The organism is Paracoccus maritimus (assembly GCF_025195095.1).
Taxonomy (GTDB): Bacteria; Pseudomonadota; Alphaproteobacteria; order Rhodobacterales; family Rhodobacteraceae; genus Paracoccus; species Paracoccus maritimus.
In genome coordinates this window covers 1-43,062 of sequence record NZ_JANAVZ010000017.1, presented here as the reverse complement: position 1 = coordinate 43,062, position 43,062 = coordinate 1, and the positions used below count along the sequence as shown (strand labels likewise).

General features: G+C 60.9%; 43 protein-coding genes and 6 pseudogenes. 28 read left to right on the top strand and 21 right to left on the bottom strand.

Annotated elements, in window-relative coordinates; genetic code table 11:
* From MU516_RS17960 to MU516_RS17945, 4 genes are all read left to right on the top strand, one after another.
* Positions 1-587 (top strand): type IV secretion system protein (locus tag MU516_RS17960; protein ID WP_260278611.1); only part of this gene is annotated, 587 nt, incomplete at its 5' end.
* Complete coding sequence (locus MU516_RS17955) at positions 587-820, top strand: hypothetical protein (RefSeq protein ID WP_260278610.1); 234 nt, start codon at positions 587-589, stop codon at positions 818-820. The genes MU516_RS17960 and MU516_RS17955, both read left to right, overlap by 1 nt.
* A complete protein-coding gene (locus MU516_RS17950; protein WP_260278609.1) occupies positions 817-1,596 on the top strand; it encodes a hypothetical protein in 780 nt (259 codons plus the stop codon). The genes MU516_RS17955 and MU516_RS17950 overlap by 4 nt, the downstream gene beginning before the upstream one ends.
* Positions 1,597-1,674: 78 nt before the next feature.
* A complete protein-coding gene (locus tag MU516_RS17945) occupies positions 1,675-2,208 on the top strand; it encodes a type IV secretion system protein (RefSeq protein ID WP_260278608.1) in 534 nt (177 codons plus the stop codon).
* Positions 2,209-2,297: 89 nt separating this feature from the next.
* Here the strand turns inward: MU516_RS17945 and MU516_RS17940 are convergent.
* The 8 genes and pseudogenes from MU516_RS17940 to MU516_RS17905 form a co-directional block, all read right to left on the bottom strand.
* Positions 2,298-2,570 (bottom strand): annotated as a pseudogene (locus MU516_RS17940) (IS110 family transposase); the annotation flags it as partial.
* A gap of 21 nt (positions 2,571-2,591) precedes the next feature.
* Positions 2,592-3,205, bottom strand: a pseudogene (locus MU516_RS17935) (IS110 family RNA-guided transposase); the annotation flags it as partial.
* 680 nt (positions 3,206-3,885) lie between these two features.
* Positions 3,886-4,551, bottom strand: coding sequence for a L,D-transpeptidase (locus MU516_RS17930; RefSeq protein ID WP_209057972.1), 666 nt, complete (start codon positions 4,549-4,551; stop codon positions 3,886-3,888).
* A gap of 192 nt (positions 4,552-4,743) precedes the next feature.
* Positions 4,744-5,286 carry a L,D-transpeptidase family protein gene (locus MU516_RS17925; protein ID WP_209057971.1) on the bottom strand — a complete coding sequence of 181 codons (543 nt, stop codon included), beginning with the start codon at positions 5,284-5,286 and terminating at the stop codon, positions 4,744-4,746.
* Positions 5,287-5,308: 22 nt separating this feature from the next.
* Positions 5,309-5,773, bottom strand: a complete 465-nt coding sequence (locus MU516_RS17920) for a DUF411 domain-containing protein (protein WP_209057970.1) — start codon at positions 5,771-5,773, stop codon at positions 5,309-5,311.
* Between the two features lie 41 nt (positions 5,774-5,814).
* On the bottom strand, positions 5,815-6,993 hold the full coding sequence (locus tag MU516_RS17915) for a M23 family metallopeptidase (RefSeq protein WP_209057968.1): 1,179 nt from the start codon (positions 6,991-6,993) through the stop codon (positions 5,815-5,817).
* A gap of 536 nt (positions 6,994-7,529) precedes the next feature.
* A complete protein-coding gene (locus MU516_RS17910; protein WP_209057965.1) occupies positions 7,530-7,730 on the bottom strand; it encodes a hypothetical protein in 201 nt (66 codons plus the stop codon).
* Between the two features lie 243 nt (positions 7,731-7,973).
* Positions 7,974-8,414, bottom strand: coding sequence for a MerR family transcriptional regulator (locus MU516_RS17905; protein WP_209057963.1), 441 nt, complete (start codon positions 8,412-8,414; stop codon positions 7,974-7,976).
* Positions 8,415-8,500: 86 nt separating this feature from the next.
* On the opposite strand from MU516_RS17905, the gene MU516_RS17900 reads away from it, so the two are divergent.
* The 5 genes from MU516_RS17900 to MU516_RS17880 all read left to right on the top strand — a co-directional run bounded on the left by MU516_RS17900 (position 8,501) and on the right by MU516_RS17880 (position 13,332).
* Complete coding sequence (locus MU516_RS17900; RefSeq protein ID WP_260278607.1) at positions 8,501-10,771, top strand: heavy metal translocating P-type ATPase; 2,271 nt, start codon at positions 8,501-8,503, stop codon at positions 10,769-10,771.
* 3 nt (positions 10,772-10,774) lie between these two features.
* Positions 10,775-11,692: a cation diffusion facilitator family transporter gene (locus MU516_RS17895; protein ID WP_209057959.1), complete on the top strand. Its 918-nt coding sequence runs from the start codon at positions 10,775-10,777 to the stop codon at positions 11,690-11,692.
* Positions 11,693-11,766: 74 nt separating this feature from the next.
* Complete coding sequence (lspA, locus tag MU516_RS17890) at positions 11,767-12,252, top strand: signal peptidase II (RefSeq protein WP_209057956.1); 486 nt, start codon at positions 11,767-11,769, stop codon at positions 12,250-12,252.
* Positions 12,239-12,676, top strand: coding sequence for a disulfide bond formation protein B (locus MU516_RS17885; protein ID WP_425606883.1), 438 nt, complete (start codon positions 12,239-12,241; stop codon positions 12,674-12,676). The genes lspA and MU516_RS17885 overlap by 14 nt, the downstream gene beginning before the upstream one ends.
* A complete protein-coding gene (locus tag MU516_RS17880; protein ID WP_209057955.1) occupies positions 12,673-13,332 on the top strand; it encodes a DsbA family protein in 660 nt (219 codons plus the stop codon). Before MU516_RS17885 ends, MU516_RS17880 begins: the two co-directional genes overlap by 4 nt.
* Positions 13,333-13,339: 7 nt before the next feature.
* Here MU516_RS17880 and mntR read toward each other — a convergent pair whose 3' ends face one another.
* Entirely contained in the window at positions 13,340-13,798 is a 459-nt protein-coding gene (gene mntR, locus MU516_RS17875) for a manganese-binding transcriptional regulator MntR (RefSeq protein WP_209057953.1), read from the bottom strand.
* A gap of 116 nt (positions 13,799-13,914) precedes the next feature.
* Here mntR and MU516_RS17870 point away from each other — a divergent pair, with 116 nt between their 5' ends.
* From MU516_RS17870 to MU516_RS17840, 7 genes are all read left to right on the top strand, one after another.
* Positions 13,915-15,060, top strand: a complete 1,146-nt coding sequence (locus tag MU516_RS17870) for a multicopper oxidase domain-containing protein (protein WP_209057951.1) — start codon at positions 13,915-13,917, stop codon at positions 15,058-15,060.
* Positions 15,057-16,238, top strand: a complete 1,182-nt coding sequence (locus MU516_RS17865; protein ID WP_209057949.1) for a ZIP family metal transporter — start codon at positions 15,057-15,059, stop codon at positions 16,236-16,238. Before MU516_RS17870 ends, MU516_RS17865 begins: the two co-directional genes overlap by 4 nt.
* Before the next feature lie 170 nt (positions 16,239-16,408).
* Entirely contained in the window at positions 16,409-17,002 is a 594-nt protein-coding gene (locus tag MU516_RS17860) for an SCO family protein (RefSeq protein ID WP_209057947.1), read from the top strand.
* Positions 17,003-17,006: 4 nt separating this feature from the next.
* Positions 17,007-17,480 (top strand): copper chaperone PCu(A)C, encoded by a 474-nt coding sequence (locus tag MU516_RS17855; RefSeq protein WP_209057945.1) that lies wholly within the window; start codon positions 17,007-17,009, stop codon positions 17,478-17,480.
* Between the two features lie 38 nt (positions 17,481-17,518).
* Positions 17,519-18,061 (top strand): SCO family protein, encoded by a 543-nt coding sequence (locus MU516_RS17850; RefSeq protein ID WP_209057992.1) that lies wholly within the window; start codon positions 17,519-17,521, stop codon positions 18,059-18,061.
* Positions 18,062-18,452: 391 nt separating this feature from the next.
* Positions 18,453-19,025, top strand: a complete 573-nt coding sequence (gene csx19 / locus MU516_RS17845; RefSeq protein ID WP_260278606.1) for a type III-D CRISPR-associated protein Csx19 — start codon at positions 18,453-18,455, stop codon at positions 19,023-19,025.
* 14 nt (positions 19,026-19,039) lie between these two features.
* A complete protein-coding gene (locus MU516_RS17840; RefSeq protein ID WP_260278605.1) occupies positions 19,040-21,229 on the top strand; it encodes an RAMP superfamily CRISPR-associated protein in 2,190 nt (729 codons plus the stop codon).
* 73 nt (positions 21,230-21,302) lie between these two features.
* Here MU516_RS17840 and MU516_RS17835 read toward each other — a convergent pair whose 3' ends face one another.
* Entirely contained in the window at positions 21,303-21,974 is a 672-nt protein-coding gene (locus tag MU516_RS17835) for a recombinase family protein (RefSeq protein WP_260278604.1), read from the bottom strand.
* A gap of 477 nt (positions 21,975-22,451) precedes the next feature.
* Between MU516_RS17835 and MU516_RS17830 the strand changes: the two genes are divergently transcribed.
* Together MU516_RS17830 and MU516_RS17825 are read left to right on the top strand one after the other, a co-directional pair.
* Entirely contained in the window at positions 22,452-22,694 is a 243-nt protein-coding gene (locus MU516_RS17830; protein WP_209057913.1) for a type II toxin-antitoxin system ParD family antitoxin, read from the top strand.
* Positions 22,691-22,999: a type II toxin-antitoxin system RelE/ParE family toxin gene (locus MU516_RS17825; RefSeq protein ID WP_260278603.1), complete on the top strand. Its 309-nt coding sequence runs from the start codon at positions 22,691-22,693 to the stop codon at positions 22,997-22,999. Before MU516_RS17830 ends, MU516_RS17825 begins: the two co-directional genes overlap by 4 nt.
* A gap of 308 nt (positions 23,000-23,307) precedes the next feature.
* Here the strand turns inward: MU516_RS17825 and MU516_RS17820 are convergent, their stop codons facing one another.
* The 4 genes from MU516_RS17820 to MU516_RS19520 all read right to left on the bottom strand — a co-directional run bounded on the left by MU516_RS17820 (position 23,308) and on the right by MU516_RS19520 (position 26,647).
* Positions 23,308-24,387 carry a hypothetical protein gene (locus MU516_RS17820; RefSeq protein WP_260278602.1) on the bottom strand — a complete coding sequence of 360 codons (1,080 nt, stop codon included), beginning with the start codon at positions 24,385-24,387 and terminating at the stop codon, positions 23,308-23,310.
* Positions 24,371-24,691 carry a hypothetical protein gene (locus MU516_RS17815; RefSeq protein WP_260278601.1) on the bottom strand — a complete coding sequence of 107 codons (321 nt, stop codon included), beginning with the start codon at positions 24,689-24,691 and terminating at the stop codon, positions 24,371-24,373. The genes MU516_RS17820 and MU516_RS17815 overlap by 17 nt, the downstream gene beginning before the upstream one ends.
* Positions 24,688-25,944, bottom strand: coding sequence for a replication initiation protein RepC (gene repC, locus MU516_RS17810; protein ID WP_260278600.1), 1,257 nt, complete (start codon positions 25,942-25,944; stop codon positions 24,688-24,690). Before repC (MU516_RS17810) ends, MU516_RS17815 begins: the two co-directional genes overlap by 4 nt.
* A gap of 304 nt (positions 25,945-26,248) precedes the next feature.
* On the bottom strand, positions 26,249-26,647 hold the full coding sequence (locus MU516_RS19520) for a hypothetical protein (RefSeq protein WP_209057994.1): 399 nt from the start codon (positions 26,645-26,647) through the stop codon (positions 26,249-26,251).
* A gap of 576 nt (positions 26,648-27,223) precedes the next feature.
* On the opposite strand from MU516_RS19520, the gene MU516_RS17800 reads away from it, so the two are divergent.
* The 3 genes from MU516_RS17800 (at position 27,224) to MU516_RS17790 (ending at position 30,419) form a co-directional block, all read left to right on the top strand.
* A complete protein-coding gene (locus MU516_RS17800) occupies positions 27,224-28,801 on the top strand; it encodes a helix-turn-helix domain-containing protein (RefSeq protein ID WP_260278599.1) in 1,578 nt (525 codons plus the stop codon).
* Positions 28,791-29,798, top strand: a complete 1,008-nt coding sequence (locus tag MU516_RS17795; protein ID WP_260278598.1) for an alpha/beta hydrolase family protein — start codon at positions 28,791-28,793, stop codon at positions 29,796-29,798. The genes MU516_RS17800 and MU516_RS17795 overlap by 11 nt, the downstream gene beginning before the upstream one ends.
* A gap of 297 nt (positions 29,799-30,095) precedes the next feature.
* Positions 30,096-30,419, top strand: coding sequence for an H-NS histone family protein (locus MU516_RS17790; protein WP_311319121.1), 324 nt, complete (start codon positions 30,096-30,098; stop codon positions 30,417-30,419).
* Positions 30,420-30,471: 52 nt separating this feature from the next.
* Here MU516_RS17790 and MU516_RS17785 read toward each other — a convergent pair.
* Positions 30,472-30,813, bottom strand: a pseudogene (locus MU516_RS17785) (hypothetical protein); the annotation flags it as partial.
* Between the two features lie 278 nt (positions 30,814-31,091).
* Here MU516_RS17785 and MU516_RS17780 point away from each other — a divergent pair.
* Complete coding sequence (locus MU516_RS17780) at positions 31,092-32,294, top strand: Fic family protein (protein ID WP_260278613.1); 1,203 nt, start codon at positions 31,092-31,094, stop codon at positions 32,292-32,294.
* Between the two features lie 133 nt (positions 32,295-32,427).
* Here the strand turns inward: MU516_RS17780 and repC (MU516_RS17775) are convergent, their stop codons facing one another.
* From repC (MU516_RS17775) to MU516_RS17760, 4 genes are all read right to left on the bottom strand, one after another.
* Entirely contained in the window at positions 32,428-33,663 is a 1,236-nt protein-coding gene (repC, locus tag MU516_RS17775) for a plasmid replication protein RepC (RefSeq protein WP_260278596.1), read from the bottom strand.
* A 177-nt stretch (positions 33,664-33,840) separates the two neighbouring features.
* Complete coding sequence (repB, locus tag MU516_RS17770) at positions 33,841-34,857, bottom strand: plasmid partitioning protein RepB (protein ID WP_260278595.1); 1,017 nt, start codon at positions 34,855-34,857, stop codon at positions 33,841-33,843.
* Positions 34,854-36,041: a plasmid partitioning protein RepA gene (repA, locus tag MU516_RS17765; RefSeq protein WP_260278594.1), complete on the bottom strand. Its 1,188-nt coding sequence runs from the start codon at positions 36,039-36,041 to the stop codon at positions 34,854-34,856. Before repA ends, repB begins: the two co-directional genes overlap by 4 nt.
* A gap of 225 nt (positions 36,042-36,266) precedes the next feature.
* Complete coding sequence (locus MU516_RS17760) at positions 36,267-37,172, bottom strand: recombinase family protein (protein WP_260278612.1); 906 nt, start codon at positions 37,170-37,172, stop codon at positions 36,267-36,269.
* Positions 37,173-37,496: 324 nt separating this feature from the next.
* On the opposite strand from MU516_RS17760, the gene MU516_RS17755 reads away from it, so the two are divergent.
* From MU516_RS17755 to MU516_RS17745, 3 genes are all read left to right on the top strand, one after another.
* A complete protein-coding gene (locus tag MU516_RS17755) occupies positions 37,497-38,726 on the top strand; it encodes a hypothetical protein (protein WP_260278593.1) in 1,230 nt (409 codons plus the stop codon).
* Positions 38,727-38,989: 263 nt separating this feature from the next.
* A complete protein-coding gene (locus tag MU516_RS17750) occupies positions 38,990-39,235 on the top strand; it encodes a type II toxin-antitoxin system ParD family antitoxin (RefSeq protein WP_260278592.1) in 246 nt (81 codons plus the stop codon).
* Positions 39,232-39,522 (top strand): type II toxin-antitoxin system RelE/ParE family toxin, encoded by a 291-nt coding sequence (locus MU516_RS17745; protein ID WP_260278591.1) that lies wholly within the window; start codon positions 39,232-39,234, stop codon positions 39,520-39,522. Before MU516_RS17750 ends, MU516_RS17745 begins: the two co-directional genes overlap by 4 nt.
* A 425-nt stretch (positions 39,523-39,947) precedes the next feature.
* Here the strand turns inward: MU516_RS17745 and MU516_RS17740 are convergent.
* Both MU516_RS17740 and MU516_RS17735 read right to left on the bottom strand, forming a co-directional pair.
* Positions 39,948-40,211 (bottom strand): annotated as a pseudogene (locus MU516_RS17740) (transposase); the annotation flags it as partial.
* A 113-nt stretch (positions 40,212-40,324) separates the two neighbouring features.
* A complete protein-coding gene (locus tag MU516_RS17735; protein WP_260278589.1) occupies positions 40,325-41,425 on the bottom strand; it encodes an HPP family protein in 1,101 nt (366 codons plus the stop codon).
* Between the two features lie 270 nt (positions 41,426-41,695).
* Here MU516_RS17735 and MU516_RS17730 point away from each other — a divergent pair.
* From MU516_RS17730 to MU516_RS17720, 3 genes and pseudogenes are all read left to right on the top strand, one after another.
* Positions 41,696-42,228, top strand: a pseudogene (locus tag MU516_RS17730) (hypothetical protein); the annotation flags it as partial.
* Between the two features lie 123 nt (positions 42,229-42,351).
* Positions 42,352-42,639 (top strand): hypothetical protein, encoded by a 288-nt coding sequence (locus MU516_RS17725; protein WP_260278588.1) that lies wholly within the window; start codon positions 42,352-42,354, stop codon positions 42,637-42,639.
* Positions 42,640-42,725: 86 nt separating this feature from the next.
* Positions 42,726-42,953, top strand: a pseudogene (locus MU516_RS17720) (glycine betaine/L-proline ABC transporter ATP-binding protein); the annotation flags it as partial.
* Between the last annotated feature and the right edge of the window lie 109 nt (positions 42,954-43,062).

The window sequence follows — 43,062 nt, the reverse complement described above, 5'->3', positions numbered from 1 at the left end:
AACAGGTCGTCTCATCGCTGACCGATGGCTTCGATCTTGACACGCTGCTGGCCGGCCTCGATCTCGATGACCTCCTGGGCGGCCTCAACCTCGGCAATCTTCAGGATCAGCTGGCAGCGGCCCGTTCGGGCGATTGGGGGGCCGTGTTCGGCAACGGCACGGTCGGCGGATCTCCTGCTGGCGACGTCATTGCCGGGATCTATGAAAGCGCCGGTCTGTCGCAGGACGGAGTGGACGCGCTGACCGCGAGTGACAATCCGGATCAGCAGCGTGTGGGCACTCAGGCGGCGACCAGCGCCTATACCTCGGCCGCGGCCGAGAATGCGATCGAACAGACCTCGGCCTCGCTCGACCGCACGGCCGCCCTGATCGGGCAGATCGACGACGCGACCAATCTCAAGCAGGCCATCGACCTCAACACCCGTGTGACGGGCGAATTGGTCATTGCGCTGATCAACCAGGCCAACATGGAGGCGATCCAGACCGTCTCCATGGGCCAGGCCGGTGTGATCGACGCCGCGACGATGGCCGATGACGAAAAGTTCCTGTCGCTGACCGGCGACGACGCTCTGATTGAGGACGAGTGATGATGAAGCATATCTGGATCGGCTTCTCTCTCGTCGCGCTTGCGCTCGCCGTTGGAGGCTGGCTCTGGCTGCGCGATGTCACAGCCCTGCAGTTCTCGACCCCTCAGCCTGAACAAGCCGCCGATCCTGAAACGGCCGCCGTCATGGAGCGTGTCCGTCAGGAACAGGCGGAGGCGCTGGCCGAAGACACCGCGCCCTCGACCGAAGAACCCCAAACGGAGGACCTGGAATGACGCCCCCGAAGACACGCCTGATCGGTGCCACGGCCATTACCGCCCTTGCCCTCGCCGGGGCGCTGGTCGCCTGGCAGGCGTCCTCCGACAGCCCCGCCGATCTGGCGCAGCTCTCGGACGACGACAAGCTGGAGATCCTGAACAGCGGCGATGCCGACGCGATCAGCGAGCTTCTGGAAGCCGAGGAGGCCGCCGCGCAGGCGCATTTTGCGCGCGAGCGGCTGGAACGCCAGAAACGCGAGGCCGAGATCGACGTGGAGCGCGCCGAGACCAAAGCGCGGGGCGCAGCCTATTGGGACAGCTTCGATCCCGACAGCATCGACCTGACAGGCTTCGATTTTGCAATGACAGATGTTTTGTCTCGCGATGAGAGGCGCGCCATCCTCGACGAAGCAAGCTTTGCGAGAGACTTCGAACGTGCCAGCAGCGTGACGTTTGCTCGAAGCACGTTCGACTGCAATTCAACGCGCTTTGCTGGCATCCGTCAACTTCTGAAGGATAAGCCGGACCTACCTTTGTCCGTTGACCAAGGGGTCGTGTTCAGCTTCCTAAATTATCTGGCTAGCCGCGCGGCACTTGAAACAGGTGACTGCTCCTGTGCGACCCAGCATGTGCCGCCCGAACTGGGATGGGAACTGGCAGAAAGACTTTCTCAGCACCCAAGCGCAAGCAGCATCAGTGACGTTTTCGCGCGCAAGAATGCGATGCAGAGTGCGGCGAACCTGTTCTTCGATTCTCTTGACGGTGAAGCCCGTGAATTCTGCAAGAAGGGCTAGGGCATGGAGTTTATCGGGACAATAGTCACACTGATCGACAGCCGTATCCTTCAAATCGCGTCCCAGACTTTCGCCCGATTGGCTGAGATCCTGACGGGCGGGCTGGAAATGCTGGCGGTGCTGCTGATCGTCCTCTACGGCATCAACGTGCTCTTCCGCTTCACGGAATTCTCCTTCCCGCAGCTGATCGGCATCATGATCCGGATCGGTGCGATCTACATGTTCCTGTTCTCGTGGGACAACTTCAACATCATCTACAGCTCCGGAACGTCCCTCTTCGATACGGTCGGCAACACCGTGCGCGACTTCGTGGCCGGCCCGGCGTCCGACACCAGCGGTGATGCGGCCACCAACATGTTCCAGACACTGGCCGAGGTCATCGACCTGGTGGTGAACGGGAACTCCGTTCTCGTGCGGGCGCTGGTCGGCGCGTTCCTCTTCGTGGTTCTCGGCATCCTCGCCGTCATCTATATCCTTGTCGTGGCTTACGCCAAGCTGCTGCTGGCAGTCCTGATCAGCATTGCGCCCCTGATGGGCTTCTTCCTGCTCTTCACCCGCACCCGCTCGATGTTCGAGGCCTGGCTGGCCGCCGTCTTCGGCTACCTGATCTAACGGACCATCATTGCCGTTGCGATAACGGAGGTTAGCTTCATCCGATGGTTGACCGAAAAATGAAGTGCCGGGCGTAGACGGCTGATGTCGCGGGCGATCACAACGCCATGTTCGGCCAACAGGCCTCGAATCTGGTTCACAAGCCGCGTCCGGTCCGAAATCAGCCTCTGCCGGATGCGGTGGACGGCCTGTATCTCCAGTTGTTCCGGTGATTTCTGTGGAACGAACCGCATCGAGGGACGTCCGACGGCTTCGCAAATCGCTTCAGCATCGTTGCGATCGTTCTTATTGGATTTGACATAGGGCGTGACGAACTGCGGTGAGATCAGACGGACCTCGTGCCCGAGTTCGGACAGCGGCCGCCGCGCTGCATCGTCGGTGGTCACGCGCTTGCGAAGCTCAGAATCAAGGCCCGCGATCTTCTCGGCCAGCCCGGCAATTTGGTCCAGCAAGAGGCGGGCGAGGTCGCGCACCGCGGCCGGCAAGATGCCATCGTCGCCGTCGATGGCTGCTGCCAGACGCCCGACATGAGCCGGGCCGGTGGGGGCCACGATGCCGCGCTCGGCCAGATGTGCCCGCAGCGCGTTGATCGTCTGTGTTCGCGGACGAACCAGAAGATCACGGGTCCGATAGGCCATCGCCGCCGCCTGCTGGGCTTCTCTCTTCACGGCAACGAATCTCATGGTCGGCCGCGAAGCTGCTTCTGCAATTGCCGCGGCATCCGCCATGTCATTCTTCTGGCGCTTCACGAACGGCTTCACATAGGCGGGTGCGATCAGCCGCACCTCGTGGCCGGGTCGCCGATCGCCCGGCCCCAGTCATGCGCGCTAGCGCAACCTTCCACCGCCACTACGCAAGGCGCCTGCGCCGCGACGAACTTCAATAGCTGAGCGCGAGACAGCTTGCGGCGGAAGATCACCGATCCGTCCGCTCCTGCGCCATGCGCCTGAAACTCGTTCTTGGCCAATTCCAGGCCGATGATGCTAACCTCTCCCATGGACGCTCCCCTCCGTAGCGGTGCTTCAACATCCGCCATCTTGGCACATCGATGCCGCCGGGGGCGTCCACCCCATCGCTTACTTTCAAACCAATATACTTTTATTATTTGGCTTATGCAGTTTATTTATTAAAATCCCGATGGTACTCGCATGCTTTGTGAAAATTATCCTCGCAGAAAACTGTAAAAAATTACAACAAAAAATATAGACAGCGTCGACTATCAGTGACAGCAAAGAATTAACCTGCAACGCCTTACTATTCCATGCCAGCTGTTGACAGTTAGGTGATGCGGCCTTAAGTACCTTGATATTAAATGCGAAAGATGTTTTTACGGAACTGAAGCAACGCGGAGAAGTCGAAATGAAGTTTAGATCCTACATCGCAATTGTAACCATCTTGGTCAATGCCGGTTGTGGAGCCATGACGGTGAAGACGGAAAAACCGGAGAGCAATTCACAAGGGCTTCCTCCAGAACTTATCTCTCTTGTTGCACCGATGCAGGATGTATCTACAGCAAGGCTTCTCCGGAGTGATAATTGTTTTTGGTACGAGCATCGTGGGCAAGTGGAAACAACCTTGCTTCCGCTCACCACCGCTGGAGGTCGCCCTATATGTATGCAATCTCAGTCTTAAACCTCATATATCGCATCGCTCGGGTCGTTATTGGTCAAAGAATTTTTAGCTCCATGATGTCACGCTCTCAGCGGTCGAGTATAAAAACGCGGTGGAACCAATTTCTACTTTTGGATAGAGGTCATTTATGTGCGCCATGACCATCCGGACGCAGCCCGAACTGGCGCTCGTGCCAATGCTTGTCGGGAATGGCGTTCCATGAATGCGGAGGTACGTATCCCTTTCGCCAACATAGAGGTAGAGAGCGCGAGATCCGAGCGCATTATCAGGGCCGGGCTCTACTCCCCCTTCAAACTGACCGTAAATTTCTGGCTCCCGGGCAATCATGTTCTGCGTAGGGGTCCAGTGTGGCCATTCGACTTTTCGCTTGATTTTATAAACGCCGGGCTCATAGAGATCCCCCCTTCCGATGGCCACACCGTAGCGCATTGCGGTTCCACCAGCTTCGATATGGTAAAGGTATCTCGCTACGGCATCAACATGGATATCACCCGGCACCAGACCGTCATTGGCCCGTATTCTTTGAGGTAGAAAGCGTGGGTGCAGCCCCCATGGATTGGACTTGAATGCATTATAGCCGGGAGGGGTCACCTGTGCGTCCCATGCAGCCTTCTGGCTCACTGTTGGCCATGATTCCGCACGCAGTGGGCTGGAAATTGACGCTGAAAAGAGTGCGGTAGCAGTCTGTATAAAATGTCGTCTTGTCAACATATTGGATGTTCCTGTACTCCGTTCGACATCGTCACAGCACTGCCTTTTCAAGATCACGGAAATCGGCACACGATTCACGGTGTTTTAGCGATGAGGTTAGGGTGCTTGCTGTGTTCTTAGCGGACACCGTTAGCTTTTCAGAAAAGCATAGCTCCTGATTTTTTAACCTGGTTTCAGCCAGTATGTATGTTTCTATGGATAGATCATTACTGGCACCCCAGGCTGCAGCATTGCGTATACGTCTTCTATTTCCTGATCTGTCAGCGCAAGACAGCCTGCGGTCCAATCCCGCTTCTTCGGCGCCAAGACTTTGCCCTCCTGTCCGCGGCCATGAAACATGATATCGCTGCCAGCACTTCGTCCGAATTGCGCTGCATAAGCCTTATCCAGTTCGTTTGGATAGGATATTCCCACCGACAGATGATAACGGCTCCGCGGGTTGAAACGGTCGACATAATATAGTCCCTCTGGAGTTTTTCCGTCGCCCTCGAATTGCTTTGGTCCAACGGGCTGATTTCCGAGACCAAAATCATATGATCTGAGGACCGTCTGCCCGTTCAGCAGGAACATCCTGCGGTCAGCCTTGTTGACCACGACTTGAGTGACGGGGGGACCTGAGTACCTCTTGAACTGAGGTGTGGCCCCTCGCGTCGGTTGCGGCGGTCCGAATTTTCCACATGCGGCGAGAAGTGCAAGCAAAGCCAGTGACGCCTGGCGCCGGGAGAAGTTTGACATTGATCTGTTTATGCTCGATTTTTTATGCTTCAGGATAGCGGGCAAACACTTCACTGGTACCATCCAGGCGAACAAGCAGGACATCGTAAGCGTTGCGCTCTTTCTCCGGACCCATCCCTGGGCTGCCGTATGGCATTCCTGGAACCGTCAAGCCGAGAGCTTCAGGCCGCTCCCTTAGCAGGCGCCGTATATCGCCGGCAGGAACATGTCCCTCCAGAAAATAATCATCAATGCTGCCGGTATGGCAGGATGTCAGTTCGACCGGCACACCCAGATCAATCTTGTGCTGCATCAGCAAGGTGCCGAACCGCTCTTCGCTGGTAACTTGAAAGCCTTGCTCCTTCAGGTATTTGGTCCACTGTTTGCAGCATTCACAGCCGCGGCCCTCCACGACATGGATGGCCGGAAGGCTTTCTGCACATGAAAGAGATGGCAGACCGCTGGCTGCGGCAGCCATCATCAGGGCGCGTCGTGTCAGCTTAATCATTTTATCCCCTTGAGCTGTAGGATGAAGTTGTCTGGGTGCCATCAGCTCTTCTTGCTCGTATTCGGACGGAGAAAGTAGCCGGTGGTAAGACGCGCAATTGTCAGCATGACGTGGTCGGCGGGGGTCGGCATAACTGTCCGTGCCGCCGGTGCTTTCCTGATAGGGTCTGTGGGCTTGCCGTCGATCCGAACTTCGTAATGAAGGTTCGGTCCACTGACGAGGCCGGTCGCGCCCACGTCACCTACCCTGGCCCCGGCGTTCAGCTCGACACCCGGAGCGATCCCATCTTCAAAACGGGAAAGATGCGCATAGCGGGTCAGGACGCCCGCGCCATGATCAACGTCGATTGTCCGACCATAGCCCCTTATGGTTCCAGCAAACAGGACCGTTCCTGCGCCTGTCACGCTGACCGGTGTCCCGGTCGGTGCCGCGTAGTCGACGCCCGTATGCATTCGTTGCGTGCCAAGCACAGGATGTCGGCGCTTACCGAAGACTGAAGACAGGCGTGCGCCTGCGACAGGTCGCGCCGACTGCTGGACCAAGGTTCCATTCCGAAACAGGATGAAGGGTTGCTCGACCGAGCCGGTGAGGACCTCGAAGATGTCTGCGTCCTTCTCTACCCGCGCATAGGCGATCTGAGGCTCGCCCACGATCGTCTCATCAGGCAGGACGTTCTCGCTCCAGATCAATGCTATTCGCTCGGTTCCTTCGAGATCTCGAAAGTCGATTTGGCCGGCAAGGAGCGCTGCGAGATCAACTGCGAAACTCTCAGGTGCATTGTGCGTGGCGAGCGCCTGGAAGAGAGAATCGTCAAGGACGAAGGTTTCGCGCCGGACCCGTCGCAGGATTTCGGTCTTGGTCAGGGATGCTTCGAGGGGTTTCGTGAAATCCAGAATGATGTCCGTTCCGTCTCTGGTCAGCAGTGACAGACGCTCTAGCTGGGAAGGATCATCGGAAGAAACGCTCCATCTGAGTAATTGGCCTGGGCTGAGGGCCGACAGGTCGAAAACATCGGAAATGGCAAGTGCTGCCTCGGTCCGGAGAGGCACACCGATGCCCGCATGCGCCAATATCGAATCCAATGTATCCCCCGGAACGACCTCGTGTCGCGACATAGGGGCGACTTCCTCGGTGAGGAGAGAAGGTTCGGCCGGGGTTTCGACGTAAACAGATGTCGTGACGGCAATGGCGCCGGCAGTCAGCAAGGCTTGAAAGATCATCAGGTCTGGTCTCTCGTCAGGCAATAAGTTCAGGCGCCGGAGAGCGGCTGCCCCCACACGGCATCGATAGGCTGTCTACAGTTGAATAAGACGGGCGATGAAGATACCGGCAATTGTTGCCGTCAGGCCAAAGGCGATCGCGTATCCAACTGCATAATGAGCCCTGTCCTTCCGGTTGCCCCCGAGCGCGCGAGCACGCCGGAACCCCAGCAACCCGCCAATCAGGGCCGCGATGACTGTCAACATCGGAGTCGCTGCTGCTTTTGCTGGTTCATGCCTTCTCTTGCCTCACATCTTCGAAACGCGCCTTTTGGGACCTCAAGCAACTAGAGGTTCAAGGCAAAATACCCTTCGATCACGACCTTGTCAGAGAGCAAGTCGGCCTGAAGGAGGCCTGCTGCATCCGAACCGTTTAATCACCAATGCCGGTTTCGGTCATCGTCAGCCGATTACTGTCCGGCATCGTCGGTCGCGGGATTCGAAACACACAGCGAATGATCGCCCAACACCTCGATGACCGGCAATAGGAAATCCGGTCACCTGCGCACTGCACCACCAGGCGCCCAGATTCGGTTTTCCAGGCCTGTCAGGCGGGAGAGACAACTTTCGACCTCGGCAAGCTGCGCCTTGGCGATGGCATCCTTTGCGCATTGACGGGCATGACGGCGGTCTGGCGGATTTCGGCGTCGTTGGCGTTCGTTGAGGATGGCGATCACGATAAGATGGACGGCTTCCAAGGCGCGATCCTATCGCCAACCCAAACTGATACCGGCTACCGCCAGTCTCGGAAATGATCGAACTCATAATGCTTACCCATGACGAAGCTCGGCGCCTTACCGCAGGAGTTGGACGGCCCTGCCTATCTGAAAGCGATGGAAACGGCGCGCGGCAAACTGCGGTTCTCGCCGGCTGTCCGTGTGGAAACGGTTCTCGCGGTCGTGCGCAAGGCGGTTGCCCGCTTTGCAGCTTTGCGGAGAAGGTCAGGCGATGTGCTCGCCTTCGGGGTGCCTGTGATCGGTCGCACAGAGGGAATGGTCACCCAGGACTTCGATCACCCGGCAATCGGCAATGCGCCCGCCCGCGCATTGAACGACCATTCGCTCAAGCTCGGCCTTTAGCGACATCAACCTAGCGAGGCGACTTTCGACCTCAGCCAGTTGGGCCTTTGCGATGGCATCGGCGGCGGCACAGGATTGGTCAGGTCTGTCCGAGAGACTGAGGAGGTCGCGGATCGCTTCAAGCGTGAAGCCCAGATCTCGGGCATGGCGGATGAAGGCCAGCCGTTCTAATGCCTTGCGGCCATAAAGCCGCTGATTGCCCGCGCTGCGTTCGGCCTTTGGCAGAAGGCCGATCTGCTCGTAGTAGCGGACGGTCGGCACCTTCACCCCGGCCTCTGCCCCCAATTTTCCGATAGTCAGCATGAGATTTCCCTTGAACATATAGTTGCTAGAGACATTAGGTTCCCGATTCGATGAAGACAACCGCCCCTTGGGGCTTAGGAACCGCGATGACCGAACCAAAGATAGAAACCGCGCGCCACTGGACTGTATCGGGCATGGACTGTGGGTCATGTGCGACCAAGATCAAGGATGCAGTTGCGCGGCTTCCCGGCGTCAGCGGCGTCGAGGTCGGAATCATGTCGGAACGTCTGCGGCTGACGCTGGACGAGGCGCAGACCGGGTGCGACAAGGTCGAGAAGACCGTGCGGGCGCTTGGCTATGGGATCGCGCCGCGATCCGGCTCGGCAAAGGAAGAGTTCGTTCTGCCTGGTGAAACTCCCGAGCCGGACCACGTCGATGACCATGCAGGGCACGACCATGGCCCGGCGGCCGTGACAGCATCGGTGCGCGACGAGTCCGGCCATGGCAGCCCCGGCCATGTCCATAACGATCCCGCAGACCGGGGCAAGCGCTGGTATCTGACCGCCAAGGGCAAGCTGGTGATCTTCACCGCCCTGCTTCTGGGCGCGGCCTGGATCATCGAATATCTGGCGCCCGAGATCGGAAGATGGGCCTTCGTCGCCGCCTGCCTGATTGGCGTGGCACCGGTGGCCAGGCGCGCGTTTGCGGCCTTGCGGATGGGGCAGCCTTTCACCATCGAAAGTCTGATGACCATCGCCGCCATCGGCGCGCTGTTCATCAACGCCGCGGAAGAGGCGGCGCTGGTGGTCTTCCTGTTTGCCGTGGGCGAGGTGCTGGAAGGTGTCGCGGCGGGCAAGGCGCGGGACGGGATCCGGGCGCTGGCCAATCTGGTGCCGATGACGGCGCAACTGGTTACCGGCGAGACGACGCGCGAGGTGCCTGCCGCCAGCCTGACCGTGGACCAAACCGTACTTGTGCGCCCCGGCGACCGGATTCCGGCCGACGGCGAGATCACCGAAGGCACCTCGGGCGTGGATGAAAGCCCGGTCACCGGCGAAAGCGTGCCGAAGGCGCGCGGTCCGGGGGAGCTCGTTTTTGCGGGTTCGATCAACACCGAGGCCGCACTGCGCGTCAAGGTCACGAAAGGCCCCGAAGACAATACCATCGCCCGCATCATCCGTCTGGTCGAAGAGGCCGAGGAGGCGCGCGCGCCGACCGAGCGGTTCATCGACCGGTTCAGCCGCTGGTACATGCCCGCCATTGTGGCTGTCGCGGCACTGGTCGTTCTGGTGCCACCGGTGGCCTTCGGTCAGCCCTGGGACACATGGGTCTATCGCGGCTTGGCGCTTTTGCTGATCGGTTGCCCCTGTGCGCTGGTCATCTCGGTGCCCGCCTCCATCGCCTCGGCCATGTCCACCGGCGCGCGGCGCGGCTTGCTGATGAAGGGTGGCGCGGTGATCGAGGCTGCCGCAAAAGTCAGCCGCATCGCCTTTGACAAGACCGGCACGCTGACCCACGGGCGGCCGAAGGTGACGGATGTGGTCGTGTTTGGCACCACCACCGAGGCCGAACTTCTGGCCGTTGCGTCAGGGGTCGAGACCGGGTCAAGCCACCCATTGGCAATCGCGATCCTGAACAAGGCAAAGGATGCAGGCGTCAACGCGCTGCCATCGCGGGATGCCAAAGCGCTGATGGGCAAGGGCGTCATCGCCACTGTTGGCGATGCGTCGGCTTGGGTCGCTTCGCCGCGCTACGCCATGGAGAACGGTGGGCTGGATGGCCTCGGCCTGCGTCAGGCCACGGTGTTCGAGGAAGAAGGCAAGACCGCCGTCGCCGTGTTCCGCGAAAAGACCCCGCTTGGCCTGATCGCCATGCGGGACGAACCACGCAATGACGCCAAGGAGTCAGTCCGCCAGTTGACCGCCATGGGCGTGACCTCGATCATCCTGACCGGGGACAACCCGCGCACGGCAGCCGCCATTGCCGGAAGCCTTGGGATGGAGTTCCAGGCAGACATGATGCCCGAGGACAAGCTCAAGGCGATCAAGGCCATGAGTGAACAGGGCGGCGTGATGATGATCGGCGACGGCATCAACGATGCCCCCGCGCTTAAACAGGCGTCGGTTGGCGTGGCGATGGGGTCGGGCACCGATGTGGCGCTAGAGACCGCCGATGCGGCGATCCTGCGCGACCGGGTGACCGACATCCCCGCCACGATCCGCCTGTCGCGCGCGGCGATGACCAATATCCGCCAGAACGTCACCATCGCGTTGGGGCTGAAGGCCGTGTTTCTCGTAACCTCGGTTTTGGGGCTGACGGGTCTGTGGATCGCGATCCTCGCCGATACCGGGGCGACTGTGCTGGTGACGCTGAATGCCCTTCGGCTGTTGCAGTTCAACCCGGAACGCGAGGGCTGAGCCATGGCCGAGGGACACGAACATGGCGGCAATCTGGACGCGGGCAATGTCGGGCGCGTCCGTCTCGTCTTCTGGCTGACGGTCAGTTATGCGGTCGCTCAGGCGGTCGGCGGCTGGTTCTCGGGATCGCTCGCGCTGATCGCCGACAGCGGACACATGGTGTCGGACGCGGCGGCGCTGCTTCTGGCGCTGATCGCCTATCGGGTCGCGGCGCGGGCTGCGGATGAAACGCGCACGTACGGCTTCCACCGCGTGCGGGTGCTGGCGGCCCTGGCCAACGGGGCATCGCTGCTGCTGCTGGTTGTCTGGATCACCTACGAGGCAGTGGGCCGCATCGGCAGTCCGGTCGAGATTCTGGCCGGACCGATGCTGGCGGTGGCGGTCGTCGGGCTGTTCGTGAACCTTACCGGGGCGTGGTACCTGTCGCGCGGCGACCGGCGCGATACCAACCTGAAAGGGGCGCTCCTGCACGTGCTGGGCGACCTGCTGGGTTCTGTCGGTGCCATTGTCGCGGCCATCGGCATCATGCTGACGGGCTGGCAGATCCTCGACCCGCTGCTGTCGGTGCTGGTCGCGGTGCTGGTCGTCCGGTCGGCTTGGACGCTGGTGTCGGATTCGCTGCGTGTGTTGTTGCAGGCCGTACCCCAAGGACTGGATGCTCGTGAGGCCGAAGCCGACCTCGCAACGCTGCCCGAGATTGCCGCAGCCGGGCATTTCCATGCCTGGGTGCTGACCGACGAATCCAGCGTGGCGACCGTTCACGTCGTGCCTGCCCCCGGCGTCGATCCGTTGACCCTGCCCGATCTGGTCAAGGCGAGGTTGCATGAACGCTATGACATCGACCATGTCACGGTTCAGGTCGACGCGCCCACACAGGGCATCGTCGCACAAGAGACCAGTTCGGCGCAGACGCAATCCTGACCAGAGCTTAACCCTTGATCGTCGTGGCCTGCTGGATGGCTGCGACCGATAGCCACGGAAAGAGAGAACTTGCGATGACGCGTGCCGCCCTGCTTCTTCTGATCGCGACCACCGCACTGGCTGATCAGCTAACCAAGGCCATGGCACTTTCGCTGCTTTCTCCAGGACGCGTGGTCCCGGTCTTGCCGGGCTTCAACCTGACCCTCGGTTTCAACGAGGGTGCGAGCTTTGGCCTGTTGGAAGGGGTGATGGCGGGAAGACCGCTCCTGATGGGCGCGCTGACGGGGGCTCTGACAATAGTTTTCGCCGTCCTAGCGTTTCGGGCAGACCACAATGTGGAACGGGCTGGCTATGCCCTCGTCGTGGGTGGGGCTTCAGGCAACATCATCGACCGTTTGCGGCAGGGTGCCGTGACCGATTTCATTGACCTTTACTGGCGCGACTGGCACTGGCCCACGTTCAATGTCGCCGATATTGCGATCACCCTTGGCGCGGTCCTGATCCTTGCCGCCTCGCTTCCCCTTCGTCGCCGGAAGGAGCCGATTCTTGACCAAAACTGACCCGCAAACATTGTCGCGCGATGACCTTGCGCTGACCGCCGCCTTCCTGATCGCGCTGGCGGCCGCGCTCGGCGCGCTGTTCATCGGCGAGGTGCTGGGCCAGATGCCCTGCACGCTGTGCTGGTATCAGCGCATCGCCATGTTCCCGCTGGTGCCGATGCTCGGCCTGTCGCTGTGGCGCGGAGACGGTGCGGCCAGGATGTATGGGTTGCCGCTTGCGCTTAGCGGCCTCGCACTGTCGGGGTGGCATTCCGGGCTTTACGCCGGACTGTTGCCGGCACCCATCGTGCCCTGCACCGAGAACGGCCCGTCCTGCACCGGCGAGGCGCAGATGATCCTTGGACTGCCGATCCCCTATCTCTCGCTGATCGCCTTTGCCGCGATCCTGGTCTGCCTTCTCTTGCCGAAAGGAAATCGCGCATGAACCGCCGCACTCTGTTGATCGGGGCATCGACCCTTGCACTTGCCGCCTTCGCTGGCGGTGCCGTCGTCCTGACACGCCGGCGCGAGGTTGAGGCCGAAGCCGCGGCCGCTGGGGCCCCCGCGGTGGACCCATCGCTTTTGATCCGTGCCCATTCGCCCAGCTTCGGCCCCGCGGATGCGCCGGTCACGCTGGTCGAGTTCTTTGATCCCTCTTGCGAGGCCTGCCGCGCGTATCACCCTGTCGTGCAGGACATCCGCCGCCAATTCCCGAACGAGGTCCGGGTCGTCCTGCGCTATACGGTCTTCCACGAAGGCTCGGACGAGGCGGTACGCATCCTAGAGGTCGCACGGATGCAGGAGAAATTTGAGCAGGTGCTGGAAGCCATTCTCGAAAAGCAGCCGAACTGGGCACTTCACGACGGCCCGCAGATGGATCTTGCCTGGCGGACCGCCGGTGCGGTGGGGCTTGAACTTGACAAGGCTGAAAGCCAAAGACTTTCGCCAGAGATCACGGGCATCCTCAATCAGGACATGGCCGATGTCGAAGCCGTTGGCATCCGTCAGACCCCCACCTTCTTCCTGAATGGCAAACGGCTGGAGAACCTGTCCCCCGAAAAGCTGGTCGCTGAGGTCAGACAAGCGGTCGAGGGCGCCTGAAGCGCGTCTAGGAGCGGTTGGCGAATGCCGCGAACAGGGCGAGCGTCCGCTCGCTCACATGGTGCTCGATGCCCTCGGCATCGCGTTCAGCCGTCTCGGAATCAAGGCCAAGGCTCAGCAGGAACCGCAGCACGATCTCGTGTCGGTGCCTGCATTCTTTGGCCAGCGCCCGGCCCTCATCGGTCAGAAAGACGGATCGGTATTTTGCGCGGGTGATCAGGCCATCGCGTGCGAGACGGCCAAGTGTCTTGGCGACCGTCGGTGCCGTGACGCCCATCTTCGTCGCGATATCGACGGGACGCGCCTCTCCCTGCGTGTGGATGAGTTCGGCGATCAGCTCGACATAATCCTCGGCCAACTCGTTGCGCCGCGCCACGCGCACACCGTGAAACGCCTCTGCGCGGTTGTCCGCAGTCCGTGGGTCAGGCTCGCGGGCCACCGCGTCTTGATGATCGTCTTTCGTCATCCGCGCAGTTTTGCACGAACCGGATTGACAGGTAAAGGCGTTGGGCAGATTGTTAGCCTAGACTAACTTTATGCGCCCGGCCTTTTTGTGCTTTGCCCGCGAGGAAATCCAGATCCATGCCAGCCGACACTGCACCCTCCGTCGATCCGTCGCGTCGCGCCCTACTTGTCGGTGGACTGGTGGCAGCGGGCGGCGCTGCCATTGCCGCAGGAAGTGCACGTTCGCAGTCTGCCCCCGATACCATGGCCGGTCATGACATGTCGGCGATGAAGCCGGATCCATATGCGGCACCGATGCCCGGCATGGCCCATGGCGACATGACGACGGTCGGTCTGGTTGATCATGCCCGGAACGGCTTTGACCCGACCCCGATGCTGACTGACTGGGACACGGGCACGACCGAGTTCTTGCCCGACGGGCGCACCCTACGGACCTTCGAGGTCGACGCCATCGACAAGGAAATAGAGATTGCCCCCGGCATCTTCTTTCCCGCCTGGACCTTCAATGGTCGCGTTCCCGGCCCTGCCTTGCGGGCGAAGGAGGGCGAGCGGCTGAAGATCATCTTCCGCAACTATGGCTCGCACCCGCATTCGATGCATTTCCACGGCATCCATTCGGCGCGGATGGACGGCGTTCCCGGCGCAGGTCTGATCGGCCCCGGTGAGGAATTCATTTACGAGTTCGACGCCAAGCCCTTCGGCTGTCACCTCTACCACTGCCACGCGCTGCCGCTGAAGCGGCATATGCACAAGGGCATGTACGGTCTGTTCGTGATCGACCCCGATCCCGCGCGCCAGACCGATCCGGCCCTTGCCGCCGCTGCGGCCTCGCGTGCCCTCGGCAGCCCAGAAAATGCCAACTGGCAGGAAATGGCCATGGTGATGAACGCTTTCGATACCAATTTCGACGGTGCCAATGAGATCTATGCGGCCAACACCATTGGCCAAGCCTATATGAACGTGCCGATCCGCATCGAAAAATCGCGCCCGGTGCGCATCTACCTGCTGAACGTGACCGAGTTCGACCCGATCAACTCGTTCCACCTGCATGCCAACTTCTTCGACTACTACGATACCGGCACAACCCTGACGCCCACGCAGCGCACGGTCGATCTGATCATGCAGTGTCAGGCGCAGCGCGGCATCCTCGAGTTCAGTTTTGCCGAGCATGAAGACGGCATGTACATGTTCCACGCCCATCAGTCCGAGTTCACCGAACTGGGCTGGGTCGGCATGTTCGACGTGCGGGGGCCGGAAGCATGAGCGAGCAAAGCCAACCCACCCGGCCCCCCCTGATCCGCCTGTTGCTGGTGCTGTTGCCGCTGGCGGCGATGCTGGCATCCTTCGTGTGGATCGCCTCGCTTGATCCCCTGCGAAGCTTCAACAACGGCGCCCCGCCAGTCGAGGTGCTCACGGTCGAACGGACCATTCTGGACGAAGCCGGCATTCAGGTGCTGGTGCGGGCGGGCGGGTCAGAGGCCATGAATGTCGCGCAGGTCGCGGTAGACGACGCATACTGGTCATTTACCCAGGATCCGGCCGGCCCGATTGCGCGCGGTGATACCGTCTGGCTGCGCATCCCCTATCCCTGGGTTCTGGGCGAGGCGCATCGCGTTGCCATGGTCTCGAATACCGGCACGGTCTTTGAGCACGAGATCGCCGTGGCGGTGCCGACACCCAAGGGCAGTGCTGGGCAGATGCGCCTTCAGGCGCTGGTTGGCGCGATAGTCGGTCTGCTGCCGGTGGCGCTTGGCCTGATGTTCTACCCGGCGATGCGTGGCCTTGGCAGGCAGGGCATGAATGTCCTTCTGGCGCTGACGGTCGGTCTGCTCGCCTTCCTGCTGATCGACATGACGGGTGAGGCGCTGGAACTGTCGGCGGATGCCGCCGCCTTGTTCCAGGGCGCGGCCATGGTCTGGCTGGCGGCGCTGGCCAGCTTCCTGCTGCTGATGGCCATCGGCCGCTGGCGCGGTCAGCCAGAGGGACTGGCGCTGTCCTTCTATATCGCGCTTGGCATCGGCCTTCACAACTTCGGCGAGGGGCTGGCCATCGGAGGTGCCTTCGCCGCCGGATCTGCGGGGCTTGGGACCTTCCTCGTCCTCGGCTTCGCGCTGCACAACGTCACCGAGGGTATCGGTATTGCGGCTCCGATCCTGCGCATACGACCGCCGCTCTGGAGCTTTGCCGCGCTGACCTTGCTGGCGGGCGGACCTGCGGTTCTGGGGATGTGGGCGGGCAGCCTTGCCTATGCCCCGCAATGGTCGGCGCTGGCACTGGCCGTCGGGGCGGGGGCGATCCTGCAGGTGATTGTCGAAGTCAGCAGCTACCTGATGCGGCAAAACCTCGACCGGCAGGCGGTGCTGTTATCGCCTGCGGTTCTGGGCGGGTTTCTGGGTGGTATCGCCTTCATGTATGTGACGGCAGCGCTGATCAAAGTGTAGCCGTGCGCGATCTCAACATGTCAGGCATGGACATGATCGGGCGATTCCGCGTTCGCAGGCGGCAATCTGCGTGGCTGACCGCTGACGATTGTGTGACGCCAAAGATTCGCCCTTGAAGCTCAAGCAACTGGAGGGTTTACGAACGCCGCGCAAGTGGAGTTACAGGTCAGATGCAATTGACAAGGCTGCAAAAGATTCTCTGGGCGGCGGCGGGGCTTGCGCTGTTGTGCTATGGGGCGCTTCTGCTTTTTGAAAAGCCCGTCCCCGCGCCACAGGTCGAGGCGCCATTTCGACCAACCTTCACGCTTCCTGATGCAGACGGACGCCTTCGCAGCTCGGCGGAGTTCGCGGGCAAGCATGTACTGGTGTTCTTCGGCTTCACCAACTGCCCCGATGTGTGCCCGACGACGCTGGCCGAGGTCGCCCAGGTGATGGATGATCTGGGTGATCGGGCGGATCAGGTGCAGCCGCTGTTCATCTCGATCGACCCCGAGCGGGACCGCAAATTGGGGCTGGATGAATTCACCGCCGCGTTCCACCCGTCGATCCTCGGACTTGCCGGAGATGCGGCGCAAACCAGCGCGACGGCGGACAGCTTCCGCATCCACTTCGCGCGAGAGGACGATGCCGCCGCCCCCGATGGCTATTCGATGTCGCACAGTCCCTCACTTTACCTGATCGGCCCCGAGGGCGACTGGCTGCGCCAGTTCACCTATGGCACGCCGGCGTCGGAGATCCTCGCCGACCTTCAATCGAGATTGTGAGCCCATGAAACCCATCATCCTTTCCGCTTTCCTCGCCCTGACGGCAGTTCCGGCCATCGCTTGCGAGACCGTGACCGCCGGCGACCTGACCATCGATCACGCCTGGTCGCGTGCGACCATCGGCGCCAGCCGGCCGGCGGTGTTCTATGTCGAAATTACCAATGCCGGGGCTGCAGATGACGCGCTGCTCGGCATCGCGACCACGGCTGCTGGCATGCCGATGCTGCACCAGACCCAGGTGACCGACGGGGTCGCCTCGATGCCGCATGCGTTGTCCGTCCCGGTTCCGGCAGGCCAGACCACCGCGCTGGCCCCGGGCAGCTATCACGGCATGCTGATGCGCCTGACGAACCCTCTGAAAGAGGGCGACAGCTTTCCGGCGTCTCTGACATTCCAGAACGCTGGCGAGGTCACGATCAATGTCGAGGTGCTGTCCATGCGCGCTGAGGGGCCGACGTGCTCACACGCCGGGCAGTAATCCTCGGGCTTGGCGGCACCACAGGTGCTGTGGCCTTCATGCTCGGGCTTGGCTGGTGGCGAAGCCGACCTGAGGCGCAGCCGAGCGCCGGAGTCCTGCCAGTCCCGTTTGGCGAGATGGCCTTCACCCTGACAGACCATCGCGGCAATCAGGTGCGTCCGACAGACTGGTTGGGTCAGCCGACCATGGTCTTCTTCGGCTTCACCTGGTGCCCCGATGTCTGCCCGACAACGCTGAGCGACATCTCCATCTGGCTGGAGGATCTCGGCGCTGACGCTGATCGGCTGAACGCGGTCATGATCAGCGTGGACCCGGAACGGGACACCCCGGACGTGCTGGCCGACTACCTGTCGAATTTCGATCCGCGGATCGTCGGCCTGACAGGATCACTTGCCGAGGTCCAGCGCGCCGCCTCGGGTTTCCGCGCCCGGTTCGAGAAAGTGCCCCAGGATGCCGACTATACGATGGACCACACCGCAGGGGTGTTCCTGTTTCGCGCCGACGGACATTTCGGTGGGATCATAGACTATCACGAGGATCGCCGATTTGCCGTGCCCAAGATTCGCCGGGTCCTTGATTGATGACCGACACGCGAACTGCAAAAGCAGGGTATGAGTTCATCTTGTCAGCTGGTCAGTTGGAGAACGACCATGACACGATCGTTCGACATCACGCGCCGCCGCGCCCCTGCTTTCGGGGCTGGCGGTTGCGGCATTCTCCGCAGGACCGGAGTGCGCCCAGACGCAGGGATGCGGGCGGATAAAGGAAACGGAAACATCGTCGGGGCGGGGGGGTGAGCACGGGCGCAGCCCGCGTCGATCCCCCGGCACGTCCTCAGCCCATCATGGGCCGCGCCTCAAGCGCGGGCCGCCTCTGTCCTACTGCCCATCGCCCTAGGTGGCCGCTCGCCATCCGCCTAGGGGCCAGCCAGGCGATGAAGGATGCCTGGACCGAATACCTGAAGGTGAAGCCATGAGTATCCCGGTAGAGCTGCACCGCTGGTGCTGGCCGGACCTGACTATCCACGACGCCCTGGCGCTCTGCTGCGGCTTCGCCGAGCCGCTGGCCATCACCATGTCGCCAGCCGAATGCCGGTTTGCCGACCTGTCCGGCGCGAGCCTGTTGGGGCCGGACGGCGAAGCCCTCGACCTGAGCCAAGTCTACCAACTCCACGTGATGACCGGCGAAACCGAGCTGCATTGGCTGCGGCGCGACGGTGGCACCGGGCTGGCGGGCGCGGTGGCGGAGGCGGCGTCGCCCGCTGCCTGGGGCTGGCCGGAGGCCGAGGTCGAGACAGCCCATCAGATGGCCAACAAGCTCATGCTCTGGGGCAAGTCGCTGGCCGATGACAGTACGGGCGCAGCCTGGAGCCGGCTGGCCGCCGCCCGTATCGGCGAGATCAAGGTGCCGCATCCGCCGCTTGCCGAGAGCGAACGCCTCGCTCTGTGGCGCTATAGCTATTTCGTCCCTGGCGAGGACGGCAATCTGCGGCTCCGTGCTACAAGGCTCGCCAAATTCGACACTATCTCGGAGCCGCAACCCTAGAAGGCCACAGGCCAATGACCGATTTCTTCAATCCCTACACCTTCCTCAAGGCACCTGCGCCCAATGAGAGCGACCCGTTCTGCTTTTCGCCACCTAAGGGGCATGACCGGTTGCAGGCTGGCACCTTCAGCGGCCGGCTGACACTGAAGGTCACGGCCAAGACCCCGCTGCTCATCCCCGAGGTCCTCTACCAGGAGCCGGACGAGAGCGCGACAGAGCCCGACCAGGGGTCGGGAGAGGATCAGGCGAAGCCCAAGCACAAGACCTATCACTGCCGCCGCCGCAACGGCCTGCCGCACCTGCCGATCACCACCTTCAAGGGGGCCCTGCGCGCCGCCTATGAGGCGGTCACCAATTCGCGCTTCGCCATTCTGGACAAGCACGACAAGCGGCTCGGCCGGCGCATGGTGCCCAAGGAAGGGCTCTGGACGGTGCCAGCGCGGGTGGCGGCCAATGCCGCCGGCGATCTTGAGCTGCATCTGTTCTTTGGCAGCCATGCGCCATCGTCCTGGCCGAGCGCCAATGGCCCGCCGGGCAGCCTCATGTATGCCGCCTGGCTGCCCGGCGCCCGGTGCTTCAGCGCCACAGACAGGGCGCTGCACGGCACGGCGGGCGTTTTTGACCTGCGGGAGATGCTAAAAGGCGCTTTTCGGTTCTGGGAAGTGGTGACCCATGGGCCGATTGGCGGCACGATGGTGGCCTGGCCATATCCTGCTGCGCGCGGCCACAATTACACCGCGACAGGCAGATGGCTGCGCGGCCAGCCCGGCTGGTATTGCATCACCAATGACAACATCATGGGTAAGCACGACGAGCGGGTGTTTTTCGCCCGGTTGGAGCCGCTCGTTCTGCCTCTGACGCACCCGTCAATCGACGGCGCGCTCGACACCGACTGGCGCCTGCTCATCGAGAGCTACAAGGAACAGCCGAATACGGAGCTGCCCGCCAGAGTGGGAAAAGAGCATGAGTGGAAGGGGCCCAGAGGCGCGCCGAGCTCAAAGCCGGGCATCAGCCGCCAGGTCTATGACGCCGCCGCCGCCGACCTCGCGGCCGGGGTGATGTGCAATGCCTATTGGGATCCGGTCAAGCGCAAGATCACCGCGCTTCTGCCCGTCTCCATTTCGCGCAAGCTGCACGAGCACCCGCCGATTGATTTCTTGCCGGCCGGCCTGCGCCCGGCGACGGAGTATGAGCGCCTGTCGCCCGCCGAGCGGGTCTTTGGCTGGGCCGATACGACCAAGGTGCAGCCGAACGACCGGCGCAAGCGGCAATACAAGGGCAATCTGCGTATCCTGACGATCGACTATGTCCCCGGCACCGGTGAAGTCAATGGAAAGCCATTTTCCGAGTTCAGTGACGGGCTGCCGCTGGCGATTCTTGGCGCCCCCAAGCCCGAACAGAGCCGCTTCTATCTCGGCGATGCCAGCGGGGCGGCGCAGCAGGGCGGGCGCCACAAATGGCAGGTCGGCTATGACGACCCCGGCGCCAAGAGCATCGCCCGGCGCAAGGTCTATCCCTGGCACAGTGAGACGCAGGGGATTGCGGATTATTGGTCGGGGCCAGCGGCCGAGCAGGACGCGAGCAGCAACCCACCGCGGCCCCTTGGGAACCGCTATCGCGAATATCTCCGCCGTCCGACCGACCCGGCGCAACCCGACAACAAGTCCGACCAGAACCGCTCGATCTTCGATTGGGTCAATCCGGGCGTGGAATTCACCGCCGAGCTGGCCTTCGACAACCTCACCGAAGAAGAACTCGGAGCGCTGATCTATCTCGGCTCGCTGCCCCCGGAGCACTGCCTGACTGTGGCCGGCGGCCGCCCACTGGGGTTCGGGGCGGTGCGGGTCGAAATCGAGAACGCCGAAATCGTCAGGGCCGAAGACAGGGTCGCCGCTCTGCGCGATCTGGATGCATCGCTGCAACCGGTCAGCCATGACCAGCGGCCGGCGCTGGACGCCTTCACGGCCAAAATGTGCTCTCTCTATGGGGCCGGCTATCTGCAGGACTTCGAGAAATCGGCCGCCGGGTTCAGCGGTTTTCCGGTTCACTATCCGCGCACCACCCGCGATCCCAATCCGCAGGGCGAGAATTTCCAGTGGTTCGTCGACAACGAATCCACCAGTAACGCAAACCCGGGACACCAGCTCACCCTCAAGGACGCCTCGGACATGACGGCGCTGCCAAAGCGTCCGATAGGCCGATAAAGCCCGGGGATACGTGTTTGTCGGCGTCTGCAAATTGTGGGGTCTGATGCCGGAGGGGGTAAAATCCTACGCTCTAAGGGCTGATTTTGCTCCCTGTGCGTTGCAGCGTCCTGTAGATGGTCGGCCTTGAGACCGCGAAGAGTTCAGCCAAGTCGCTGATGGCATAGTCGCCTGACACATACATCCGCGTCAGCTCTTTTTGTTGTTTTTCTGAGTGTTTCGGCTGTTTTTCTCGAAGTTTTTCCCTGGCACGGGCGATGGCCTTGCCTTCCCTCGTCCGCATCCTGATCAGATCGGTTTCAAACTCGGCGAAGGTGGCCAGAATGTTGAAGAACATTTTGCCCATCGGATCGGTCGGATCGTAACCCGATGCGCCGAGGGCAAGTTTGACGCCCTTCTTTTCAATTTGCTCCGCTATGGTGGGATGCAGGGCTGCCTGTCCCTGGCTGCAGGTGACACGGTCAGCCAGCCGGTCGACCTGCGTCCTGGGATACTCAAGGCGCGGGCTGGCTCGCACATGGTCTATGTCCGGGAGGGCGCGGATACGCTCGACGTGATCCGCATTCTTCACCAGCGCCAGGACGTTGAGCGGCATCTCTAGCTGTTCATCATGGCAAGAATGGAGCGCAGCAAGTTGATCGAGGCAGTCTGACGGCAGCCGTAAACCTGTTCCGTTACAGGAGCGAGTCAACGATGCCGAACGGACCACCGCAACGCCGGATGGAGGCGGCGGGCTCGTGGCCATGCCAACCTGCCGGCTACGGAACGGCGGGAAACGGCGGCCTAGTAATGACACCATACCATATTGTATTTATACAGAAATATGCTATTCGTTCCATAATGTATATTATTACGCATAATTTTGTGGCCTCTGCCCCTCTTGGAAAACCGCATTCAGTAGCGATGAATCGAATCTCAGGCTCAGGGATGATCTGATCCAGTTTTCAACACGCAGACCGCGAACGCGGGAAAATTCGTCCGTGTTGTCAGTCACGAGCACCGCACCAATAGCGCCGGCATGAGCCGCGATCAGCAGATCGCTCGGACCAAAGGGCCTCCCGGCGGCTTCAAGCTCGGCACGCATACCCCCTACTCCGCGTCAGCAGGCATAGCCGAGAAGCTGGCCGACCGGCGCGGATGGCAGGCGCGGCACTGGGATCGGAATTGATAATAATTCATAAGTCGCCTATCTTGACCACATGGCGAGATTGGAGAACACGCAATGATCAGCGCAGAATTGGGAAAACCTTTGGAATCCTACATCCAGCGGCTCGTGGAATCGGGCCGCTACGGCTCCAAAAGTGAAGTGCTGCGGGAAGGGGTGCGGCTGGTCGAAGAGCGCGAGAAGCGCCTTGCGGCGCTGGATATGGCCATAGAACGCGGCTTGGCAGATATCGAGGCGGGCCAAACTCATGCAATTGAAGACGTGGCTGTGGAACTCGCGCAGCGGTATGCCTCTGCATGAAGGTCCGCCTATCATCCGAAGCGCGGCAAGATCTGATCGCCATCGGTGATTACATCGCGCGGGACAATCCGCCCCGTGCGCAATCCTTCGTGGCCGAATTGGCTGGCAAATGCGCCAGCCTCGGCCAGATGCCGAAGGCTCACCCTCTGGTGCCGCGTTACGCGCAAAAAGGCGTTCGACGGCGGGTGCATGACAAATACCAGATTTTCTATCGCGCCGATGACAACGAGGTTTTCGTGATCCGTGTGCTGCATGGTGCGAGGGACTACGCTGCTCTGCTGTTTCCCGAGGATGATCCGCAATGATGAACGCTGATTGCCGCAACGAGATCATCGCCCGTCGCGGTGCCCCGGCAACCGAAGCCGAATTGCAGGCCCTGTCGGCGTAGCTCGTCGATTACTTCTCGCGCACCCGGCACGGTGGTGACCTCGACCGCGCCGCTGTTCGCTCGATCCGTGGCCGTCTCGCTCCGTCGGCTAACGCTAGCGCATCACCGGCAACTTCAGCGGCACCGCCGCAAATGCGTCACACGTTGAGTTGCCTGAAACAGGGATCATGGCGATCCCCTGCCCCCCTGCCCCCATGATGCGAGAGCGTTAGACGCTCATGTTGACTACACGCTCCCGGCAAGATCGAGGATCTTGCGCCAATGGAGCCAGACCCAAAAACTGACATAGGCTGCGGCGATCAGGACGGGGACCGTGGGGTTCATGCCGATCAAGGCCACGAATTGAAGCGGCACAATCGAGATCAGAATGTGCAGTGGTGCCACCTGGCCGACAGCCTGTCTCAAAGCCTCTTTGGAGGTGATGCCGCTATAGCTGGCACGCTGGTCCGCTTCCGTCGTTCGCCGCCGCGCCGCCAGTTCACGGGCATCAAGGATCTGGGCCATTTCCTGACCTGCGGCGGTGTCGCTCCCGAAGAGCTCCCGTCCTTCATCCAGCAATTGGGCCGCAGCCTGTTCCCACGCCTCGCATTCCTGATCCAGTTCGTCGATCTCCTTCTGCCACTGCCGATCGCGCGCCGCTCTGGCTTGGGCGGCTTTGCTTTCCTCATCGCGTTGGCGCGCCAGGAACGCCGCAACTTCGCGCTGACTTGCAGTCCTGATCTGAATGGGCCGGGTCATGGCTCGATCTCCTTTCAGATGGAGTTTACCATGTTCGCATCGAGCGAGAAACATTTCATGAACAAAGCCCGCTTTTCTGCTAGAAACCGTGACATGAAGTCCCCTGCCCTTATTGTCCTCAGCCTCCTGGCGCTGTCGACCCTCTCCATCGACCCGGTTGAGCGATTTCCCGAATACGTGCCATGGCTCGTCCCCATCCTGGCGCGGGAAAAGATCGCCGGCCCTGTGACGGATGTGCGCGACGGCGACACTATCGAGGTCCGGGGTCAGGCCATCCGCTTCGGCTCTCTCGACTGCGCCGAACTGGGCACCGCCGACGGGCGGAGCGCAAAATCCGCCATGCAGCAACTGGTCAGGGGTCAGTCCCTCGCCTGTCACGTGAATGGCAGGCGCAGCCATGATCGATGGATCGGAAGCTGCATGTTGCCGGATGGCACGGATCTTGCCGGCATCATGATCGCGCGGCACATATGCCGCCGCTATTGGTAAGATGCCGGAAGCGGCAGCGAGACGTCGAGGATCGAGCGCGGGGCCGGCATCGACTGACCAGTCACTCCGGATCGGCATCGGGGGCAACCTCTTCCGTCAGTCCCATCTCGTCGGCCCGTTTCCAGAACGCCTCGTGCTGCGCGGAAATCTCCTGCGCGCGGGCAAAGGCATCCTGCCGCGCGGCGTCGAGGCAAGCGATGTATGGCCGGACTTCCGAGAAATACCGCTCGAAATCTTCCGCCACCAGGTCGGCATATTCCCCGAAAGCTGCGTCGTCGGCCGGCACGAAGGGCTCTTCGGGCGGGATACAGATCGGTGCCTGCGCAAATGCCGGGTGAACGGACAGAAGCAGGATCGCGGCGGCTGCCAGTTCGGGTTTCATGACCCCTGCCCTACCCTCTGGCGTTCGCTGAGCCCGATCAGGCTGCGGATCAGGTACAGCTCGCCACGGCGGTATCGTTCCGTCATGGCCCGCAAGTAACCGCCGGGCTTGAAAATGACGTGGCCGGGCTCGGACTTGCGGGCATCGAGGACCAGGATCGACAGCATGGCGCTGTCCTCGCCCATCACCTCGCGTGCCGTGTTCCAGGCATCGGGGCTGATCCCGAGTTCCGGCACCCGCCGCTCGGCAGCCCAGACGAAATCGTGGAATCGCAGATATTCCGGCTCTGCCCGTCCGCTGAGATAGAGCTGCATTTCCGGTGAGGCGAGATCGAAGAGCCTCTGTGGTCCAAGCCGGGCGATATATTCGCTCTTGAGCGCTCCGCTGGCCGCCCCTTCATCTTTTTCTCGGCAATTCGGGCCGCCGTCAGGCGGCACGACATGGGATCTGTCTTGCGCGGGCTTGCCCGCGCTCCGCTTATCCACGGTCTCGTTACAGGATACCAAGGATTCTTCAGTTGTATCTTGTAGATAGGGTCGATTGTTTTCGAACGTTTCACCGTTCGGTTCTTCCCGTTTATCGAGAAGATCCAGCACGGTTCTGCACAGCCTATCCGCCTCATCCACATGGGATTCGAGTGCGGCGAGGTCCATGCAATGAAGCCGTTCGGCTGAAGGCCACGCCTCCACCTCCTGACGGATCGCTTTGGCCTCCGGACAGTGCGGGCTGATCTCGAACAAACGATCCAGTGCGCAAGTCAGGTGACGCTTATGGGTGCTCCGCTGGCCGCGCAGAAAGATCGCCTGCTGCCGTTCGGCCTTCAATTGGTCATCCAGCGCCATCAATTCCGCAGCGCGGGCAATCGCTGCGCCGAAGTAAAGCCCGGTTCCCGCCGCCCGCGACCGGCTGCCATTCGCGGCTGTCCTCCGCTCGATCAGCCCGGCGCGTTCCAGCTCGGCGGTGATCACGCGCGTGCGCACTTGCGATCGATCCAGCATCTTTGCCACCTCGCCGGCCGCGGCATAGATGACAGGGGATCTGTCGGGACTGGTCCAGTCACTCGGCCGGGTCATCGACGCCAGGCGTACAAAGGTATTCGCAGCTGCCCGGCCAACGCCCAGATGTGGAGCCACGCGCTCCACCAGGGCCGCAAAGCTGTCCCGCTGCATATTCCCCGGCAGCCTCGGGTGTTCGTCTTCGGTGTCGCGGTAGGCCCGCGTCGCGGCGGGATGCGCCGCCCTCTGAAATGCCATCTCTGTCCTCATGTTCATCGAGGCACAGGCTCCGCAGGCATACCGAATCTGTTCGCACAGATGCGTTTTTGCTCTTGATTTTCGGGGTTGGGAAGGTAACTATGCTCTTAACCTAGTGAGCAATGCAGGTCGCCAAACCTGTGTTACGCCCCGAAACCCCCTCGTGCGGACCCCGTGCGGGGGGTTTTCAATTTCGGATGGTCTGTCTGATTCTGCTCGTGCTCCTCTTTGGGGTTTAAGCGCAAATGTGCGGAGAGCGTTATGCTCGGATGGTCAGGCACCACGCAGGCTATCGCTTCGGCACTCAGTATCTGATCCACTCGTATGAGGGTTCGCCCAGATAATCGTGGTGACGCATCAGGATGGCGTCAAAGCTTCCGAAATCGCCGAGGAGCGTCGTACCGGTATGGATCCGCACCTGTTCATCGGCCCATGGTGGAACGGCCAGAGGTTCCACGGACACACGCTGGAAAGTGCCGACAGCATCATAGGAATTACGCACTGCGTAGGCCTCAGACTCCCGCCCGCCGCTGCTGTTGGTCGTTCGCTTCGACAGCTGCCAGACCTCAATGCCATCGCGATACATGCGGATTTCTGGGGAAGGCTCGCCGACATTTCGCGACAAGCCAACGGTACCTCCCATCGGGCAACGCCAGAACTGAACAGGCGGCTCGATCGGCCACGGCGTGATCCGCCGAAGCATCTCGGCATGTGCCCCTGAGCACTCAGTGGATGCAGGAAACCCACCCGCAAGGCAGAGCAATATCGCGCAGTCGATCGGGTAGCCCCCGGCAGGCGCAGCTATGAAAACAGGGAGGCTGATAGAGAGCAGACCCAAGATTGGCGTGCAGAAAGTGCGTCGAATATACATAATACCTACTCGCTGAGCGATTACGTATTATGATTAATCTACTTTTGTCTGCGAGGCAACGCCCGACTGAGGGTAGACCTTGGGACGAACTGCGACCGCAGGATCGAATCTGAAATTCGCAGGAACCGAGATCTGCGAAATCTCACCCGTGTTCCAGCGGTACACCGCTCGGACAGCAGCACCCTTACGAGATGTCTGGGTCAGTATGGCTTCGCGCCTTGTCGTGTGGTCACCGTGCTTCATCATGCTATCCCATCAAACTTAAGCGTCCAGAACCAGTCAGAATTTGATTTGAGGGCCGCGGTATTCTGCCGCTTCCTCAGCACGCGCTGTGTCTTTGCTAGCGCGCGTTGTCACGATACGATACGAAGAGAGACGAAACATTACGAAATCTGGACCACTATACCTTTGATCAAGAACGGAAAATATTTTTCCCTACCGGATGAATGCGACGATGATTTCAAGTCGCTTTTCATGCGTGTCGCGGCAACCGGCATCGGTCGCCCAGTCGACCACGACGGGTGTCCGCAGGGGCCGTGGACGCCTGAGTTGCTTGCCGAGGCGATTTCACAGATCGACGCCAACCGCACCGGGATTGATCTGCGGACAGTTCAGCTCTGGTTCAAGGACAACGAGAAGGGGATCAGCACCAGCAACATCAGGTGGCTCGCCAGGGTGCTAGGCTGCAACGATCCGGAAGGGTCGAGTGCATGGCAAGTTGCATTGATGAGATCTCAGGCTCGCCTGGCGGCCCGCCGGCAGTCGCGCCACCGGACGGACGGCGGGACAGGAAAGGAGCACGTTGATCCGCCACGGGACATCAAGCCCGAACAGGTTCAGGGCGATGTTCGCCGACCGTGGTTCGACCTCGCTCGCGTCTCGGAGGCAATCTTCAGTCGCGGATCGCCCCTCAACTTGCCCGCCTCGGTCTTCGCCGGCGCCGTCGCGTTGCAATTCGTGTCATACTTCCTGTCGATCCACAGCGTCACCTATGTCCGCGACGATGGCATCACCAAGCAGATTGGTTTTCTCTGGGCGCCAAACTGGACCGTCGTTTTCCTGATCCTGATGCCCATATTCTTTGCTTTCGTGATCGATCAAGTGACAACCTGGAAGAACGAGAGCCGCGTCGCACTGCTATCCTATATCGGTGAGCATGACCGATCTGATCAATGGATGCGGCGGGTCGAGGCATCTTCTTACACTTATTGGGCCGCGTTTTTGCTCTGTCTCGGTTTCGCGGGTGTTTTTCAGTGGGTGAGTGTCCGCCTGCTTCCGGTGCTGCATGGTGACGGTCCCTTCGCGATAGACTGGGGATCTCTGGCCTATGTGCGGCCAGACGAGTTCGGGATCTTTGGGCAAGCCGCGTTCACTGGTGCCGCGTATCTCTACATGAGCCTATGCTTCTATCTGTTCATCGCGGGCCTCATCCTGCTATCCAATCTGGTCGATGACTTCGCACATATCTGCAAGGCTTTGGGACCGCAGCCGAGCATCGTGCCCATTGACAGAGCTCAGTCGGCGGGAACTAGGATCATGCGAGGGATCCTCCGTGCTTCGGTCGCCGGACTTCTGGTCGCGATGTGCATGAAGCTACAAAGTCTGTATGTCGTCACTACTGCGCCGAGCGTATGGGGATGGCTCATCTCGGACTCCGGGTCGATCATGACCAGCTTCGGCAACCCGATAGATTGGGGCAACTTTAGTATGCCAACCCATTTCACGAGTCTGCTTGTGGCGCTGATGGTGGGAACGGTGTATCTCTACGCCGCCATCCGCATCGGCAACGCAACTCCCGTTCAGGTGCCGTTGGCGAGACCCACGACCGCAGTCTTGTTCCTCGCCCTCGTCTACTTGCTGATCGGTGTCGTGGCTGGCTTCTCGATCTTGCTGGCGATCGCGATCGCCGTTGCCGTCTATGGCTTCTTTGATCCCTATTTCGGCAGTCGTTACGAGCGGCAGATGGTACGATTAGATGTATCATAAGTGGCTGGACTGCTGGGACGAGCGCCGCGGGAAGCGAAGTGATGATGTAAAGCAAACTACGAATCTGGACCTCCGCTCAGATCTCGCGTTTCCAAAGGCAGAGACTGTGGCCAGTCTCGCTGAATTTGGCGCGCTCGCCGCTGCAGCCGTCGCGGATTCTCCCTCCTTTTACGGTGTGGAAACGGAAGCACCTGCGGCGAGCTGGAAAGACGGCTGGATCAGCTTTCCATCGAGTGTTTGCACCGAAACTCCGGAGAACAACACGGTTCATGCCAAGGTTACGGCAGCCAGGTCATCCGATCATGCCCTGATCGTCTTCCACCACTGGAACGCTACCTCGCGGAACGCGCAGCTTGCTCGTTTTTTTGCGTGGCGCGGTCTCACGGTTGTCGAGATGGCCATGCCATATCATCTCGAACGCCACCGCCCTGGATCTGATCACGCCGACTTCATGCTCAGCCCAAACCTCGGCCGCACAATCCAGTCTGTTCGCCAGGCCGTGCTGGACGGAAGGCAGCTCGTCGCATTCTTGCAGGGTCGTGGATACGGCACGGTCTCTGTACTCGGCATCAGCTTGGGATCCTGGGTCGCTGGCCTGATCGCGGCTCACGAAGTCAAGGTCACGAAAGCCGCCTTGTTTCTCACGGCCGGCAGTTTCGCCGATATGGTGTGGACTGGAAGTGCCACGCGCCACATTCGCGCAAGCCTCGACGGCGAAATCGCGCTTTGCGAGCTGCGGCATGCATGGGCGCCGCTTGACCTTGAGCGCTATGCCGACAGACTGGCCCGTCCTGATCTAGAAATCCAGATACTGCTGGCGAAGCGAGACACCGTCGTAATGCCCGCTTTATCGGAGAGCTTGGTTGATGAACTGGATAGATCGGGGGCGCGGTCGCATGTTACGAAGATCAATTGCGGGCACTACTCCCTCACCCTGCCGCCTTACGTCATCAAGGCCGGAATAAACACCGCGAAATTTCTCAACAGAAAGGCGTGATCCGGATCTACAAGGAAATCGGCACTCCTGTTCATTATCCCTGATCAGGATCAGGCATCTTATCGAGATGATCTGCGCCAAATGGTGTATTCCAAAGACGAGCATGGGGGGGCGGCAGCCACTGCGAATTGTTGCGCTGGGTGCGCGCCATAGCTGAGCCCAGAGGGATTTCTGAACTTGCCCCCTCTTCGACCGGACACTTGGGCACGATCATAGAGGCTTAGCGATCGAATTCTGTCCTCATAACGGCAATAAAACGCGGAACTGAAGTAAGTTGACGGAATAATGTTTATGCCAATGATTGACCTGGATACTCTGGACCTACCGCAATTGAAGGCGCTGAAACGCGATATCGAGAAGCGCATTTCGCACTATTCGGAACGCAAACGTCGCGAGGCATACGAGGCGGCGAACGCGGCGGCCCGCGAGTATGGATTTTCTCTCTCGGAACTGGTGACGACGAGCAAGGCGGGCAAGATCACCAGTCCGGCCGCTCCAAAATACGCCAATCCCGAGAACCCATCGCAAACCTGGGCAGGGCGTGGCCGTCAGCCGAAATGGTTCTCCGAGGCGATTGCCTCCGGGAGGACCGCAGAGGATCTCGCGATCGGCAAACCATGAAGGGTGCTGTCCTCCCAAAGCAGGTCTGTCGCTTGGGTTATCCTGGGTATGGGTTGGCGAAGGCAATGACATCGGTGACGGGTCGGATATCGATGAACGGGGTCCCTCGTGCGACCGCAAGAGTGGCCAAGGGAAAGCGCTCGATCGGCGCGAGGGTCGAGACGGTGGACCAACCGAGATGGATGAACGTGCCGCCCTCTCCGCAGATCACATGCGCGTCCGGCACTGTCGCAGCCTGCCTGAGATAGCCGAGATCGCGGAGAACGGCTTTCCGCTCGAGCCGCTGTGCCAGCGCCGTCTGGCCAGTTCGACGCAGCTCTTTATGCCGCCACCAGGAGGCGGCGGTTGCGCGGAGCACGCGCAAGACACCTGTTTGCATGGGAACTCCCTTCATCCGGAACGGCAGACCGGAACCCGGCCCGGACCCGTCCGAGGGACCCCAAAGGCCCTCATCCGTCAGTCACAAAACCCGAAGGACACTTTTACTTTTTCCGGCCCCTTTGGGCACACAACAAAACCGAAAAGCCCGGCCCTTCTGCCGAAGCCATTGATTTCATGCAGCAATTCCAGATCGGCAGGCAAGATCGGCAACGCATATCGGCAAAACCTTGCTTGAAAGTACGAAATGTGTTTATTTTTCAATTACTTTGCAAACATGGAAGATCGGCAAAAATGCTGGAAACACCCGCCAGGATCGAACCCTGCTTCTTCGAGGAGCATATTCCCACAGAACTGGCAGACCTTTCAGTCGACATCCAGAGGGAAGCCACCGGGCTGGGACAAGGGTTGCATCCTGACAGCGCAGCCGAACTTGCCGATCTCGTCCGTGTGATGAACTGCTACTACTCCAACCTGATCGAAGGACACAACACGCGCCCCCGCGACATCGAAAGGGCGCTGGCTGGTGCCGAGCTTGAGGAAGAAACCCGTCCCCTCGCCCTTGAGGCCCGGGCGCACGTCATCGTTCAACGGGCCATCGACGAGATGCATCGCAAGGGCACCCTGCCCCGCCCCACATCCGTCGAATTCCTGACTTGGGTCCATAAGAGCTTCTACGACGAGATGCCGGAAGAGTTTCGGGTCATCGAACATCCCGACGGCACACAAGAGCCCATCGTTCCGGGACGCATGCGGCAGGATGATGATCGGGAAGTTGCGGTCGGGCGCCACCTACCTCCTTCATCGTCGCGCGTCGCGGCATTCATGGACCATTTCGACAAACGATTTCAGATTGCGGCGCGGTCTTCGAGCGGACGGATCATCGCGATCGCCTCTGCGCATCACCGGCTCAACTACATCCACCCTTTCCCGGATGGTAACGGCCGTGTCAGCAGACTGATGTCTCATGCCATGGCCCTCACAGCGGGGATTGGTGGCCAAGGGCTCTGGTCCGTATCACGTGGGCTGGCCCGCGGGCTAACCGATCGGGGCGAGTACAAACGGATGATGGATCTGGCCGACAGTCCACGCCGCGGAGACCGCGACGGACGGGGGAACCTGTCAGAAGCGGCACTGAAGACGTTCAGCGAATGGTTTCTGAAAGTGACGCACGACCAGATCACGTTTTCCGCGAAGCTGTTTGATCTCGGCGGATTGGACAAACGGTATCGTCGTCTTGTTGCAGATACTATTGATGACAAGCGAGCGCCGGAACTGATTTCGGCCGTTCTTCGCCACGGTGCCTTGGATCGGGGCGATGCCCAGGTCGTGCTCAAGACTTCCGAGCGCACGGCACGCAATACGCTCCGCCAACTCACCGCCGCCGGATACCTGACCTCTGCGTCACCGAAGACGCCGGTGCGGTTGGCTTTCCCATTGGACTACCGGGAACGTCTTTTCCCTAACCTGTTTGGCGATGGTGACCTGCCTGAGTGACGGGCAGGGTCGACATACTTCTATCGGCTGGATCGCCAGCTGTTCGTACTCTGGCCATGCAGGGAAAGAGTTCACAGCTGTGAACTTGGCGGACAAGGAAGAAACCTCAGCCCGGTTCACAACTGTGAACTCCTCATGCAGCATCCCGACGCATCAGCGCCATGATCATCGGCCCGCAAGAGAATTCCCCGATAGCCGCTTTGGTTGACAAGGATCTCAAATACCCACCCGGGGATCGGATATCCCCGAACCGTTCAAGCATCGCAACAACGACGACAGACGCTTCTTCGGGACCCATGTAACGTTTGGCCTCATCCCAAGCGGACGGAGAGATTCCCATCATGGGCCTGACGATATCAGCGACCCTGACCAAGTCGTGCCAATGGCGCACAGGCTGTTCAGCATATGATTTGAATTCTTGGCAAGAAGCGAGAACAAGTCCAAGAGGGATATTCGGCATGAGTTGGTTTTCAGGTTCTTGGGGGGGATCTCCTTCATCCTCACGACGATCTACACGTACTCCAGCGTTTGCTCGTTCAAGCGCATTGCTTGGATCCCGCGCTTTTTCTAAGCGAGGTTCAAAATCATAAAGGTCTTTATTTGAATTCTGATGGTGCTGCTCAGAAATAGCATCATTGGTGCTCATATTTTCTGTATTGCCATCCCCAAGAAGGTCTCGCGCCTGGTCCAGAGCCGCACCCAAAGCCTTTTCGATCTGCTTGAGATCGGCCATCTCGAGCTTTCTGCGAAGATCTCGGGCTGCCAGGACGGCAAGGTCGGAAAATTGATCCCAAAGGCCCAAATCCGGGCGCAGCGAGCTGCCGTACTCTGCCAGACCTGCCAAGTCGCGCCGCATTAGGCTTACGGTGGCGCGGAGGCGCTTGTAACGTTCCTCTGCAGCCCGGACGGCTTCGGCGGCCTCGCAGACCTCCTGAAAGCGCAACGCGAGCGGCGAGAGATCGAACCCGAACGCAACCTTTTCGTCCCCATAGCGGCGCGCATAGCGCTTGCCGTTGGGGCTGTCGCGGCGGACGACGAAACCGGTCTGTACGAGGTTGGAGAGGTGCCGTCGCATTGTGGAGCAGGGCATGCCGTTCAAGCGCTCGCAAATCGCCTTGTTGGACGGATGTACGATCAACTCGCTGTCATTCCCTCCAAGGATCGTCGCTTGGTGAAAACTGACCAGTGCCTGAAGCACTGTCAGATCCCGATCGGACAAGCCGAACGCGTCTCGAGCGGCAGCGAGCTCCCTCAAGACCTCCCACTTGTTGGCGCCGGTCGGGGGCAGGTCTTCCTGGGTCGCTGCCTGATGTTTCAGTATGGCAGCATCTATCGTTCGCCGGAACGGCGTTACGGGCGTGTAGTCCATTTTGTCGTTCACGAAGACAAAAATATCCCGGTCCGCGAATCACTTTGGACTTGCGGAAAACGGCTCCGGACACTACCTTGAAGGTGCTAGAAACAAGTTAGGGTCTCGTGGAGTGGTCGCTTTGCGGGACCTTTTCTTTTGCCTTTTCGTGCCTCCTTCGTTGGTTTCTGCTCTTCCTCAGTCTTCCGAACGCTGCTTCCAACGCTCGTGAAGTTCTTCAATCATGTCATGTACTTGCGTCTCAAACCAATCGGCGAATTCTCCGCCCACCAACTCGATCGAAAGGCCCTTGGTGGTGCGTTTCACCGTGCCGCCACGCTTGCCACCGATCTTCAGCGGGACGCTGGAGGGCCGGGCAGGGGAGGGGGGCTTGGCTGGCTTGACCGCCTTCGTCACGAACTTGGTCACCGCTTCGAACGCCTGGACGGACGGGTCATCGGCGGGTCCGGCGTTATCCACAACCACGGAGTCCTCGGCCCTAACGTGTGCTTCTTTCGCGATCCGGATCAGGTCCTCCCGGTCCAGACCATTCTCGTCGATGGCCCGACCAAGTGATTCCCACCGGGGCCGGCCAATGCCATGCGCGGCACCGATGGCGCGCACCAGATGCGGCCCGACCATGTCCACGATCGCGATCGCCATGGATATGGAAGACTTCGTGACGGTAAGAATTTCTGCAACCTGCGATTGATTTCCAAAGCCGGAAGACACAAGTTCCTGCGCGAACAGGGCCTTTTCAATAAAGGACAAATCACGCCGAGCCATGTTCTCGGAAATCTGGGCACGTAGGGCGCTGTCGTCGTCCAGGTTGGCGACCAGCGCGCGTACCTTGGTGACCTTGTCTGACTGACGGATCGCCTCCAGCCGCCTGCGCCCATAGACCAGAAGGTATCGGTCGGCATCGCCTGGCGCACGGCGCACGAGGATCGGGACGGTCTGACCGTTCGCCTCGATCGCATCGCGCAGGTCCAGCACATCGGCCGGGTCGAGCCTGTCAGCCATGCGCCCGTCCTCGATGCTCGCCGGGTCCAGTTCCCAGACGTGATGGGCATCTACCGCGTCGCGGGCGGAGCGAAGGGCGCGGTTCGAGGTCATCATCGGTGTCACTGCATTCGCCTGCGGGGCAGGGGAGGGCGCCCCGGCGGCCGCGAGACTGTCCAGCATTGACATGCGCTTCTTCTTGCCGCTGGTCATGTGCGCCCCCAGGTTTGCTGGATCAACTCGGCGATCTCGTCATTCAGCGTGTTCAGGCTCTCGATCGCGCGATCATAGGTGGAACGGGTGAACGCACTGCGTTCCACTTCGTAGAGCGTCTGCTTGGTCAGGCCAGCATCGGAGATTGCAGTGGACTTCAACATAGGCGAATTCAGAACGGCTTCCCCGTACATCGTTCGCAGGAATGCCACGATCCGGTTCTGCGGCGCGTCCTGCGGCTCGTAGCGGGTCAATACATAGCGCATCCAGTCATGAGACATGTCGGCGCCGCTCTCCGCGATCACGTCCATAAGGTCGGCGGTCATGCGCAGGAATTGCGACATGGACATCACATCGAGCATTTCGGGGTGAATCGTCACCAATACACCGGTCGCCGCGGAAAGTGCGGACATCGTCAGGAACCCCAGCTGCGGTGGGCAGTCGATGACAACGACGTCGTAGTCCTCATCCACCTGAGCCAGCGCTTCCTTCACGCGGAAGAAGAACAACCCGGCATTGCCCTGCGCCAAGGCACGAGGGGTATCGTGCTCAAACTCCATCAGTTCGAGATTACCGGGGATGAGGTCGAGATTGGGGATATAGGTCTTGCGGATGACTTGCCGGATTGGATCCGGGTCTTCATAGCGGATCGCATCGTAGAGCGTTCCGCCATCTTCGAGATCCAATTCCGGCTGAACGCCGTGCAGCGCTGTGAACGAAGCCTGTGGGTCCAGGTCGATGCCCAGCACGCGATATCCGCGCAGGGCAAGCCGTTGGGCGAGATGAGCAGAAGTTGTCGTTTTCCCTGAGCCGCCCTTGAAGTTCATCACTCCGATGACCTGAAGGTGGTCGCCATCCCGCCGCCCGGGAATGTAATCACCCGGCTTGCGGGCGGTTTTTTCAAGGAGCACGCGCAACGCCTGAATGTCCTGCGCCGAGTAGAGACGACGGTTGCCAGCGGTTAGCTCGGGAGAAGGCCCCTTGCCATCGAGGTTGAGTTTGCGAAGATAGGAATCGTTGACACCGAGTAACGAGGCTGCCTCACCGGAGGTGAATTTGCGCATGGTCTTCTCGGCATCGGGTGGAAACAGGCTCTCACGTTGCGAATGCAATTGGTTGGCCAACCATTCCGAATGCTGGCGGATCACCGCATTGAGATCCTCATGCACAAAGGTCTTGTTCATCTGCCCTCTCGCCTCCGAGACACCACTTCTTTGGCGTGTTCACGAAAAATGACGTTTTTTGCCTCGTTTCCGTGACTATTGGCGTAAGAGTCAGATTCGCGCAAGGATTTTCCACATCTAGTGGACGAGCGCAGCTGAAACACAAGTATGTTCGGCCTGTGGCCTTCGCGTACAATGCGGCAACGTACCGGATGAGAATCCGCTGCGGAGCGGCGATCACGTCAACTACTTGCTCATCGCATTGTCATTTTCTAGCAACGCAAGTTGTTCAGCCCGCTCCAGCAGCATCTTCACAGAGGACGGTTGCCATTTGGCCCGTCCACGCGGTGTGCGTTCGCGCATTGATTCCAGCCGGTCACAGATCGCCTGGAGCGTGATGTTGGGGTCCGCGCCCTTAATGGCAGCCACGATAGCCGGCAGGCGGTCAGCGGTTTCGCGGCGTCCGGCGCGGGCCAGCACCTCGGCAGGCAGGAAGCCGTCGCGGACATAGGCCTTCACAGCGCGCAAGAGACGGCTTTGGGTCCAGCGACGCGCCTCGGGCAAGGGGCCGTTGATTATGCGCACCACGTCTTCCCAGGCCAAGTCGGGCCGCAGGCGGCGTACATGGGGCACCCAGTCTTGCGCAGTTTCACTCAACCGCTCCATATAGCCGTCCTGTCGCGCCAGTCGCACCTTTCGCAGTGCGGCGGGGTCTCGGGCGCGCAGGCCCGGATTGCCGCCAACCCGGCCCTTGGTCCGCGCGCTGGCAAGTCCGGCCTTCGTGCGTTCCCGGATCAGGGCGCGCTCGAACTCCGCTGCGGCGCCTAGGACCTGCAGGGTGAACTTGCCCTGCGGGGAGGACGTGTCGATCGGATCGGTCAGCGATCGGAAGAAGGCCCCCTTCGCCTCCAGCCGCTCGATCAACTCCAGCAAATGCGACAGCGACCGCGCCAACCGGTCGATGCGCACGACCACCAGCGTGTCGCCCTTGCCGATCCGCTCAAGCACCCGCGCCAGAACCTGCCGCGCGCGGTTCCCGCCCGAAGCCTGCTCCTCGTAGATCTCGAAGCAGCCTGCGGATTTCAGAGCCTGCGACTGGGGGAGGGCAGTCTGATCTTCAGTTGAAATGCGAGCGTAACCTATGAGGGGCACGGGGCAGAGACCTGTTTTGCAGTTTAAAATATCACTAATAAACGATCGTTTGAAAACGCCTGCAACGTCCCGTAGCCGGGACGGGATGCCATGCGCCCTGGCGGCGCTGATCTGATTTCTCCGTGCAAAAACCCCTTGAGCACCGCCTGGGCGCACTTCTGCCGGCGTCGAACCCATGGTCGCGCCGTTGCGGAGGCGGAAAACCTGACGATCCCGAGCCACGATCCCTTGCCGGACCTCGCATTGCATCTGGGGCAAATATAGATAGTCCTTGATTAACTAAACATAATTCAGCAAACCGGTGTGAATACAGGAGGTTCCGACATGGAAGGAATGTCCGAGACCCGACCGGTCAGACGGATTCCTCCAATTCTGGAGGCCGAGATCGCTGCTTCGCGGATCGAGGGCATCCTCGCCGCGGATGACGGGCTGGCGCGGCACTGGCGCACCGAGATGGCGTTCATCGAGGCGGCGGCCTCGGTCGGGATGGAAGACATCCGCCTGGCGGAGGCGTCGATCATCATGCGCTTGACGGCCAACAGGCAGGTTGAGGTCGATGCCAGGGGCGCCGAGCAGGCGAGACGGCTTGTCGGGCTCATGGCGCGGCCGCCGCAACTGGCGCGCGACGCTGTCGCGGGTCTTCGGCGGATCGAGAGAGCCGCGGCGCCGATCGGGGTGATCCCGGACGAGGGCGATCGGCTCGAGGACCTGGAGCTGGAGGAGATCGTCTCTGCGGCGCTGGAGAAATCCGCGACGCCGCTCCTCGCGGCGCTGAACGGGGCGGCGGATTATGCCCATCGCAGCCGGCGCAGTTCGCCGGCTGCCGAGAGGCTCATCTTCATGGCGCTCGATTCGGAAGCGCGTCGGATCACGCGGGGCGGACCGGCCTTACCGGAGGCGGGGCAGGGGGATCCACTTCTTCTCGCCGCCGAAGCCAGTTGGGTCGTAGCTCCCGCGGCATCGCTGAGCATGGGTGGCTTTCGGATCTGGTCCCCGATCAGCGGGGCAGGGGCCTTGATCGAGGCGATGTCCGCGCATCTCGGAAGAGAGCTGGGCCATCTCGGAACGCTCCGTCACGATCTGGGCAAGCTGGACGCGGCCGCCGCTTCCGCGAGGGGGCGTTCACGCCTCGCAGATTTCGTCGCACTGGTCAAGGCACAGCCGATCCTGACCTCGGCCCGAGTTGTCCAGGATCTCGGGGTGACCAGGAAGACGGCATTAGCGCTCATCGAGACCCTGGAAGGGCAGGGGTGCCTGGTGAACTTCACCGCCCGACGGGCCGCCAGGTTCTGGGCGACGCCTTCACTTGCGGGGCGGTTGCGGCATGGACGCGCCATCGGACATACGCCAATGTCGGCTGGATCCGAATGCTCACCAGCGGACGCGCCGCGTCCCGAACCGCGAGGACTCCGTGACAAGGACGCCGAGGCCGCGCGGCTGGCGCGCATCATGGCCGATCTCGATGTCGCGCTGGATGGGGTGGACGCACTCCTCGATCGCAGTTCTTCTCAAAGGGGGCACGGACATGTCGGATCAGATCCTCTGGATGAATGAACCTCCCCCATCAATACGGTAACTTGGTGGGGTCTTCTCATGCCGCAGAGCGGACTGGAACCGACCGTCCCGGCCGGGCGACCGTTTCAAAGGGTTGGCTCGGCCGTGCGGCGCGCGACCTCCTACTGCCCCAAGAACAGCGCATTTGGACCTGCCACGGGAACGATTGCATTGGTAGGCTTGCGTTGCGATCGCCACAACGTCATGGCAAACGGACCTGGCATGTATTACTTATTGGTATACGGTTTGATCCAGGAGATCCCATGCCTCGCAACACCTCTGTTTCTCTCGGAGAGCATTTCACCGGGTTCATCAGTGCGCAGGTCGAGGCGGGCCGCTATGGCTCTGCCAGCGACGTGATCCGCGCCGGGTTGCGGCTATTGGAAGAGCACGAAGCACGCGTCCGCGCCCTTCAGGCGGCACTCGAAGAAGGTGACACCTCTGGCGCACCAGAGCCCCTCGACATTGCGGCTTTCAAGGATGAAGTGCGGATCGCCCGCGCGGTATGACGAAGCTGCTGCGCTTCACTCCGGCCGCCCGCGCCGATCTGGCCGCGATCTGGGATCACACCGCGCGACACTGGGACATGAACCAAGCCGATCGCTATATCGACGTGCTACACCGGGTTTGCCTGTCCCTGGCTGCGGGCGAGACGGTGGGCCGACCGGTTGACATGCGCCCCGGGACGCTCAAGGTGAGGGCTGGCTCCCACATGGTTTATGTCCGTGAGGGTCCGGACACGCTCGACGTGATCCGCGTTCTGCATCAGCGCCAGGATGTAGAGCGGAACCTCTAGGTGTTCATCACGGCGACAATGCAGTGATCAGGCGGCATGCCCGCCCGGCTCCCGACTGGATAGACATCTCCGTATTTGATCTACACGGCTGCAGCGGCTATCATTTTCGTAAGGCAATCATTCTTCCGGTCACCAAGCCATCTGTGCGCATTCGATATAGGCTTGGAATCCACTCCGGCTCCGGCTGGAAACGATGTGCCGAAATGCGCCTGTCGCTCTCGACTGGCACCGAAAGAACCGCTTTACCGGCCGGAGGACACATGAATCTGCCATATAACGCCGTTGCTGAACTCGTCACCCACGATGGTAATACAGGCTGGAGCGTGCCAGCGACAGCAGACTGCACTGTCGCCGAACGCTGAGATCGGAATGATCCTGCTTCACCGCTTTTTGCCTCCAGCGCCGAGGATGAGACTGGAGGCATCGGCCAAAAAATCTCGCTCCACGACCGGTCGCCCGATTTTCGCATGCAGCTTCTCGACCTCCCTCTCGGAAATCGTCGGCTCAGCGGACGAGGACCCGCCAAACGCCGATGCCATGTTCTCAATCGCAGCTCTCTTCCAGCCGCTGATCATCGTCGGGTGAATGCCGTACTTCTTGGCCAGCTCGGCCGTCGTCAGCTCCTCGCGGATGGCTTCCAGGGCCACCTTCGCCTTGAACTCCGCAGAATAGAACTTTCGTTTCGTCATCTCGGTTCTGTTCTTCCTCAGCCGCTACAGCTTAGCAGCTGGTCCGAATTCCCGCGACCACCTCTGAGGTCGAAGGTCTTGGGCTTTTCGAGAACCTGTTTTTCAAGCGGTCCTCATGCGGCGGAACGTTCGTCCGAGCCAGCAAGCAGCAAACGCAAGATGTCAGATCGGGTCAGGATCCCTACAAGTCGCCCTTTTCGTGTCACGGGAACAACCTCGCTTCCCTGCACCGCCAACCTGTTGAGGAGCACGCCAACGGGCATACTGTCGGTCACCGTATCGTCGGCGGATCGCATGACGTCTGATACGGTGCGGCGCTGAGATCTCTGCAGCCGGGCCGCCGGACGGTCGTGTGTGGCGACGATTCGGACAAGATCTGCCTGGAGCAAAAGACCTTGTAACCTCATATCTTCATCTACGACCGGGAGACTCTTGATGGCCTGGCTGCAGAACAGACGCGCCGCCTTCGGGAGCGACGTGCCGGGCCGGACCGTAATCAGATCGGTGGTCATGATGTCGCCGCACGTCGTGCCGTCAAAGCGATGCTGGGCCGCTTCTGCTTCGGCCGCGGCCAGCAACCGGCCGAGATCTGCCACACCAAGGTTGGTCGACTGGTTGAATCGGTCGAGCAGTTCGCTGAGTTGCTCGGTCGTCAGACCCAGACGTGGCGCAGGACCGCGGGTCTGGTCCGTTTCGGGCTGGCGGAACGGATACACCCGCCCGGTTACCCCGTTGTAGACGATGGCGACAAGGACCAGCACGGCTGTGGTCAGTCCAACAGGCATCAAGGCAAAAAGCGGTCCTACCTCCAGGACCGCACCCGGATCGAGGGCGGTGAGCAATGCCACGGCTCCTCCCGGCGGGTGGAGCGCCCGGACAAACATCATGGCGGTGATCGCCGCGCCGACCGCGACGCCGACCGACCACGGGGCGGGAACGATCTGGAGCACGAAGATAGCGACGAGTGTTGCCGTCACATTGCCGACGACAGCCGACCATGGTTGGGCGAGGGGCGAGTTAGGAACGCAGAAGACAAGCACTGCCGTCGCCCCAAGTGGTGCTATCAGATAGAATGACGATGCCCCCAGTCTGGCGCCCAAGCTCACGATCAGCGCGCACAGGCTGATCCCAAGCAGTGCACCGACGCCGGCACGCAATTGCTCAAGGCCGTGGGAGGCCGGCAGCGCTGGAGAGAGATGATACCATGCCCGCATATGAGAGGCCTCCTTATCTGCATAAAGGGCGAGCAGATTCGCATGCCTATGCCTCAAATGTCATCGGAATGTGAATGGCCATGTCCGATGAAAAGGAAGCTGGTCCTGTTTCTTCCTGATTGCCGGAACGGAACTCCTGCGAAGAAACCAAGATCGAAACGCGTGATTGCTCGGTGTGTCCCGCCTGCCATCGCTGAGGGTGCGGTCCGAATTGTGGTCTCGGCCGGAAAATTGTATGCGAACAGTCAAGGTTACGGCGTAGGCGCGACGAAGTCAGGTGCGTGGCTGGATCTGATGACAAGGGCCGCTGAGTTGCATCCGATCACCCGTGCGTGCATGGGCTTTCATCTTTGGAGCCTCGCAGGCCTTGGCCAGCATTCGGACCAGCTGGAGGCGGCCGTGACCGCCGGGCGCGTCGCGGCGCGGGAGGGCAGGGGGGCCATCTTCGCGCCTCTGGCCATGGGGGGGGAGGACTTCGCGCTAGCGGTTCGCCGCGCGATAGATTGGTGCGCTGGCTCAACGGAATGGTGGAAGCTTGACTGACCGCAATGCGGAATCTGGGCAACATCGAGGCATGGTCCGCGAAAGCAGAAACCAGAATGAGCGCGCTATCTGGTAAGACGCCGCCTGCCTTGCGTCGGACATTAGCCGAATGGCCTCTTGTCTCTGCGCCAATGGCGGAGGCACTGACAGGTGCAAGTCGGGCGGCCGTCCAGCGAAACCTCGCATGGATGGAGGCGCGCGGTCTTATCCGGGAGGTGACCGGACAGGGACGGTTCCGGATGTGGCGGGCGGCGGCGTGAGCATGACCGGAAACAGGCCCCTGCACGGTTGCACGGTTGCACGGTTGAGACAGCAGGCCAGAGTTGCCCGATGAACATTTGGCCGGTAAGCTCGTCGGGCCTACTTCAGGGGAGTGGTCGGTCATGACTGAGCCGAAACTGACAACGGACACGCGGCAGGCCTATTGGCGCAAGCAGAATGCAGCAAAGTACAGTGCCCATCTCGCGGTGCAGCGCGGGCTCAAGAGCGGCGAGCTGGTGAAGCAGGAATGCGAGGTCTGCGGACATTCCCGAACAGACGCGCATCATGAAGATTACGCCGCGCCCCTTCAGGTCAGGTGGCTCTGCCGGCAGCATCACGTTCGACTCCACAGAGGAGGCGAAGACATGTTCGCGGGCACGAACACGAATATGCCGGATCATTCGGCCTGATACGGCGCTATGCGGCAGGGATCTGCCTAGTTGCACTATCTGCTCAAACCTGTTTCGCTCGTCGCATTAAAGCCATGTGTGCCTGAGGGATCGCCCCGGCCCTGACCTCGTATTCCGATGTTATGTTGATGGACGAGTCGTTCTCAGCCCTCGATCCGCTGATCCCTACGGATATGCAGGTCCTGCTGATCGAGTTGCACGCCGAGCTGTTCAAGACAGTGGTGTTTATCACCCGCGACTTTGACGAAGCCTTGAAGCGGGCCGACCACCTGGTGATCCTGAAGGAAGGCTTCGTGGTACAGCGTATGCCTCCGGGGAGGGCCGCCTGAGCACGGGATTGGATTTCAGCTAAGAGCCTGAAGCTATGGCAGACCATAGCATCATGTCCCAGGTAGAGGTTCTCTCGGTCACGGATACAGGCCG

Excerpts from the sequence above, each read along its gene's own strand:
- MU516_RS17830 (WP_209057913.1), top strand. The coding sequence starts at position 22,452 with ATGATCAGCGCAGAATTGGGAAAACCTTTGGAATCCTACATCCAGCGG.
- MU516_RS19520 (WP_209057994.1), bottom strand. The coding sequence starts at position 26,647 with ATGCTTCGGCGGATCACGCCGTGGCCGATCGAGCCGCCTGTTCAGTTC.
- MU516_RS17865 (WP_209057949.1), top strand. The coding sequence starts at position 15,057 with ATGAGCGAGCAAAGCCAACCCACCCGGCCCCCCCTGATCCGCCTGTTG.
- MU516_RS17920 (WP_209057970.1), bottom strand. The coding sequence starts at position 5,773 with ATGATTAAGCTGACACGACGCGCCCTGATGATGGCTGCCGCAGCCAGC.
- MU516_RS17780 (WP_260278613.1), top strand. The coding sequence starts at position 31,092 with ATGCTGGAAACACCCGCCAGGATCGAACCCTGCTTCTTCGAGGAGCAT.
- MU516_RS17795 (WP_260278598.1), top strand. The coding sequence starts at position 28,791 with ATGTATCATAAGTGGCTGGACTGCTGGGACGAGCGCCGCGGGAAGCGA.
- MU516_RS17955 (WP_260278610.1), top strand. The coding sequence starts at position 587 with ATGATGAAGCATATCTGGATCGGCTTCTCTCTCGTCGCGCTTGCGCTC.
- MU516_RS17850 (WP_209057992.1), top strand. The coding sequence starts at position 17,519 with ATGCTCGGGCTTGGCTGGTGGCGAAGCCGACCTGAGGCGCAGCCGAGC.
- repC (WP_260278596.1), bottom strand. The coding sequence starts at position 33,663 with ATGGACTACACGCCCGTAACGCCGTTCCGGCGAACGATAGATGCTGCC.
- MU516_RS17950 (WP_260278609.1), top strand. The coding sequence starts at position 817 with ATGACGCCCCCGAAGACACGCCTGATCGGTGCCACGGCCATTACCGCC.
- MU516_RS17925 (WP_209057971.1), bottom strand. The coding sequence starts at position 5,286 with ATGTCAAACTTCTCCCGGCGCCAGGCGTCACTGGCTTTGCTTGCACTT.
- mntR (WP_209057953.1), bottom strand. The coding sequence starts at position 13,798 with ATGACGAAAGACGATCATCAAGACGCGGTGGCCCGCGAGCCTGACCCA.
- MU516_RS17815 (WP_260278601.1), bottom strand. The coding sequence starts at position 24,691 with ATGAAACCCGAACTGGCAGCCGCCGCGATCCTGCTTCTGTCCGTTCAC.
- MU516_RS17880 (WP_209057955.1), top strand. The coding sequence starts at position 12,673 with ATGAACCGCCGCACTCTGTTGATCGGGGCATCGACCCTTGCACTTGCC.
- MU516_RS17840 (WP_260278605.1), top strand. The coding sequence starts at position 19,040 with ATGACCGATTTCTTCAATCCCTACACCTTCCTCAAGGCACCTGCGCCC.
- csx19 (WP_260278606.1), top strand. The coding sequence starts at position 18,453 with ATGAGTATCCCGGTAGAGCTGCACCGCTGGTGCTGGCCGGACCTGACT.
- repA (WP_260278594.1), bottom strand. The coding sequence starts at position 36,041 with ATGAACAAGACCTTTGTGCATGAGGATCTCAATGCGGTGATCCGCCAG.
- MU516_RS17820 (WP_260278602.1), bottom strand. The coding sequence starts at position 24,387 with ATGCCGATCCGGAGTGACTGGTCAGTCGATGCCGGCCCCGCGCTCGAT.
- MU516_RS17755 (WP_260278593.1), top strand. The coding sequence starts at position 37,497 with ATGGAAGGAATGTCCGAGACCCGACCGGTCAGACGGATTCCTCCAATT.
- MU516_RS17915 (WP_209057968.1), bottom strand. The coding sequence starts at position 6,993 with ATGATCTTTCAAGCCTTGCTGACTGCCGGCGCCATTGCCGTCACGACA.
- MU516_RS17825 (WP_260278603.1), top strand. The coding sequence starts at position 22,691 with ATGAAGGTCCGCCTATCATCCGAAGCGCGGCAAGATCTGATCGCCATC.
- lspA (WP_209057956.1), top strand. The coding sequence starts at position 11,767 with ATGACGCGTGCCGCCCTGCTTCTTCTGATCGCGACCACCGCACTGGCT.
- repB (WP_260278595.1), bottom strand. The coding sequence starts at position 34,857 with ATGACCAGCGGCAAGAAGAAGCGCATGTCAATGCTGGACAGTCTCGCG.
- MU516_RS17870 (WP_209057951.1), top strand. The coding sequence starts at position 13,915 with ATGCCAGCCGACACTGCACCCTCCGTCGATCCGTCGCGTCGCGCCCTA.
- MU516_RS17790 (WP_311319121.1), top strand. The coding sequence starts at position 30,096 with ATGATTGACCTGGATACTCTGGACCTACCGCAATTGAAGGCGCTGAAA.
- MU516_RS17855 (WP_209057945.1), top strand. The coding sequence starts at position 17,007 with ATGAAACCCATCATCCTTTCCGCTTTCCTCGCCCTGACGGCAGTTCCG.
- MU516_RS17745 (WP_260278591.1), top strand. The coding sequence starts at position 39,232 with ATGACGAAGCTGCTGCGCTTCACTCCGGCCGCCCGCGCCGATCTGGCC.
- MU516_RS17735 (WP_260278589.1), bottom strand. The coding sequence starts at position 41,425 with ATGCGGGCATGGTATCATCTCTCTCCAGCGCTGCCGGCCTCCCACGGC.
- MU516_RS17725 (WP_260278588.1), top strand. The coding sequence starts at position 42,352 with ATGACTGAGCCGAAACTGACAACGGACACGCGGCAGGCCTATTGGCGC.
- MU516_RS17750 (WP_260278592.1), top strand. The coding sequence starts at position 38,990 with ATGCCTCGCAACACCTCTGTTTCTCTCGGAGAGCATTTCACCGGGTTC.
- MU516_RS17900 (WP_260278607.1), top strand. The coding sequence starts at position 8,501 with ATGACCGAACCAAAGATAGAAACCGCGCGCCACTGGACTGTATCGGGC.
- repC (WP_260278600.1), bottom strand. The coding sequence starts at position 25,944 with ATGGCATTTCAGAGGGCGGCGCATCCCGCCGCGACGCGGGCCTACCGC.
- MU516_RS17835 (WP_260278604.1), bottom strand. The coding sequence starts at position 21,974 with ATGGCCACGAGCCCGCCGCCTCCATCCGGCGTTGCGGTGGTCCGTTCG.
- MU516_RS17895 (WP_209057959.1), top strand. The coding sequence starts at position 10,775 with ATGGCCGAGGGACACGAACATGGCGGCAATCTGGACGCGGGCAATGTC.
- MU516_RS17860 (WP_209057947.1), top strand. The coding sequence starts at position 16,409 with ATGCAATTGACAAGGCTGCAAAAGATTCTCTGGGCGGCGGCGGGGCTT.
- MU516_RS17930 (WP_209057972.1), bottom strand. The coding sequence starts at position 4,551 with ATGTTGACAAGACGACATTTTATACAGACTGCTACCGCACTCTTTTCA.
- MU516_RS17905 (WP_209057963.1), bottom strand. The coding sequence starts at position 8,414 with ATGCTGACTATCGGAAAATTGGGGGCAGAGGCCGGGGTGAAGGTGCCG.